At 67.7% G+C, this 55588-nt stretch carries 56 protein-coding genes (1 of these 56 cut by a window edge); 26 read left to right on the top strand and 30 right to left on the bottom strand.

The window, feature by feature from the left end; genetic code table 11:
• Positions 1-375: the 5' portion of a PucR family transcriptional regulator gene (locus tag RM50_RS00780; RefSeq protein ID WP_043448834.1), read on the bottom strand. 1071 nt of this gene lie to the left of the window's left edge; 375 of the gene's 1446 nt are visible here — the first part of the coding sequence; it begins with the start codon at positions 373-375; the stop codon falls past the left edge of the window.
• Positions 376-475: 100 nt separating this feature from the next.
• Between RM50_RS00780 and pxpA the strand changes: the two genes are divergently transcribed.
• From pxpA to RM50_RS00735, 9 genes are all read left to right on the top strand, one after another.
• Positions 476-1240: a 5-oxoprolinase subunit PxpA gene (gene pxpA, locus RM50_RS00775; protein ID WP_043448831.1), complete on the top strand. Its 765-nt coding sequence runs from the start codon at positions 476-478 to the stop codon at positions 1238-1240.
• A 13-nt stretch (positions 1241-1253) separates the two neighbouring features.
• Positions 1254-1493, top strand: a complete 240-nt coding sequence (locus RM50_RS00770) for an acetyl-CoA carboxylase (protein WP_043448830.1) — start codon at positions 1254-1256, stop codon at positions 1491-1493.
• Positions 1494-1502: 9 nt separating this feature from the next.
• Complete coding sequence (locus RM50_RS00765; protein WP_043448827.1) at positions 1503-2852, top strand: acetyl-CoA carboxylase biotin carboxylase subunit; 1350 nt, start codon at positions 1503-1505, stop codon at positions 2850-2852.
• Complete coding sequence (locus tag RM50_RS00760) at positions 2849-3754, top strand: 5-oxoprolinase subunit B family protein (protein ID WP_043448825.1); 906 nt, start codon at positions 2849-2851, stop codon at positions 3752-3754. Before RM50_RS00765 ends, RM50_RS00760 begins: the two co-directional genes overlap by 4 nt.
• Positions 3744-4730 (top strand): biotin-dependent carboxyltransferase family protein, encoded by a 987-nt coding sequence (locus RM50_RS00755; RefSeq protein WP_043448822.1) that lies wholly within the window; start codon positions 3744-3746, stop codon positions 4728-4730. The genes RM50_RS00760 and RM50_RS00755 overlap by 11 nt, the downstream gene beginning before the upstream one ends.
• 243 nt (positions 4731-4973) lie before the next feature.
• Positions 4974-6260, top strand: a complete 1287-nt coding sequence (locus RM50_RS00750) for a hypothetical protein (RefSeq protein ID WP_043448819.1) — start codon at positions 4974-4976, stop codon at positions 6258-6260.
• Positions 6261-6356: 96 nt separating this feature from the next.
• Complete coding sequence (locus RM50_RS00745; protein ID WP_240471780.1) at positions 6357-6773, top strand: SRPBCC family protein; 417 nt, start codon at positions 6357-6359, stop codon at positions 6771-6773.
• Positions 6773-7276: a MarR family winged helix-turn-helix transcriptional regulator gene (locus tag RM50_RS00740; RefSeq protein ID WP_043448815.1), complete on the top strand. Its 504-nt coding sequence runs from the start codon at positions 6773-6775 to the stop codon at positions 7274-7276. Before RM50_RS00745 ends, RM50_RS00740 begins: the two co-directional genes overlap by 1 nt.
• A 10-nt stretch (positions 7277-7286) precedes the next feature.
• Positions 7287-8519 (top strand): amidohydrolase, encoded by a 1233-nt coding sequence (locus RM50_RS00735; protein WP_043448813.1) that lies wholly within the window; start codon positions 7287-7289, stop codon positions 8517-8519.
• Positions 8520-8611: 92 nt separating this feature from the next.
• Here RM50_RS00735 and RM50_RS00730 read toward each other — a convergent pair whose 3' ends face one another.
• Entirely contained in the window at positions 8612-8932 is a 321-nt protein-coding gene (locus tag RM50_RS00730; RefSeq protein ID WP_043448811.1) for a GYD domain-containing protein, read from the bottom strand.
• A 443-nt stretch (positions 8933-9375) separates the two neighbouring features.
• Between RM50_RS00730 and RM50_RS00725 the strand changes: the two genes are divergently transcribed.
• A complete protein-coding gene (locus RM50_RS00725; RefSeq protein WP_043448808.1) occupies positions 9376-10071 on the top strand; it encodes a DUF2306 domain-containing protein in 696 nt (231 codons plus the stop codon).
• A 102-nt stretch (positions 10072-10173) separates the two neighbouring features.
• Here the strand turns inward: RM50_RS00725 and RM50_RS20960 are convergent, their stop codons facing one another.
• Together RM50_RS20960 and RM50_RS00715 are read right to left on the bottom strand one after the other, a co-directional pair.
• A complete protein-coding gene (locus tag RM50_RS20960) occupies positions 10174-11316 on the bottom strand; it encodes a cyclase family protein (RefSeq protein WP_240471783.1) in 1143 nt (380 codons plus the stop codon).
• A gap of 5 nt (positions 11317-11321) precedes the next feature.
• On the bottom strand, positions 11322-12950 hold the full coding sequence (locus RM50_RS00715) for a purine-cytosine permease family protein (RefSeq protein ID WP_156133799.1): 1629 nt from the start codon (positions 12948-12950) through the stop codon (positions 11322-11324).
• Positions 12951-13195: 245 nt separating this feature from the next.
• On the opposite strand from RM50_RS00715, the gene RM50_RS00710 reads away from it, so the two are divergent.
• From RM50_RS00710 to RM50_RS00695, 4 genes are all read left to right on the top strand, one after another.
• Positions 13196-15865 carry a PEP/pyruvate-binding domain-containing protein gene (locus tag RM50_RS00710; RefSeq protein WP_043448806.1) on the top strand — a complete coding sequence of 890 codons (2670 nt, stop codon included), beginning with the start codon at positions 13196-13198 and terminating at the stop codon, positions 15863-15865.
• A gap of 32 nt (positions 15866-15897) precedes the next feature.
• On the top strand, positions 15898-16446 hold the full coding sequence (locus RM50_RS00705) for a hypothetical protein (protein WP_240471779.1): 549 nt from the start codon (positions 15898-15900) through the stop codon (positions 16444-16446).
• A 373-nt stretch (positions 16447-16819) separates the two neighbouring features.
• Positions 16820-17260, top strand: coding sequence for a hypothetical protein (locus RM50_RS00700; protein ID WP_043448804.1), 441 nt, complete (start codon positions 16820-16822; stop codon positions 17258-17260).
• 52 nt (positions 17261-17312) lie between these two features.
• Positions 17313-17579: a hypothetical protein gene (locus tag RM50_RS00695; protein ID WP_043448802.1), complete on the top strand. Its 267-nt coding sequence runs from the start codon at positions 17313-17315 to the stop codon at positions 17577-17579.
• A 43-nt stretch (positions 17580-17622) separates the two neighbouring features.
• Here the strand turns inward: RM50_RS00695 and RM50_RS00690 are convergent, their stop codons facing one another.
• The gene (locus tag RM50_RS00690; RefSeq protein ID WP_240471778.1) at positions 17623-18519 is read right to left on the bottom strand and encodes a diacylglycerol/lipid kinase family protein; all 897 of its coding nucleotides are present in this window, start codon (positions 18517-18519) and stop codon (positions 17623-17625) included.
• A gap of 223 nt (positions 18520-18742) precedes the next feature.
• Here RM50_RS00690 and RM50_RS00685 point away from each other — a divergent pair, with 223 nt between their 5' ends.
• The gene (locus tag RM50_RS00685) at positions 18743-19345 is read left to right on the top strand and encodes a TMEM175 family protein (protein WP_043448797.1); all 603 of its coding nucleotides are present in this window, start codon (positions 18743-18745) and stop codon (positions 19343-19345) included.
• Between the two features lie 35 nt (positions 19346-19380).
• On the opposite strand, the gene RM50_RS00680 is transcribed toward RM50_RS00685, so the two are convergent.
• The 6 genes from RM50_RS00680 to RM50_RS00655 form a co-directional block, all read right to left on the bottom strand.
• Positions 19381-19647 (bottom strand): hypothetical protein, encoded by a 267-nt coding sequence (locus RM50_RS00680; protein ID WP_043448795.1) that lies wholly within the window; start codon positions 19645-19647, stop codon positions 19381-19383.
• Positions 19648-19774: 127 nt separating this feature from the next.
• Entirely contained in the window at positions 19775-20641 is an 867-nt protein-coding gene (locus tag RM50_RS00675) for a GmrSD restriction endonuclease domain-containing protein (protein WP_043448792.1), read from the bottom strand.
• Positions 20642-20906: 265 nt separating this feature from the next.
• Positions 20907-21971: a TerC family protein gene (locus RM50_RS00670; protein ID WP_082006918.1), complete on the bottom strand. Its 1065-nt coding sequence runs from the start codon at positions 21969-21971 to the stop codon at positions 20907-20909.
• Positions 21972-22231: 260 nt separating this feature from the next.
• Positions 22232-24076 (bottom strand): metallophosphoesterase, encoded by a 1845-nt coding sequence (locus RM50_RS20810; RefSeq protein ID WP_167562142.1) that lies wholly within the window; start codon positions 24074-24076, stop codon positions 22232-22234.
• A gap of 14 nt (positions 24077-24090) precedes the next feature.
• The gene (locus RM50_RS00660) at positions 24091-25206 is read right to left on the bottom strand and encodes a hypothetical protein (protein WP_156133798.1); all 1116 of its coding nucleotides are present in this window, start codon (positions 25204-25206) and stop codon (positions 24091-24093) included.
• 279 nt (positions 25207-25485) lie between these two features.
• On the bottom strand, positions 25486-26355 hold the full coding sequence (locus RM50_RS00655; protein ID WP_043448868.1) for a DUF1295 domain-containing protein: 870 nt from the start codon (positions 26353-26355) through the stop codon (positions 25486-25488).
• A gap of 240 nt (positions 26356-26595) precedes the next feature.
• Here RM50_RS00655 and RM50_RS00650 point away from each other — a divergent pair, with 240 nt between their 5' ends.
• Complete coding sequence (locus tag RM50_RS00650; protein WP_043448787.1) at positions 26596-27027, top strand: DUF2177 family protein; 432 nt, start codon at positions 26596-26598, stop codon at positions 27025-27027.
• 234 nt (positions 27028-27261) lie between these two features.
• Here RM50_RS00650 and RM50_RS20805 read toward each other — a convergent pair whose 3' ends face one another.
• Together RM50_RS20805 and RM50_RS00645 are read right to left on the bottom strand one after the other, a co-directional pair.
• Positions 27262-27408, bottom strand: a complete 147-nt coding sequence (locus tag RM50_RS20805) for an MFS transporter small subunit (RefSeq protein ID WP_167562144.1) — start codon at positions 27406-27408, stop codon at positions 27262-27264.
• Between the two features lies 1 nt (position 27409).
• A complete protein-coding gene (locus RM50_RS00645) occupies positions 27410-28795 on the bottom strand; it encodes an OFA family MFS transporter (protein WP_043448784.1) in 1386 nt (461 codons plus the stop codon).
• Positions 28796-29156: 361 nt separating this feature from the next.
• On the opposite strand from RM50_RS00645, the gene RM50_RS00640 reads away from it, so the two are divergent.
• From RM50_RS00640 to RM50_RS00630, 3 genes are read left to right on the top strand one after another with little or no spacing between them, the layout of a single operon-like run.
• Positions 29157-30422: an alkaline phosphatase family protein gene (locus tag RM50_RS00640; protein ID WP_043448781.1), complete on the top strand. Its 1266-nt coding sequence runs from the start codon at positions 29157-29159 to the stop codon at positions 30420-30422.
• A complete protein-coding gene (locus RM50_RS00635; protein WP_240471777.1) occupies positions 30419-31555 on the top strand; it encodes an alkaline phosphatase family protein in 1137 nt (378 codons plus the stop codon). The genes RM50_RS00640 and RM50_RS00635 overlap by 4 nt, the downstream gene beginning before the upstream one ends.
• A gap of 31 nt (positions 31556-31586) precedes the next feature.
• On the top strand, positions 31587-33263 hold the full coding sequence (locus tag RM50_RS00630) for an FAD-binding dehydrogenase (RefSeq protein ID WP_043448778.1): 1677 nt from the start codon (positions 31587-31589) through the stop codon (positions 33261-33263).
• Positions 33264-33318: 55 nt separating this feature from the next.
• On the opposite strand, the gene RM50_RS00625 is transcribed toward RM50_RS00630, so the two are convergent.
• From RM50_RS00625 to RM50_RS00615, 3 genes are read right to left on the bottom strand one after another with little or no spacing between them, the layout of a single operon-like run.
• Positions 33319-33909, bottom strand: a complete 591-nt coding sequence (locus tag RM50_RS00625; protein ID WP_240471776.1) for a DUF1254 domain-containing protein — start codon at positions 33907-33909, stop codon at positions 33319-33321.
• Positions 33906-34580: a DUF1214 domain-containing protein gene (locus RM50_RS00620; RefSeq protein WP_043448776.1), complete on the bottom strand. Its 675-nt coding sequence runs from the start codon at positions 34578-34580 to the stop codon at positions 33906-33908. The genes RM50_RS00625 and RM50_RS00620 overlap by 4 nt, the downstream gene beginning before the upstream one ends.
• Positions 34577-35089: a GNAT family N-acetyltransferase gene (locus tag RM50_RS00615; RefSeq protein ID WP_043448773.1), complete on the bottom strand. Its 513-nt coding sequence runs from the start codon at positions 35087-35089 to the stop codon at positions 34577-34579. Before RM50_RS00615 ends, RM50_RS00620 begins: the two co-directional genes overlap by 4 nt.
• 105 nt (positions 35090-35194) lie before the next feature.
• On the opposite strand from RM50_RS00615, the gene RM50_RS00610 reads away from it, so the two are divergent.
• Complete coding sequence (locus RM50_RS00610) at positions 35195-36085, top strand: potassium channel family protein (RefSeq protein WP_043448770.1); 891 nt, start codon at positions 35195-35197, stop codon at positions 36083-36085.
• Positions 36086-36122: 37 nt separating this feature from the next.
• Positions 36123-36629, top strand: a complete 507-nt coding sequence (locus RM50_RS00605) for a DinB family protein (protein WP_043448768.1) — start codon at positions 36123-36125, stop codon at positions 36627-36629.
• A 26-nt stretch (positions 36630-36655) separates the two neighbouring features.
• Here the strand turns inward: RM50_RS00605 and RM50_RS00600 are convergent, their stop codons facing one another.
• Together RM50_RS00600 and RM50_RS00595 are read right to left on the bottom strand one after the other, a co-directional pair.
• Positions 36656-37561: a CPBP family intramembrane glutamic endopeptidase gene (locus RM50_RS00600; protein ID WP_043448765.1), complete on the bottom strand. Its 906-nt coding sequence runs from the start codon at positions 37559-37561 to the stop codon at positions 36656-36658.
• Positions 37562-37577: 16 nt separating this feature from the next.
• Positions 37578-38627, bottom strand: a complete 1050-nt coding sequence (locus RM50_RS00595; RefSeq protein ID WP_043448762.1) for a helix-turn-helix transcriptional regulator — start codon at positions 38625-38627, stop codon at positions 37578-37580.
• A 174-nt stretch (positions 38628-38801) separates the two neighbouring features.
• On the opposite strand from RM50_RS00595, the gene RM50_RS00590 reads away from it, so the two are divergent.
• Positions 38802-39236 (top strand): nuclear transport factor 2 family protein, encoded by a 435-nt coding sequence (locus RM50_RS00590; protein WP_043448761.1) that lies wholly within the window; start codon positions 38802-38804, stop codon positions 39234-39236.
• Between the two features lie 11 nt (positions 39237-39247).
• Here the strand turns inward: RM50_RS00590 and ppsA are convergent, their stop codons facing one another.
• The 3 genes from ppsA to RM50_RS00575 form a co-directional block, all read right to left on the bottom strand.
• A complete protein-coding gene (ppsA, locus tag RM50_RS00585; RefSeq protein ID WP_043448757.1) occupies positions 39248-41659 on the bottom strand; it encodes a phosphoenolpyruvate synthase in 2412 nt (803 codons plus the stop codon).
• A gap of 149 nt (positions 41660-41808) precedes the next feature.
• Positions 41809-42627 (bottom strand): pyruvate, water dikinase regulatory protein, encoded by an 819-nt coding sequence (locus RM50_RS00580; protein ID WP_043448754.1) that lies wholly within the window; start codon positions 42625-42627, stop codon positions 41809-41811.
• A 97-nt stretch (positions 42628-42724) separates the two neighbouring features.
• Positions 42725-43534 carry a slipin family protein gene (locus tag RM50_RS00575; protein ID WP_043448751.1) on the bottom strand — a complete coding sequence of 270 codons (810 nt, stop codon included), beginning with the start codon at positions 43532-43534 and terminating at the stop codon, positions 42725-42727.
• A 230-nt stretch (positions 43535-43764) separates the two neighbouring features.
• On the opposite strand from RM50_RS00575, the gene RM50_RS00570 reads away from it, so the two are divergent.
• The 3 genes from RM50_RS00570 to RM50_RS00565 are packed head-to-tail and all read left to right on the top strand — an operon-like array spanning position 43765 to position 44822.
• Positions 43765-44406, top strand: a complete 642-nt coding sequence (locus RM50_RS00570) for a hypothetical protein (RefSeq protein WP_043448750.1) — start codon at positions 43765-43767, stop codon at positions 44404-44406.
• The gene (locus RM50_RS20800; RefSeq protein WP_167562143.1) at positions 44399-44557 is read left to right on the top strand and encodes a hypothetical protein; all 159 of its coding nucleotides are present in this window, start codon (positions 44399-44401) and stop codon (positions 44555-44557) included. Before RM50_RS00570 ends, RM50_RS20800 begins: the two co-directional genes overlap by 8 nt.
• Positions 44558-44594: 37 nt before the next feature.
• Positions 44595-44822 carry a PLDc N-terminal domain-containing protein gene (locus tag RM50_RS00565; protein WP_052259865.1) on the top strand — a complete coding sequence of 76 codons (228 nt, stop codon included), beginning with the start codon at positions 44595-44597 and terminating at the stop codon, positions 44820-44822.
• A gap of 33 nt (positions 44823-44855) precedes the next feature.
• On the opposite strand, the gene RM50_RS00560 is transcribed toward RM50_RS00565, so the two are convergent.
• From RM50_RS00560 to RM50_RS00540, 5 genes are all read right to left on the bottom strand, one after another.
• A complete protein-coding gene (locus RM50_RS00560) occupies positions 44856-45113 on the bottom strand; it encodes a hypothetical protein (protein WP_043448747.1) in 258 nt (85 codons plus the stop codon).
• A gap of 187 nt (positions 45114-45300) precedes the next feature.
• Positions 45301-46380: a DUF2891 family protein gene (locus tag RM50_RS00555; RefSeq protein ID WP_043448859.1), complete on the bottom strand. Its 1080-nt coding sequence runs from the start codon at positions 46378-46380 to the stop codon at positions 45301-45303.
• 35 nt (positions 46381-46415) lie between these two features.
• A complete protein-coding gene (locus tag RM50_RS00550) occupies positions 46416-47387 on the bottom strand; it encodes a DUF979 domain-containing protein (RefSeq protein WP_043448744.1) in 972 nt (323 codons plus the stop codon).
• On the bottom strand, positions 47384-48097 hold the full coding sequence (locus tag RM50_RS00545) for a DUF969 domain-containing protein (RefSeq protein WP_043448742.1): 714 nt from the start codon (positions 48095-48097) through the stop codon (positions 47384-47386). The genes RM50_RS00550 and RM50_RS00545 overlap by 4 nt, the downstream gene beginning before the upstream one ends.
• 212 nt (positions 48098-48309) lie before the next feature.
• On the bottom strand, positions 48310-48987 hold the full coding sequence (locus RM50_RS00540; RefSeq protein ID WP_043448737.1) for a GntR family transcriptional regulator: 678 nt from the start codon (positions 48985-48987) through the stop codon (positions 48310-48312).
• Positions 48988-49056: 69 nt separating this feature from the next.
• On the opposite strand from RM50_RS00540, the gene RM50_RS00535 reads away from it, so the two are divergent.
• Entirely contained in the window at positions 49057-50040 is a 984-nt protein-coding gene (locus RM50_RS00535; RefSeq protein WP_240471775.1) for an adenosine deaminase, read from the top strand.
• Between the two features lie 7 nt (positions 50041-50047).
• Here the strand turns inward: RM50_RS00535 and RM50_RS00530 are convergent, their stop codons facing one another.
• The 4 genes from RM50_RS00530 to RM50_RS00515 form a co-directional block, all read right to left on the bottom strand.
• A complete protein-coding gene (locus RM50_RS00530) occupies positions 50048-51796 on the bottom strand; it encodes an acetyl/propionyl/methylcrotonyl-CoA carboxylase subunit alpha (protein WP_043448733.1) in 1749 nt (582 codons plus the stop codon).
• Positions 51789-53465, bottom strand: a complete 1677-nt coding sequence (locus RM50_RS00525; RefSeq protein WP_043448730.1) for a 5-oxoprolinase/urea amidolyase family protein — start codon at positions 53463-53465, stop codon at positions 51789-51791. Before RM50_RS00525 ends, RM50_RS00530 begins: the two co-directional genes overlap by 8 nt.
• Positions 53466-53467: 2 nt before the next feature.
• Positions 53468-54226 carry a LamB/YcsF family protein gene (locus RM50_RS00520; protein ID WP_043448727.1) on the bottom strand — a complete coding sequence of 253 codons (759 nt, stop codon included), beginning with the start codon at positions 54224-54226 and terminating at the stop codon, positions 53468-53470.
• A gap of 396 nt (positions 54227-54622) precedes the next feature.
• Positions 54623-55474, bottom strand: a complete 852-nt coding sequence (locus tag RM50_RS00515; RefSeq protein ID WP_043448723.1) for a phosphotransferase — start codon at positions 55472-55474, stop codon at positions 54623-54625.
• Positions 55475-55588 lie beyond the last annotated feature (114 nt).

Here is a 55588-nt window from a genome sequence, read left to right as displayed (position 1 = left end):
GCGCTGGTCCACGTGCCGCATCACCAGGATGAACGGCACCTCCGGAGGCAGTTCAAGCAACGGAAGGCCGTGGGCTTCGCAGGCCTTTACCAGGCCGGCCGGCAGTTCGCGGTGTGCGGCGCCCAGGCCGAAAACGAGAGCGGACACGGGAACGGACATCAGGCGTTCAACGTAGGCATCCCAGATCCGGTAGTCCTTGACGTTGAGGCCCATCCCGTTGGTCAGCAGCAGAGCGTTGACGCTGAGGAAGGGCGTTGGGTCCATGTGCTCCGTGGGTGCACACCAGGCGATGGGCCGGGCGACGCGTTCCGGGCTGCCCTGCACAGCAAGGCGGATGTTCAGCGCCGGATCCGCCAGTAGATCGGCAACACGCATGGCAACTCCTCAGGGTTAGTGCAAGAAGCATAATCCGCGTGCCCATATTCGGCGATCCGCCCAATTCCGGCCGGTCCGCTGGCTCTGTACCGTTGCCAGCATGCAAAAAAACGTGACGGAAACCACGCCTGCCCGGGTGCTCCTGAATTCGGACATGGGTGAAGGCTTTGGATTGCATGAGTTCGGAAACGACGTTGCCCTGATGGAGATCATCGATGTCGCCAACGTCGCCTGCGGCTACCACGCCGGGGACCCGGACGTCATGAACCGGACGGTGGCCCTTGCCGCCGAACACGGGGTGGCCGTCGGAGCCCATCCCGGCCTCCCCGATCCCATGGGTTTCGGCCGCCGCCGCATGGTCCTCAGCCCGGACGAGGTTGAGTCGATCATCCTGTACCAGACCGGGGCTTTGACCGCTTTCCTGGCAAAGAACGGGCTGTCCCTCAACCACATCAAACCCCACGGTGCCCTGTACGGCATGCTCGCCGGAGACGAAGAGCTCATGCAGGCGGCGGCCGGGACGGCGAAACAATTCGGTGTTCCTTTCTACGGCTTGGCAGGCACCGCCCACGAAACGGTGTGCCGCGCCTTAGGCGTGGACTTCGTTGCGGAACTCTACGTGGACCTCAACTACGGCCCGGGCGGTGAGCTCCTCATCCAGCGCCGGCCCGAGCCCACCGACCCGGCCGCGGCCGCAGAACGTGTCAGCCGGGCCGTGGCTGGTGAACCCGTTCCCGCCGTCGACGGCACTCCCCTGAACATCGCGTTCCAGAGCATCTGCGTGCACTCCGATGCTCCCAACGCCGTGGCCGTCGCCTCAGCCGTGCGCAAGGCACTCGACTCATCCACTTCCACCCACTCCTGAAAGCGACAAGCACATGGCCACGATCGTTTCCCCACTTCCCGGAGTCTTCTACCGCAAGCCCGGCCCGGGCAAACCCCCTTTCGCCAATGAAGGCGACACCATCGAAGTCGGCCAGACCATCGGCATCGTGGAGATCATGAAGCAGTTCACCGAGATCCAGTCCGACGTCGCCGGCACCCTTGAATCCTTTGAAGTCAACGAAGGCGAGATGGTCAACCCTGGCGACACCATCGTCGTCATCCGGGAAGGATAAAGGCAGCCCATGAAACTGTTCATCGCAAACCGCGGCGAGATTGCCGTACGGATCGCCAGGACCGCCCGTGAAATGGGCATTGAGACGGCCCTGGGGGTCAGCGAGCCCGATGCGGAATCGCTGGCAGCCAAGTCCGCCGACCACTACGTAGTGGTCGGCCCGGCTCAGGCAGCGGCCAGCTACCTGAACCAGGACGCACTTGTGGCCGCGGCCCAAGAGCAGGGGTGCGACGCCGTGCACCCGGGCTACGGTTTCCTCTCGGAGAATGCCGACTTCGCCCGGAAGGTGGCGGAAGCAGGCCTGACCTGGGTGGGCCCGAACGCGGACACCATCGCCATGATGGGTAACAAGTCACTGGCCCGGGAAGCTGCGGCCAAGGCCGGAGTCCCCGTGCTTCGGGGGTCGGACGGCCCCCTGGATCCGGAAGCTGATGCCGTCGCAATTGCACGCGGCATCGGGTACCCGCTGGTGGTGAAGGCTTCCGCCGGCGGGGGTGGCAGGGGAATCCGGTTCGTGCACGACGAAAGTGAACTCCTGGAAACCATCGAGATGGCCAGGGGCGAGGCGGCCGCCGTCTTCGGCGACGCCACCGTCTACCTGGAACGGTTCGTGGAGCACGCCCGCCATGTTGAGGTGCAGGTCCTGGGCGATGGAACCAACTTCATCCACCTTGGCGACCGCGACTGTTCCATGCAGCGCCGTTCCCAGAAGGTTCTGGAGGAAGCGCCGGCCCCAAATCTTCCTGAAGCCGTCCGCGCAACCATCCGGGAGTCCTCCGTGGCCCTTGCCCGCGAGTGCGGCTACCACGGAGCGGGGACTGTGGAGTTCCTGTACGACCCCCTCAACCACGAGGCGGCATTCATTGAAATGAACACCCGCATCCAGGTGGAGCACCCCATCACCGAGCAGATCACCGGCGTGGACCTGGTCCGCGAGCAGCTCCTGATTGCCTCCACCGGATCCATGTCCATTTCCCAGGACGATGTGCACATCAGCGGCCACGCCATCGAATGCCGCATCAACGCGGAAGACCCCAGCAACCACTTCTTCCCCAGCCCCGGAACCATCCGGTCCCTGGACTGGCCATCGGGTGAGGGCATCCGCGTGGACACAGGAGTGGAAGCAGGTTCGGTTGTGAGCCCCTACTACGACTCCCTCCTGGCCAAGCTTGCCGTCCATGCCCCGGACCGGAATGCCGCCATCGCCGCCACGTTGGCGGCGCTGGAGGCAACACACATTGAAGGGGTCAAGACCACCGTCCCCGTCCACCTGGCGCTGCTGGCGCGGCCAGAATTCGCCGAGGTCAGCCACCACTCCAAGTTCATCGAAACCGCAGCCGACCTGATGGGGGCAAAATGACCACCGAAGCCGCTGTCCTCCCCGGGGCGCGCTACACCTGGGGCGGGGACGAATTCCTGTTCGTGGAAGTCTCCGAAGCGATGAGCCTGCCCGCGAACTTCAAGGTCATGTCCATCGCCGGCAGGCTCTCCGACGCCGGACTCCAGGGAATCGTGGACATCTGCCCGGCCAACGCATCCCTGCTGGTGCGCTTCGATCCCGACGTCCTGCCTCCGGAACAGCTGGAAACAGCTGTGCGCGACATCGAGCGGGACCTGACGTCCCACCAGGAACGGGCACTGGAGACCCGGATCGTTGAGGTCCCGGTCTGGTACGAGGACCCGTTCACCGCGGAAGTGGCCCAGCGGTTCCGTGAAGGGTTCCACCAGGAGCCTGAAGGCAGCGACATCGATTACGCGGCCAAGGTCAACCATCTTAAGGACGCTGCGGAGTTTATCCAGCGGCACCACGAACAGCCGTGGCTGGTGTCCATGGTGGGCTTCGTGGCCGGGCTGCCGTTCCTGTTCCAGCTGGTGGACCGGGACAAGCAGCTGGAGGTGCCCAAGTACGTGAGCCCGCGGACCGACACCCCCAGGCTCACCGTGGGGCACGGCGGATGCTTCGGCTGCATCTATTCCGTCCGGGGCGCCGGCGGGTACCAAATGTTCGGCGTGGCCGCCGCCCCTATCTTTGACCCCGACCAGGCACTGGCGGACTTCAAGGACTTCATGGTGTTCTTCCGCCCCGGGGACATCGTGAAGTTCAAGCCGGTGACCGAGACGGAATACAACGCCATCCAGGCCGAGATCTCGGCCGGCACCTTCCGCTACCGGCAGGCGCCGGTGACCTTCGAGCTGTCCAGGGCACTGGCCGACCCGGAAGGCTACAACCGTGAACTCATGGAGGCCCTCAATGGCATTTGAAATTGGAAACCCGGGCCTGGCCACCACTGTCCAGGACCAGGGCCGCACCGGCCACTACAACGTGGGCATCCCGCAAAGCGGCTCCATGGACCAGTACTCCGCCGAGCTGGGAAACGCCCTGGTGGGCAACACGGCACGCGAAGCGGTCCTTGAATGCACCTACCTGGGACCGGTGCTGACCACCGACAGCGACGCCGTCATCGCTGTCACCGGCGCCCCTGTGGAGGTCAAGGTCAACGGGGAGCCGCGGCCGCAGTGGAGCCGCCTGCTGCTGAAGGCCGGGGACCAGCTTTCCTTCGGCGTCATCCAGGGCGGCACCCGCTACTACATCGCGGTCCAAGGCGGCATCGACGTCCCGGAGGTGCTGGGCAGCCGGTCCACGTACAGCCTGGGCGGGATCGGCGGGTTCAAGGGCCGCAAGCTCGAGACAGGCGACGTTGTCCCCGTGGGCGCTCCCCTCAACGGGGGAGGACTCCCCCAGGCAGAAAGTGTCCCGGATGAATTCCGGCCTGTTTACGCCAAGGAGCAGGAAGTCCGGATCGTGCTGGGGTTGTATGACCACCGCCTGACCGATGAAGGGCTGGGCAACCTACTCAACGAGGAGTGGAAAGTGACTCCCGTAGCTGACCGGATGGGTCTTCGCTACTCCGGTCCGGGGGTGAAATGGAAGGAGCGGGAACAGCCTTTCGGCGCCGGCTCGGATCCCTCCAACATTGTGGACGCAGGGTATGCCGTAGGCTCCATCCAGATCCCCGGCGGGACCCAGCCCATCATTCTGCACCGCGATGCCGTCTCCGGCGGCGGCTACGCGATGGTGGGCACCGTGATCAGCGCCGACATGGACCTGGTTGCGAGGGCGGCCCCAGGAACGGCAACCCGGTTCGTGGCTGTAAGCCTTGCTGTTGCCCTGAAAGCCCGCCGTGATCATGCCGAACGACGGACCAAGGCGTGGGCGGCGGTGGGTGCAAGCCGCTGACAAGTACGAGGCGGGTCTCAACGTCGGGACCCGCCTCGGCCAGTGGCCCTCAGCGTCCTCGACCCCGCGATCTTCTGGTCGCCCTTGGAAGATCACGGGCAACACCTACCTAATGCCCTCCCCTTTGAGCTCCCCTATCTGGCACCCCTCCGGCCTCAGGGGGTTTCAGCGGACGTATGGTGATCCGGCCGGGAGGTGATGAAACAGCCTCCCGGCCACCGACATAGCTCTGAGGGGACCGTTATGCGCCTGCTTCGCCTTGTCATCGCCCTGCTCCTCGCGCTGGCAGGCGCTGCCGCGCTCCCCCTCCCAGCCCAGGCGGCCGACGTCGGAATTCCCGGGCCGTCCTACGCCGGCGACGGCGTCAGGACCCCGACGGCCGACAAAGCCCAAAGCAAGCTGTGGTTCCAGGACGGGAACTGGTGGGGGCTGATGTGGAGCCCGGCAGCCCACGCTACGACGATCCACCGGCTCGACGCGGCGACGCAGGCGTGGCAGGAGACGCCAACGGTGGTGGACGCACGGGCGAGTGCCCGCGGCGATGCGCTCTGGGACGCCCCGAACGGCAAGCTTTACGTGGTCTCGGGCACCACCGTGCGCTCGGAATGGAACTCGCCACCGTCCCAGCAGGTGGTGACCTCCGGGTCCGCGGAGCTTCACCGCTTCAGCTATGACGCGTTGACCAAGACCTACGCAGAAGACGCCGGATTCCCCGTCACCCTTCACAGCGGGAGTACGGAATCAATCACGGTGGCCAAGGACTCCCTCGGCACGCTGTGGGTCACCTACACCTCCGTTTCGGCCGACAACAACAACCGCGTCTATGTGAACCACTCGACCACCAGCGACACAGCATGGGGAACCCCCTTCGTCCTGCCGACCACCAACGCCCAGGTGCACTACGACGACATCTCCGCCGTCACCTCGTTCCAGGGCGACAAGATCGGGATCATGTGGAGCAACCAAAAGCCGGGGCAAAAGAAGTTCTACTTTGCCATCCACCAGGACGGCCAGCCGGACAAGTCGTGGCAGACCGAGGTGGCGTACGGCGGAGGCAAGAACTGCACCGGCGGATGCGCCAACGACCACCTGAACCTCAAACAGCTGGCCAGTGACGACAGCGGCCGCCTCTTCGCCGCCATCAAGACCGCCAACCGGAACGCGGGCCAGACGTTGGTGGCGCTCCTGGTGCGCGACGGTAAGGGCGACTGGAGCAGCGCCGAGTTCGGCGAGGTGCAGGACCTCCACACCCGGCCCATGGTGATGATCGACGAGGAGCACCACCAGGTCTGGATGTTCGCGGTGGCGCCGGAGGAGGGCGGCACCGTCTATTACAAGAAGTCCCCTATTGACCATATTTCCTTCGCCCGCGGAGCCGGCACTCCCATCATCAGCAGCAGCACCGACACGGACATCAACGACCCCACATCAACCAAGCAAAACGTCACCAGCCAGACCGGCCTGGTGGTGCTGGCTTCCTCCAGGACCAACTCCCGGTACTGGCACGCGTACATCAACCTTGGCGGCTAGCCAGCCCAAGGCGGCCAGGAATACGCGGGGTCGCTCTGGACAAAAGATAGTCTTCGGAAAGATAATCTATACACAGACTATCTTTCCAGGAGGCTAATGATGTGGGAGTACCAGAACGCAGTAGAGACGACGGCCGCACCGGAAGCGATCTGGCGCCTCTGGTCCGACGTTGAGAACTGGGGCACCTGGAACGCGGAGATCGAGAAAATCGAGATCAACGGCCCGTTCGCAGCAGGCAGCCAGATCCTCATGACGCCCCCGGGTGACGATCCGATCCCCCTCGTCATCGCCGAGGCAGTGGAAAACGAACGCTTTGTGGACGAGGCCCGGTTCGGGGACCTGCTGCTGCGCACCACCCATCGCATCGACGCGGACCAGGGCAGGACCCGGGTGGTCTACCGCATGGAGATCACCGGCAGCGGCGCCGACGAAGCCGGCCCGGAGATCGGTCCTGGCATCACCGCGGACTGGCCCGAGACGATGGCAGCTCTCGTGAAGATGGCGGGCGGCTGATGCCCCTCAACCCCGGCGACAGCCCCGGTTTCCTGCTCTGGCACGCCACCCTGCGCTGGCAGCGGGACATGGCGGCAGCCCTGGATCCGCTGGGTCTCACCCACGTCCAGTTCGTCCTGCTCGCGTGCGCCTGGTGGCTCAATGGCCAGGGTGTGCACCCGAACCAGCTGGCCGTGGCCCGCCAGGCCGGGACCGACGTCAAAATGGCCTCGCAGGTCCTGCGCACGCTGGAGGCTAAAGGACTCATCGAACGGGAAGTCGATCCCGCCGACACGCGTGCCAAGCGGCTGCGCGTCACCGACGCCGGAGCGGACCTCGCGCCGCGCGCCATCGCCGCCGTCGAACTCGCCGATGCGCAGTTCTTCGACTCGGTACCTGTCGACGACGCCGTCTCCCTGCTCCGCCGCCTGGGCCGGCCCGACTTTGCCACGAACCCAAAGGGACCGGCTGGCGGTGACCAGCCGGACGCCGCCAGCCAACCCCCGCGGCACGCCCAGCCATAGACTGCAAGGCATGACTGTGGTTCTGCGCAATGTCCGTCCCTGGGGCGGGGACGCCGCCGACGTAACGCTCGACGGCGGGGTGATCGCCGCCGTCGTGCCCGCCACCCTGGACGGGGCTCCGTCAGCCGCCGGCACCGCTCAAGCAAGCAGTGAAGAGGTGGAGGGCCGCGGCCGGATCCTGCTGCCGTCCTTCTCCGACGTCCACGTCCACCTCGACTCGACCCGGTTGGGCCTGCCGTTCCGCCCGCACACCGGCTCGCCTGGGGTGTGGAACATGATGCTCAACGACCGCCGGAACTGGCGGGACGCCGAGGCCTCCATCGCCGAGCGGGCCACCCACACCCTGGGCGCGATGATCGAGCGCGGCACCACGCGGGTGCGCAGTTACGCGCAGGTGGACGCCGACGCCGGGCTGGAGCGTTTCGAGGCCGTCCTCGCCGCCCGGGAATCGCACCGGGACCGGGCGGATGTTGCGGTGATCGCGTTTCCGCAGGCGGGGCTGCTCCGGGAGCCCGGCAGCGCCGAGGTCCTGGAGGAGGCGCTGAAGCTGGGTGCCGACGTGGTGGGCGGGATCGACCCGTGCGCGCTGGACCGAGACCCGGCGCGGCACCTGGATATCGTCTTCGGCCTGGCGGAAAAGTACGGCCTGCCGGTGGACATCCACCTGCACGAGCCCGGCCAGCTGGGCCTGTTCAGCAGCCAGCTGATCCTGGACCGCACCAAGGCGCTGGGCATGCAGGGTCTGGTGACCATTTCGCACGCCTTCTGCCTCGCGGAGCTCCCGGCCGGTGAGCTTCAGGAGCTCATCGACCAGATGGCAGGCCTGGACGTTTCCGTCGCCACCGTCGCGCCGGCCGGGTGGCCGCTGCCGCTGCAGCAGCTGGCGGCGGCGGGGGTCCGGGTGGGCCTGGGCGAGGACGGCCAGCGCGACTACTGGTCGCCCTACGGGAACGCGGACATGCTGGACCGGACCTGGCAGCTGGCGTTCACCAACAAGTTCCGGGCGGACGAACTGATCGAGCACTGCGCGGCGGTGGCCACCATCGGCGGCGCCAGCATCATCGACCCCACCGCGCAGCGGCTCGCGTCCGTGGCGGACCGGCCTGGCCTGAAGGTGGGAGATCCTGCCGAGCTGGTGCTGCTGGAGGGCGACTCGGTGACCGCCGCCGTCATGGACAAGCTGCCCGGCCGCACCGTCATCCACCGCGGCAAGGTGGTCGCGGACGGCCTGCAGCTCGTCTGAGCCGGGCGGCGCGTCCGCCCGCCCTCCCAAGCCGGCGTCCCGGCGTCGTGATTTCGTACGACGCCGGGACGCAGCTTGGTGCCGGACCTCCCCTACTGCCCGGGCGCCCGGTAGGCCGGGGTCTTCTTGGCGGCTTCGTCCAGGTCCTCCACGCTCAGCAATGGCTTGAGGCGGACGTTGACGGTGCCCGTCGAGTTGATCAGCAGCGACAGTGCCGCGGCACTGGCGTCATCCGGTACGTCAAAGACGCCCAGGACGTCGTAGTAGCCAAAGGCGTAGTAGAAACTGTCCAGCGTTCCGCCTACGGACTTCAGCGCCTCGGTCAGGGCGTCACGCCGCGCGGTTCCGCCTTCCTTCATGAGCCCCTTGATGCCCTGGCCCACATACGTTGCTTCAAACAGATACTTCGGCATGGTGTGTCCTTCCCTGGATCGCTGACTTCGTGTTCCGCGGCCATCGGGAAGGCACCCCGCGGATTCCGGGCGCGGCTGGTGGGGACGGCGTCCACAGAATCCTCCTCACCTGGCTCGATGGCCGTGCAGGAGCGGCCCAGATCCGGCCCCTATTGTGTGGAAACGGGGCGACGGGCCCCGTTACCGCAGACGCTATTCCTCGGGCTGCGGGCAGTCAATAAGGGGTGGTCCCCCTTTATCCGCGGGCTTCGTTCCGGGGATATGCCGGCGCCTATCGCTTACCCGGGCCACGTGCAGTACGTTGGGCGTAGGCCGTATGAACGCACGCTGCTGGGCGTTGTTGTTCCGGCCGCCACGCTGGAGTCCATCCCTCAGTCCTGAACATCCGAGCCACGGTCAAAGCCCGGCCGCCCTGCTGCCGCCTGGACCAGAGGTGCCATCCCATGAACACTGCAGCCATTCCCCGCTCCCGTCCGGCCCCCGCAGCCCGCTGGCTCGTTCCCGCCGGCCTGATTCTCCTCAGCCTGGTACCGGTCCTTGCCGAAGCCCTACGGCTGACCGAGCTTGCCGGAGGCCAGGTGCGGCCGGACAACGCGAGGTTCTTCGACTCACCCGTTCCCGTGCTGATCCACATCCCCACGGTCACCGTCTACCTGGTTCTGGGCGCGTTCCAGTTCGTACCCTCCCTCCGCCGCGGCACGCGCCGCCGGCCCAGCTGGCATAAAGCTGCCGGCCGGATCCTCGCCCCCACGGGTCTGCTGGCCGCTCTATCCGGACTGTGGATGGCCGTCTTCTATGACCTTCCGCCCCTGGACGGTTCCCTCCTCCTGGCCCTTCGGCTGGTGTTCGGATCCGCGATGGTGGCGTTCATTGTGCTGGGATTCATCGCTGTGCGGCGCCGCAACTACGTCCGGCACAGCGAGTGGATGTCCAGGGCATACGCCATCGGCATTGCCCAGGGAACCATCGTGGTGGTCACCATTCCCTGGATTGCACTGGTGGGGCCGGTCACCGAACTAAGCCGGGCCGTGCTTATCGGGGCATCCTGGATACTCAGTTTGGCCGTGGCAGAGTTCTTCATCCACCGCCGCGCCAAGCAAGGGACCCTTTCGCCGGGTCCGTCCATTAAAGCGGCGTAGCTACCAAACCCCGACGGCGGCGCGGGGCGTTCCCCAGGCCGCGCCTTATCCGCCAGGCAGCGACGCGGTGCTGGAGGAGGCGCCGGGGCAGGAGCCCCAGCGTCATTCCGGCACGTGAGGCGGCACCGGCGAGAGGTGCTCATGGACGGCGGCCAGAACTCCTCCAGTACGCGTGAAGACGATCGTTTCGCGCTCATCGCTGACCGCAGTGGCTCCGCTCGGGTCGGTCTGCATCGTGGTCTCCACGCGGTGGGTAAAGACGGCGGTATCGCCCAGGAGCTGGATCTGCTGCTCGCTGCTGCGGCAGTCGAGCACCTTCCATCCGGCGTCGATCCAGCCGTCCCAGAGTGTCCTGTACTCGTCCCTGGAGCCGAGCATCGCCGGCTCCGGGTGGAAGATGAAGGTCGCCGACGGGCTGAAGCAGGCGAAGTAACGTTCGGTATCCGTGGCCGCGAACGCGGCGACCAGCCGGGCCGCAGCTTCCTCGACGTCGGTGCGCGTCAGGCCCCGCATTCCGGCCATCCCAGCCCGGGGGGCCCCGTCAGGGAACGTTGCGCGTGCCACCGCCCTGATCGGGGCGCCGTCCGCATTGGGGATGTTGAGGGGGAAAAGGAACACGTCCACCTCGGCGCCGTCGGCAAGGGCGTTGGCTACCTGCCCAAGTCCGGTCAAGTTCTCCACAATCGCGCAACCGCTGCCTGCCAGGATGTGGTGTGCCGGAAATGATCCGTCCGCGGTATCTCCCTGGCCAGCCGTCCCGCCAGCACTTCTGTCCACGCTCAATGCATCCAGCCCCACCATTCGATAGCCACGCTCAACGATGAGCCGGGCGGCCGAAGCGTCGAGGAACGGGTGGTTGACATACTCCGGCGACTCCCAGTGCTCCGAGAAGCCGGTGTGCAGCAGCAGGATCCGGTACTGCTGTCCGGGCCCGCCGTCCGCGGCAAAGGCGGCCGGAAGAATGCCGTCCAGATGTCCGGCGGTGATGACGCCGCCCGGCCCCGCACTGCGGACATCCACCAGCTCCACCGGACCGCTGAAACGTGCCGGCGGCAGCTCATCGAGCCGCTCCCAGCCGTCGTGCACGTGGTACGGCGCGTCGACGTGGGTACCCGAATGCGAGCCGATCGAGAGCGAGAGAACGTTCGCTCCGTGGACAGGCACCGTCAGGGCCGGGGCAATGCTCACGGCGGGGTCACCGGGATAGACGGGCATGCCCGACCGAAGCGGCACACTGAGGTCCATCCACGTCACGGCTGGGCCACCAGTTCCGCCGGCTCCGGCTCCTCGCTTTCCGGTCCCGTGCTCCCGGCAGCAACCACATTGCCCTTACTGTCTTTCAAAGGGGCCACCGGGGTGTCCCGGCTCGGGATCCAGCGCGGGCCGGCGGCCGGGAAGACAGCGCGGGGTTCCGGAAAGAGCCATAGGAGTCCGAGGTAAAGCACGGCCGCGAGGACCAGCGAGGCGGGGAGGCTGATGTCTACGCCGCCTGCCAGGTTGCCCAGTGGGCCCTGGAACTGGCCGGGCATATTGACCAGGCTCAGGCCCGCAGCAGCGCTGACCAGCCAGGACGCCATGCCGCGCAAGTTCCACCCGTGGTTGAACCAGTACCGGCCACCCGTCTGGCGCCGGTTGAAGACCTGGAGGGCATCGGCGTCGTACCAGCCCCGGCGGGTGATGAAGCCGATGATCATCACCACCATCCAGGGCGCGGTGCAGGTGACAATCAGGGTGGCGAAGGTGGAGATGCTCTGCACGAGGTTGAAGGCGAAGCGGCCAATGAAGATGAACGCTATGGCGAGCAACCCGATGAAGACGGTGGCCTGGACACGGTTGAACCGGGGAAAAACGCTGCTGAAATCAAGCCCGGTGCCGTACAGGGACGAGGCGCCCGTGGACATGCCGCCGATCAACGCTATGGCGCACAGCGGGATGAAGTACCACGCCGGCGAGACAGCCAGCAGTCCGCCGACGTAGTTGGGCGCGGCCGGGTCCATGAACTCCGGCGCCTTGGTAGCGATGACGGACGCAGTAGCAAGGCCAAACACGAATGGCACCAGGGTGGCCAACTGGGCGAGGAAGGCAGCCCCGATGACCTTCCGTTTGGGAGTGGCGGTGGGAATGTAGCGGGCCCAGTCGCCCAGGAAGGCGCCGAACGAGATCGGGTTGGACATGACGATCAAGGCGGCACCAATGAAGGCGGGGATGAAACCCTCGACGCCCACCCCGTCCCAGCCCGTGCCGAAAGCCCCGGCGAAGTTGAGGTCGAGATCACCGGCGAAGGCAATGAATCCGACGACGAACAACAGGGTGGCGGCGATAACGGCGATCTTGTTGACCAGGAGCATGAAGCGGAAGCCGTAGATGCAGACCACCAGCACCAGCGCCCCGAACAGGCCGTAGGCCACGGCGAAGGATCCCATGTCCTGGGGGACGCCCACGAGACGGTTCAGGCCTCCGACCAAAGCGTCACCCGAACTCCAGACCGAAATGGAGAAGAAGGCCGTGGCCGTCAGGAGGGACAGGAATGATCCGACGATCCGGCCATGCACGCCCAAGTGGGCCGACGAGGAGACCGCGTTATTGGTGCCGTTCGTGGGGCCGAACACTGCCATAGGCGCCAGGAGCAGTGCACCGACAACCAGACCCGTGAGTGTGGCCGCCAGGCCCTGCCAGAAGGAAAGCCCGAAAAGAATGGGAAAGGCTCCGAGGAACGCCGTGGCAAACGTGTTGGCACCGCCGAAGGAGACCCTGAACAGGTCGAGGGCGCTGGCGTTGCGGTCCTTCTCGGGGATCTGTTCGATCCCATAGGTTTCCACTTGGGTCGCCTTGCCGCTGGCCGTGCCGCCGTCGGACCCCGCCCTCAAGTTCTCTGCCACTTTCGCCTCCATGGAATCTTGTTGCTCATTGAGCATCATAAGTTGTTCGGGAGTCTACGGCGTGAAGCAGCTCACAGCAAGATGCAGGTCACATTGGCTGTCCCTGCGGAAACACCCGCTTTGCTGCCCCAAAGGCCATTCGGCCCTAGCGGATCGGTTCGGCTGGGCCGACGCTGGAACAGGTCGCACTCCTTGAGGCGCTGCTTTGGACACGGACGACGCCGGTTGGCAGCTAGGGCAAAGCCATGACATACATCAAGAGTTTGGGCGAGGTGGGCCGCGACGAGGTGGCCCTGGCCGGCGGCAAGGCGGTGGGGCTCGGCGGCCTCATCCAGGCCGGGCTGCCCGTCCCGCCGGGGTTCGTCCTGACCACGGACGCGTACCGGGAGTTCGTCAGCGCCAACCACCTGGACGCCGCCGTCCAGGACCTCGCCGCGCTCCCGCCCGACGCATCGCCGCAGGAGTATGAGCATGCGTCCGTGCTGATCCAGACCCTGTTCCACAAAGGCACCGTGCCGGACGCCATCAAAGCCGACCTCGAGGCCGTCTACGCACGCCTCGGCAGCGGCAGCGGCAGCGGCACTCCAGTATCGGTCCGCTCCTCCGCCACCGCCGAGGACCTCGCCTCCGCCAGCTTCGCCGGACAGCAGGACACGTACCTGAACATCAGCGGCCCGGAGGCCCTCGCCCAGGCCGTCATCAACTGCTGGGCCTCCCTCTGGACGGCGCGCGCCATGGCCTACCGCGCCCGCGAAGGCGTGCGGCCTGACAAGGTGCGCCTCGCCGTCGTGGTGCAGCAGATGGTGGACGCCGACGCCGCCGGGGTCATATTCACCGCCAACCCCGCCAACGGCCACCGCGACCAGACGGTGATCAGCGCCGCCTGGGGCCTGGGCGAGGCCGTGGTCGGCGGGACCGTCACCACCGATGACCTGGTGGTGGAGGCCGCCACGGGCACCGTCCTTTCGCGGCACACGGCCGACAAGCACGTCATGACCGTGCCCGCGGAGAACGGCACCGTGGAGCAGCCGGTGGCGGAAGACCGCCGTCGTGCGCCCGTCCTCGACGACGACGCCGCAGCCGCGCTGGCCGCGTATGGCCGGCAGGCGGCCGAGCGCTTCGGGTCCCCGCAGGACATCGAATGGGCGCGCGCCGGCGGCGGCTTCTTCCTGCTGCAGTCCCGCCCCATCACCGCGCTGCCCGAGCCGGCGGCCGACACCCCGGACACCTGGCCGGTCCCCTACCCCAAGGGCCTCTACTTCCGGGCCAGCATTGTGGAGCAGATGCCGGAGCCGCTCTCGCCGCTGTTCGCCGACCTCATCGACGGCTCGGTGACGCGCTCCCTCTCGGCCCTGATGAACGATGCCCTGGGCATCAACGCGCTGCGCGAGGGCGACGTCCGCTTCCCCACCATCAACGGCTACGCCTATTACTACTACCGCACCTCGGCCATGTGGCGGATGACGGGCCGGACCGTGCCGGCGCTCGGCGCGCTGTTCCGGGGCAAGGCGCACATGGGCATCGCGGGCTGGCGGGACCATTCGCATCCGCGCTACGAACGCGTGATCAAGGACTGGTCCAGGCATCCGCCGGCCGGGCTCCCGGGCGGCCGGCTGCTGGCGGGGGTGCAGGAACTCCTGGATGCCGGCACCGTCTACTACACCGCCGTGCAATCCATCATCCCGCTCGCCGACATGAGCGAAATCTCCTTCCGGGCCTTCTACGACAGGCTGGTGCGGCGCGCCGGCGATCCCCCGGCCCAGACGTTCCTCCTGGGCTTCGACAGCGAACCGATCCGCGCGGAAAAGTCGCTGTACGACCTCGCCGGCTGGGCGCGCAGCGACCCCGCGCTGGCATCGGCCCTGCTGGAACGGACGACGGCGGAGCTCGCCGAGTGCCAGCGGACCGGATCCGCGCCGGAAGGGGTGGACAACGCCCTGTGGCAGGAATGGCGGTTTGCCTTCCGGGAGCACCTGGGGCTCTACGGCCACGCGGTCTACAACCTGGACTTTGCCACCCCGGTGCCGGCGGACGACCCCTCCGCCCAGCTGGAGACCGTGAAGTTCTACCTGCGCGGGCAGGGAACGGACCCGCACGAGCGGCAGCGTCAGCTGACGGAACGCCGGGAGTCGCTCACCCGCGACGCCGCAGGGCGGCTGGGGCCGCGGCGGCGTGCCGTGTTCCTCCGCCTGCTGAGGTGGGCGCAGGAGGCGGCGCCGGTCCGCGAAGACGCGCTGGCCGACGTCGGACTCGCCTGGCCGCTGCTGCGGAGCATGCTGCTGGAGCTCGGGCGTCGGCTGGTGGCTTCCGGGGTGGTCGCCTCGGCTGACGATGTCTTCTGGTTGCGCTTCAGGGAGCTGCAGAGTGCTGTCGAGTTTGGGCTGGCTGAACCCGGGACGCCGGCCGCGGTGACCGGGGCCCCGCGTCCCGTCCGGGCTGCCGCCGTCGAGGAGCGCAGGATGCTGTGGCGGGGTCAGGCCAAGGCCACCGCGCCGCAGATGCTGCCCCAGAAACCGTGGATGGAGAAGGCGTTCGGGTCCATGATGCCGGCGGGCCCGCAGCACCAGCCCGGCGCCGTGATCAAGGGCGCCGGCGCCAGTTCCGGCCGGGTGACCGCGGCTGCCCGCGTGCTGCGCGGCCCGGAGGATTTCGGCCGGATGCAGCCCGGCGAGGTGCTGGTGGCCCGGATGACCACGCCGGCGTGGACCCCTCTGTTTGCCATGGCCTCGGCGGTGGTGACCGACGTCGGCGGCCCGCTCAGCCACAGTTCCATCGTGGCCCGCGAGTACGGCATCCCCGCGGTCCTGGGTACGGGCGTGGCCACGCAGCGGCTGGCCGGCGGCCAGCAGGTCACCGTGGACGGCGACACCGGGACAGTCACCATGGAGCGTCCGTCCACCGCGCTGGACCGTTAGGAAAGAGGGGCCGCGAGGCGCATAGTTGGAAGATGACAGGTCCTTACACCCGGGGCGACTCCTTCAGCAGCGAGGCTTCCCGGAAACACATCAGGCAGGCGCTGGCGGAGTACGGCGCAACGGACGTTGTGTTTACCCAGCGGGGGAACCTGAGCGCTGTCGCCTTTAGGGGTGATGGCAGGCAGTTCCGCATCGTCATGCCGTTGCTGCAGTCTGAGGGCGCCCTGGAAATCAAGGGGGACGTCGCGGACAGCCGGCGCCGCGAAGCGAATGCCAAGATTTTGGAGCGGGCCAACCGCAAATCCTGGCACGCCCTGGCCCTGTCCATCGACGCCAAGCTGGGCGCAGCGGCGGCCGGCATCGCCACCCTGGAATCGGAGTTCCTGGCCCACGTGGTCCTTCCCGGAAACCACACCGTGTTTGACGAAATCGAGCCTGTCATCGACGTCGCCTACCGGTCCGGCCAGCGCCCGACATTCGGCGGTATAGACACCTCTGCGAGCCCTTCAGAACCGCAGGTCCCCGCTGAATTCCCGCCGCTTCGGGCTGTTCCTTCCCCCACGGCCGTCCGCCGGAGCTAGGCGCGCCACGGCTCCGGAAGGTGACCGCTCCCCCGTCACGGGAATGCCGCATGCAGCCGCGCCGTCCGGGGCTTGCCAACAGGCGTAGACTCAAAGTATCTCGGAACACCGTGACTGGTATCCGGCGTCCCGAAAACGAGTTCAATTCTTTGCGGCCCTCCCGGGCTGCTGACCAGCGCCGTACCGAGTGACTTTGATACCGGCGCTGCAGGGAATTGTGACGACGAGGGCGGCCAAGAGCGCACCACGGCCCCAACGGCATCCGACCGTTCCCTCCCCCGCAGCCGACCCGGCCCCGGGTCCCCTGCCCCCTTCACAGCCGGCCCTATTCCGGGATCCGGCAGTGCATTTTCCAGAACGCTGGTAGAACACCATGACCACCACCCAAGACTTCGCCGTCCGCGCTGACTCGGCACTGGCCCTTAGCGGAGTCCTCGCGTCCGCGCTTCCGCATGACCTGGGCACCGCGCAGGGGCCCACCCGCTACACCGTCCCGGTGGTCTTCTCCCGCCGGCCGCAGCCGCGCGAGATCGACCTTCTGCACGGCCCCGGCACCAAGCGGCGCCTCGCCGAAGCGGGATACAGCGACGTGGACCTCCGAGTCTCCGACCGCCGCCTCCTGGTAAGCAACACCAACCTGGCAGACCTCAAGTCGGGGCTGGCCCACCTCCTGGGTTTGCTCCTGCGGGACATCTCGGCGCAGGCGGCCCAGGAACGCACCGACCGGGCCGAAGAACTGGAAGCCCTGGGCCTCGTTGAGGAGCAGCGTCTTGAGGCGCTCCGCCGGGCCGCGGCCGACATCCACTTCGACTAACCCGCCCCCGCCAACCGCCCACCCATGAACCACAGCCCGCGAAAGGCACACCATGACCGATTTGAGCATCCGGGACCAGTGGAACCGGCTTCCCTCCCCCGTAACGCAGTGGCTGCTGGAAAACCCCGGCTGCATGATCCTTCCGCGGACACTTTCCGCGCAAATCAGTGCAGCCACCGGCGAGGAGACCAACGGCGATCCGCACGGCGAAACCACCCTTAGCCAGGAGGACGTGGACTTCATCCGGACGAAGTCCCAGGAGGCTGAGCCCGCAAAGCCGGACCCGGGCTACACGTTCTTCGATTCAGTCCAGCCGTAGGAACGCGCCGCCGGAAAGCGGGCCCCCGTTCCCGGACGCGGGTTCAAAGAGTGGCGAGGGCGCCCTTGGCGCTGTCCACCTGCACGTGGGCGCCGGCCTGGAGGTGGACCACCTCGCCGTCAATCTGGCACGGCACGGCGTCCCGCGTGGAAAATGCATAGCTTGTGACGCTGGGCTGATGTCCCAGTCCCAGCGTCACGGCGCGGAGCGTCATCAGGGCCATTTTCGTGAGCCCGGCGTGGGGCAGCGTCACTACCTCGAAGCGGCCGTCATCCGGGCGGTGTGACTCGCTGACCGTTCCGTACTTCGCCATCCGTGAGATGTTGGCCAGGATCAGGCTGTCGAAGGTGGCGGTGGCCCCGTCGTCGCGCACCAGCTCGAACGGCTTGAGGCGGGACAGCGTCCGGGCAACGGAAACAAGTTCAAGGACCTTTCCCTTGCCGCCCTGTTCGATGCCGATGGCCATCAGCGGCGTGAGTCCGAAGCCAATGTAGGAGTGCGCATACTGGACCTGCTCCCGGCCTCCCGAACGGAACGTTGCCTGCAGCAGGTCGATGTGCCGGACCCCGCCCGCGCCAACGGCGTCAGCGAAGGACCGTGCCGGCCGGCTCCGGAAGTGGTCATTGGCATTTCCGGCAGGGACCACGGTGCACACCGCGTTGCTGCCGGCAACGTCCATCACGCCGTTGACCACCTCGTTGTACCCGCCGTCGCCGCTCACTGACACGATCAACGGGGCGCCCCGGCTGGCTTCGGTCCTCGCAAGCCCGCGGGCGTGCCCGGCGTATTCCGTGGGCAACAGCTCAACGGGCAGGCCAGGCAGGTCCATGGCCAGCTCCCGCTGCAGGGCCCCGATCCGCCCGCCCATTCCGGCCCTGCCCGGATTGAAAATCAGGACGGCGCGGTCAAAGGGTGCCGCGGGTGCTCGGCCATCTGCCAAGGCGTGTCCCTTCATCCGGTTGCTGGTGTGTATCCGGTTCCAGCCTAGCCGGGACGCGGCCGCCCACCGGCCCGCGGGGTCAGGACGGTTGGCCACAGGGGCCGGGACGCGGCCGGCCACGGCCCGCAGGGCAGGACGGTTGACCACGGCGATGTGGACGGCGGCGCGGGAACAGCCACCACCGGGTGATGCCCGGATCCTGACTTGGGCGCATGATATTCGGGTGAACAAGAACCGGCTCGAAGCCTTCAGCGATGGTGTACTGGCCATCATCATCACCATCATGGTCCTGGAACTGCACACGCCGGAGGAACCAACGTGGGAGGGCGTTGCCGCCATCCTGCCGACGCTCTTCACCTATCTCCTGAGCTTCGTCTATGTGGGGATCTACTGGAACAACCACCACCACATGATCCACCTGGCGAGCAGGGTGAACGGGTCCATCCTCTGGGCCAACCTTCACCTGCTGTTCTGGCTGTCCCTGTTCCCGTTCACCACCCGGTGGATGGACGAGTCCGGCTTCATGCAAGTGCCGGTGCTGCTCTACGGCATCAACCTGCTGTGCGCCGCGATCGCGTACTTCATCCTGGAACGGCGGCTGATCGCGGCACAGGGCAGGGACGGGGCACTCGCCCAGGCCGTGGGCCGGGACTGGAAGGGCAAGGCGTCGCCCGCGATCTACCTGGCCGGGATCGGACTCACCCTGGTCCAGCCGCTGTTCGGCATCGCCGTGTTCACCATCGTGGCGCTGATCTGGCTGGTTCCGGACCGCCGCGTGGAACACTTCGTCGCCAGGGCCCATGAAACCGGCAGCAATGCCAACTAAATGACCTCGTTGCCCCGGGCCTGAGACCCCGCGGCCTACTCCCCCATGCCCGGATGCACGGGAACGAAATCAACCCTGTTGCCGGAGTTGGTCCGGCCCGCCGGGGCGCGGTTGAAGCCCCGCGCGTCAAGCCCGTTCCTGGCGCGGAACTCGGCGAGTGCCGCGTCGTAGGCGTTGTTGAGGGTCTTGCCGGAGAACTCGCCGGTGCTGCCGTCGTTGAAGTCGATGCGGATCCGGACGCTGGCCGGGTAATGCCGGGTCATGCGGATGAAGCCGTCGGCGTCCTGCTGGAGGGTGATCACGGGATCCTGCTTTCGTTGGGGAGCAACCTCAAGTGTGGCGCATATGCCGCGGAAACCCTTGCCGGACCCGGCCGTGGTGGACGCCAGGCACCATGTGGCCGTCCACAGGCTCCCCGCCTTGGGCCGGCTACCCTTCGCACGCCACCCCGTCGCCGTCGCCGTCCAGCCCCTGCCGGTACCCGGGACTGCCGGCGTAAAGGGGCGCGGCCCCGGCGGCGGCCGCCTCGGTGCAGTTGGCGTAGTAGACAACGGTGGCAGCGGCTGCCGGCTGCACGGTGGACGGCGCAATCTGTCCCGGGCAACCCGCCAGGATGCCGGCGATGGCGTCGTGCTCCGCCTGCGTCACCCACAGGCTGTAGCGCGCCTTTACCGAAACCTGTCGTGCCACGTATTCGCAGCGGAAGCCCTTGGCCGGCGGCAGCCAGGTGGCGGCGTCGCCGTCGCCCTTTTGCTGGTTGGTGGGCCCGTCCGTGGCCTGCAGGTTCAGCGGATCATTCGCGAATGCCGTCCGCTGCTCCGTGGTCAGCTGCTGGGCCCCTTTCTGCCAGGCGTCGCTCAGTGCCACCACGTGGTCAATCTGTACGGCGCTGCTGGTGGTGGTGCCGCGGACGAAGTTGATGACGGTGCCCGTGTAAGGGTCTGCAAGCACCCCGGCCTTAACGGTGCAGGGAACGCTGGTCACGTAGGTGATGTCCGTGAGGTCCCGGTTGAGGATGTCGTTGCGCGTGTCGCAGCCGTTCTGGTCCACGTCCGCCCACGTTGCCCCGAACAGCGACCGCTCATACCCGGTCTTCGGTGCCCGGCCCTTGACCGGAAGGGTCTCCAGCAGGTCGGCGGCCTGGACTGTTCCCGGCTCGACGGTGGTGGTGCTCTCCGCTGCCACGGCCGGAAGGTTCGCGCCGAAGAGCGCCAGCAAAGCGGAGAGGACGACGCCGGCTGCCCAGCGGGTGCCGGACGCCGACGTGGTGGTGGGCAAGGACGTGTAGGCGGACAAACAGTTCCCCAGTTGTGCACGATGAGTGAAGGGCGTCAGCCCCCAATTGCGCTGACGCCGAGGAAAATCCTAGCGGCGGCAAATCCACTCAATGGCCTGTTCAGGCGGACCTGGGGCAATCCTTCCCGACTCCTGCGCCGATCCTGCGGGTGACTGGCCCCGGCGGTGCGATGACCCCCTCCGGCGTCCCGCTCCGGACGTGGCGACGGCGGCACCCACGCCGGGTGCCGCCGTCGGGCGTCCTGCTTACCTGGCCGGCAGGAGCCTAGCGCGGGGCGCCGGCCGTGGAGTCCGTGTCCTCACCGGCGTGGGAACCTGCCACCGCCTCCCGGGTGCCCGGATCGCCGTGGACCTCGGGGCCCCCGCTGCCGGGGCGGCGGGTCTTGGCCAGGCTGGCCACCGTGGCCACCAGGATGGTTGCGGCGATGAAGAGCAGGGAGAACCAAATGGGGATCTCGGGCACCCACAGGAGCGGCTGGCCGCCATTGATGAACGGGAGCTCGTTGACGTGCAGGGCGTGGAAGACCAGCTTCACACCGATGAACGCAAGGATGACGGCCAGCCCCTGGGCGAGGTACACCAGGCGCTCCAGCAGTCCGCCGATCAGGAAGAACAGCTGCCGCAGGCCCATCAGGGCGAACGCGTTGGCGGTGAAGACGATGTACGCCTCGCTGGTCAGGCCGTAGATCGCGGGGATGGAGTCGACGGCGAAGATCAGGTCCACGAAGCCGATGGCGATGATGGTGAGCAGCATCGGCGTCACGAACCGCTTGCCGTCCTGCTTCACGGTCAGCCGGTCCCGGTGGTAGTCCGGGGTGACCGGCAGGACGCGGCGCACCAGCTTCATGAACCTGCCGTCCGCCGGGTTGGCGTCGTGGCCGCCGAACGCCTGCCGGTACGCGAGGAACAGCAGCAGCGCGCCGAAGATGTAGAACACCCAGGAGAAGTTTTCGATCAGGGTGGCGCCGATGGCGATGAACCCGCCGCGGAGGATGAGGGCGATGATGATGCCCACCATGAGTACCTTCTGCTGGTACTTCTTGGGGACGGCGAACCCTGTCATCACGATGAGGAAGACGAACAGGTTGTCCACGGACAACGCTTTTTCGGTGAGGTAGCCGGCGAAGTACTCCCCGCCGAATGTCCATCCCGAGAACATGCCGATCCCGACGCCGAACAGGAGCGCGAGGCCGATGTAGAACGCCGACCAGCGGGCGGACTCGCCGATGGACGGTTCGTGGGGTTTGCGGACGTGGGCGAAGAACTCATAAACGAAGAACAGGATGGTCACGGCGATGGTGATGATCCAGATGAGGGGTGTTACCTGCATGGCGGGCACTCCAAAGGGGTAGGCGTTGACATGTACGCCAAGGTCTCCTCCGCCCGGCAGGAACCGGAGCCGGTGGCCCGGGATGCATCGCTGCATCCGTATTGACGGGCCACTCACAGTCGGGAGTACTCCCCTTGATGGGTTAAATCGTACCTGACCAACGTTCGACGGCGGCACCCGGTTCCGGATGCCGCCGTCGAATTCCGCCGCAGAACGCTACTTCGTGTCCTTCGCCATCAGGCCAGGCTTACGGGCCTGCCTTACGGGCCTGCCGGCCGCACTACGATGGCCGAGCCGCACTGGTTGATGAGCGAGCCCAGGCTTGACGCTGCCGTGGCCGTCCTGGTGCCGGTGGCGGAGGTATCGGTCAGGGCCAGCGAGTTCACCTCGATGGCCGCATTCGACTTGGACGCGATGCCCGAGCTCACGTCGGTGACCTCTGTCATCCCTGCGGGCGGGGCGAACTGCGTGGTTGCCGAGTTGGTGGAGTTCCGCAGGCCGTGGGCTGTCAGCAACAGCGCTCCCGGTGTCACCGGCGTGATGGACGGAGCCCGCACATCCGGGTATGCCACACCGCTGTTGGTGTCAGTGGCGGGCGGAACGTCCAGCGGCGTGGTGGTGTTGGCGCCCTGTACCGCCACCGTCGACCAGGCATACCGGGACGCCGGTTCGGCGACGCTAGGAGCCGGGTCCCCGGCCTGCATCACCCGGTACCAGACCGCCTGGTGCGCGGAGGTGGATCCGGCGCTGGTGAAGTCACCCACCGCCTTTGTCCATCCCGCCGGAGCGGTGGTGTTGGCCGATCCGGCGACCGTCACCTGGGAGTACAGGAAAACCGTGTCGCCGGGTTGCCAGCCTGCCGGCAGCGACGTTGTGTACGAGCCGGCAGCCGTCAGCTCCCCTGCCCCGCTCGCGAACGACCGGACCGAGACAGCCGACGTTGTTGGCGGCGGCGTCGTGGTGGTGGGCGACGGCGTCGGTGTCGGCGTTGGGGTCGGTGTCGGCGTTGGGGTCGGTGTGGGAGTGGGGGTCGGCGTGGCCGTCGTTGTGGGCGTCGGCGTGGGGCTCGGCGACGGCGCGGGCCGTGTGATGGTGAACTTGTCCGTGTAGGTTCCGCCCGAAGCCCGGACGAAGGACCCGGTCAAGGTGGTGCTTGTGACCGACACGTTCAGGAAGCCGTAGGTGGGGTTGTTGTTGCTCCCCATGAAGCTCTGGAAGTACGGCGCCGTCGTCGTGTTGCTTTCACTGTTGATCGACCTGCCGCCCGAACCCACGGTGGCCAGGATGGTTCCGGTGCCGGCGGCGAATTGGCCGTTGGGGTCCGTGTCGGCCACACAGTCCGGGTTGAAGCTGCTGACCGGGATGGCCGTGCAGCTGCCTTTGAGCGCGAGCGGGTAGCTGCGGGCGTACGCGTGGTCATGCGCCTGCAGGTACAGGTCCACCTTCTTGGACACGAGCATGTTCATCAAGTCCGGGCTCGCGGCGCAGGGGTAGTTGACCATCGACAGGCAGTACATGTGCATGCCCACCACCACGAACGGGATCCCGGCAGCGCGCGCCGAGTCGATGGCCGACGTGACGAACTTGTAGCCCTGGGTGCCGGACTTGTAGGACCAGTCAAGGCCGCTGCCGCTGTAGGTCAGCTTCGGGGACACCATGATCAGTCGGACCAGGGGGCTGCTGGCCGGGTAGTCGGTGTAGAACTGCTGGGCGTAGTTTCCTACCGAGCCGAGCTGGTCCGGCAGGCACGAGGCGAAGTTGGACCACACGCCGTCGGGCCCGTCGTCCTCGTGGTTCCCGGTGATGAATTCGTAGGGCATGGACCCGGCATGCTGCTTGACGAACGAGCACCAGGCCGATTCCGGGGTGATCTGGGAGTAGGACAGGTCGCCGAGGTTGAAGAATGCCGAGGTGCCGGCGTTGCGTGCCGCGTCAATCACCTTCCCGGTCACCGTGTTGCCGCCGGTGTCACCGGCGAACCCCAGGCTCACCGACGTTGCGGCGGAGGCCTCCGAGTCGTTCCGCGGGCTAAGGACGTCAATGTTGCCGAGTACGAGGACGGCGCCGAGCAGGACGGCCAGCACCGCGCTTACTGGATGGCGCAAGCGCCCCTGGCCTTTCACTTGCAGCTCCATTCGGTTGCGCGGCGCAGTCCGTTGTCAGCTGCGGAGAAGCCGATGACAACGGCGTTGGCACCCTGGCCTGACACCGAGGTCGCGGACCCGGACACGCCGGTGAACTGGGCATCGGATCCCGGCGGCAGGATCCGTGCACTCTTGCCGATCCAGATCACGGCTTGCGGCCTGGATGCACGGAAGGAGGGCGAACTGCCTGCTCCCACCGTCACACCTGCAATCGCTGAGGCGGCACTGGACGTGGCACCGGCAGCGGCAGCCCCGACGTCGGTGACGGCGCCGGTCGCGGCCCAGGCCACGGCGTGGGTTCCGTCGGCCACGCCGCTCTGGCCCACTGCCTGCCCGGTCGAATCGATCCCGAGCACTACTCCGCCTTTGCCGCTAAGGGTGGGCAGGGCCTTCGGAGAGCCGTCCGGCCCCCAGAGGACCGGAGTGGCGTCGTCCCCAATGGCCACCCCGCCGGCGGTGCCGTCCGGGCCGACCGCGAAGGCATGTCCGCCCCGGGTTCCGGAGGGCAGCGTGAGTTCGCGGGGTGCCGTGGTCACGGAGGGCCAAACCGCGGGCCGCTCATCTTCGTCGGCACCCGGCCCGTCTGAATGTTCCTCGTCTGCGACCAGCGCCCCGGCGACGACGCCGCTGTCATTCACTGCCGCCGGCATCGCTATGTCTCCGGGTTTGACCGGTAAGGGATGGTACTGCCCGTCCTGCCACCACCAGCCCACCAGCAGCTCATTGGCGGTGTCATACCCTGTGCCGACGACGACTCCTGCCGCGTTCACGGACGCCGGGGCCGCGGCCTGGAGCGGGATCGCAAGCTGGGTGGGTTGGCCGTTCCGCCAGAGCACCGGCACCGACTCGCCGGCGGCGGTATCGGCGAGGCCGACCACCAGGCCGTTGCTGCTCGACGCGACGGCGTTGCTGCCCCTGCCGCCGAGGCCGGGAAGGAGTTGCGGCGTGCAGTTCGTGGCCGCTGGCAGATTAGGACCGGCCGCGGTCGCAGCCACCGGCAACATCACCATGCCGCCCTCGGCCGCGAGCACCAGCGCCGTCAGCAGCGCCCCCGGCCGCATGTCCCTGGACTTGCCCAGCCGGGACAGCACGCTCCCACTGCCGGATGACGCCTTGTTGAAAAATCCGTACTTTGACAATGTTGCCCCCCGGAGTTGAACTCCAATGTCCCCAGAAGCATCGGCAGCGCGAGCGCATCTGCTTAGCGGCACTGTCTTTCGAGGCTAGATCCGGGGCAGGCGGGAGTCACGAGTAACCGATACCTGCTTCCCCGAATAGGGGGTACTTGGGGATCCCAGGCTTTAGCCGGGATAAAGGACGACGCCGGCACCCACCCGGGTGCCGGCGTCGTCCGTCCTGCCTGCGAAGCCCTACTTCAGCCTGGGTACCAGCACCGGCGTGTTCTTCTTGTAGGCCTCGTAGTCAGCCTGGCCGCCCCACTTCTTGTCCGCCTTCTTCTCCAGCGGCGGCACCCCGCTTCCCTTGGTGAGCAGCAGGGTGACGAAGACCGGAGAGATGAGGGCGGCCCACTGCCAGCCCTGGAGGACCGGCAGGGCGATGATGGCCACGCCCACCCACAGCGTGATCTCGCCGAAGTAGTTGGGGTGGCGGGACTTTGACCAGAGGCCGGTGCTGATGAAGCGGCCCTTGTTGGCGGCCTCGTCCTTGAACCGGTTCTTTTGCACGTCCGCCACTGTCTCGATGCTGATGCCCACGGCCCAGACCAGCAGGCCCACCCAGAAGAATGCATCCAGGCCCACCTTCTTGTCCGAGGTGATGGCCACCCATGCAAGGGCGGCGGTGAGCACCACCCACAGGCCCTGGATGGTCCACGTGTTCAGGAAGCGGAACAGGTCCGGCTTGAGCTCATCGAAGCGGTCGTCCTTGCCGTGCTTGCTGATCCGCAGGAACAGGAAGCTGCCCAGCCGCGCGGCCCAGAGCACCACCATGGCCGCCAGCAGCATGCCGCGGGCGTCGATGCCCGGCGAGGCCAGGACCAGGAACACGGTGATGGAGATGTACGTCAGGGCGCCGGTGAGGTCGTAAAACTTCTCCGTCTGCGCTTTGTAGGAGGGGATGAAGACCAGCCACTGGATCACGAACGCCGCGGCGACACCCAGCGCGAACACGGGGAACCCGCCGATCCTGGCCCCGCCCTGGCTCCCTGCCAGGGCGATGAGCACCGCCACCACCACGGCAATGACGATGCTGATGAGCGCCTTGCGGCTCTTTTCGTTCACGGACACGTCCCTTTCGCAGCCGGCCGCGCGCTGCTGCACGGCCGGTCCCTGCCGCGCCCAACGGGGCACGGTTGTACCAACATCCAACTCAGCCGCGGTGGCCTCGTCCACTTGGTCTTCGGAGCGGACCGGGGAAAGTATGGGTGGTGCGGCCTTTCGGGAGCTCCGGTGCCCAGTCCGGGCGGGCAGCGGCAACGAACTGCTGCAGACCGGTTTACCCGCTGCCCCAAGGAGCCCTGCATGAGTCACCGCACCACGAACTGGCTGACCGCCTACATTGTGACCGCCGTGGTCTTCGCGGTGCTGGACGTGGCCTGGATCCTGCTGGTGGCCAATCCGCTCTACCAAAGCCAGATCGGTGGCCTCCTCGCGCCCAAGGCGAACCTGCCGGGCGCCGTGCTGTTCTACGTCATCTTCGTGGCCGGCATGGTGCACTACGGTGTCCGGCCGAACCACCGGGACCTGGCGGTCCGGCAGCGGGTTGGCGGCGCTGCGCTGTTCGGGTTCTTCACCTACGCCACCTGGGCTTTGACCGGTTTCGCCGTGCTCAAGGACTTCACGGCCCTGGTGGCAGTAACGGACATCCTCTGGGGCGCCGCGGCCTGCGGCCTTGTCACCTGGATTTCGGCGACCATCCTGCACCGGCGGATAACCAAGCCTGCGCCGGCCTGAACTCACGCACCCGCGTCACGCAGAGCATGCTCTGGGCCCACGGGCGGCGGCGGAACCCCGGAAACCCCGGCGCCGCCGCCGTCCGTTTCGATAAAAGCCTGCTCCGCGTGACGCCCGCGCACGGACTGGCCCAGTTTTCGGAGCGGATCGGCGGAAACCCAACGGTTCCGTGGGCGTCCGTTCCTGAAAACTGGGCCAGTGTGCCACCAAGGGCGGCGCACGGAACTGAAGAGCTCAGCCGAACAGCGCGGCCACCTGGGTCAGCGTCTGGAAGACTCCGAAGGCCAACGGGATCCCCACCAAAACCCAGGCCAGGACCAGCCGGCCGGTGGAGCGCTTGACGGGCTCGTGCGCGCCGGGGGTGTGTGCTGTGCTGCTCATGTCAGGCCTCCAGGGGAGATTCGTGCCGCTCGGGGCGGGGTTCGTGGAACCGGTCATCGACGGGCTTGACCAGCAGGTTGGACACGAAGCCGATCACCAGCAGCGCCACCATGGTCAGCAGCGCGGGCTGGTAGGACACGGCGTTGAGCTGACCGGGCTTGCCCTGCGCATCCAGGATGCTGTTGACGATCAACGGGCCCGCCACCCCGGCCGCTGACCAGGCAGTGAGCAGCCGGCCGTGGATGGCGCCCACCTGGTACGTCCCGAAAAGGTCCCGCAGGTAGGCCGGGACGGTGGCGAACCCGCCTCCGTAGAACGAGATGATGATGAAGGCCAGCACCACATACAGCGCGGTGGCCGTGGACCCGGCGAACGCCAGCACCGTGTACAGCACGGCGCCCACGCCCAGGTACATCATGTAGATGCGCTTGCGGCCGGTGACGTCGGAGGTGGCGGACCAGGCGAACCGGCCGGACATGTTGCCGATGGACAGCAGCCCCACGAAGCCCGCGGCCACCCCGGCGCTCACCAGGGACTTGCCGTCGGCCTGCCGGAAGAAGTCCTGGATCATGGGCGCGGCCTGTTCCAGGATGCCGATGCCCGCGGTGACGTTGCAGAACAGCGCAACCCAGACCAGCCAGAACTGGCGGGTCTTGATGGCGTTTTTCGCCGAGACGTTCTCCGTGGTCACCAGCTTGGCGGCCTTGACCTTGGCGGGGTCGAACCCTGCGGGACGCCATCCCTCCGCCGGCACCCGGACGGTGAACGCGCCGAACAGCATGTAGGCGAGGTAGACGGCGGCGAGGGTCAGGAAGAGCTTGCCCACGGCGTCGCCGCTGGCTACCCAGCCCTGCGAGCCGGAATTGGGGTCGTACGCCTTGAGCAGCGCCTGGGATACCGGGCTGGCGATCAGCGCGCCGCCGCCAAAGCCCATGATCGCCATGCCGGTGGCCAGGCCCGGCCGGTCCGGGAACCACTTGATCAGCGTGGACACGGGAGAGATGTAGCCGATGCCCAGGCCGATGCCGCCCACCACGCCGTAGCCCAGGTAGACCAGCCAAAGCTGGCGCGTGAAGATGCCGAGCGAGCCGATCAGGAAGCCGCCGGCCCAGAAGATCGCGGAGGTGAACATCGCCTTGCGCGGGCCGTTGGTGTCCACCCAGGTGCCCATGACCGCGGCGGAAAGGCCCAGCATCACGATGGCGATGGAGAAGATCACGCCGATCTCGGTCAGGCTGGCGCCGAAATGCTTGACCAGCGCGGTCTTGTACACGCTGGTGGCGTAGGCCTGGCCGATGCATAGATGGACGGCGAGCGCTGCCGGCGGGACCAGCCAGCGGTTGAAGCCCGGCGGGGCAACGGAGTGGTCACGGTCCAGGAAGCCCATGGTTGATTCCCTTTGCTTGTCGAAGACGTCGATGTCTGATCGATCCAGAGGCGAAAGGCCCTACCCCCGTCAGGACTGATGCCTTCGGTAATCATCAGCCAAATCGTCAGTAAACATACTAATTCTGCGCCGAGCGGCGGGGAATGCGCGGCAAACGGTCTTCGAGCCGAGGCGCAGCCCCGGCGGAACCTCTGATTAACACTGCATGAACAGAGCCTCGTTCCGGCCTTGGCGGCAACCGGGCCGTGATCTACTGGGGAACGCGAAAATCTTACCGACCAGTAACTTCGGTTCGGCGATCGGCCCATCGTGGGGGGGCGTGCCCGCTTCGCCGTCTTCCGTGACGGACAAGGAATCTGACGTGAATCTTTCGAGACGCCGCTTCTTCGCAGCAGGCACCGCGGCGGCCACCACGCTGGCCGCCGGCAGCACGCTCCGGCCGGCCGCAGCGGCCCCTGCTGCGCTTCCGGACCCAGGGACTTCGGGCATTGAGCACATCATCGTGGTGATGATGGAGAACCGCTCCTTCGACCACTTCCTGGGCTGGATGCCCGGCGCCGACGGGGCACAGTCCGGCTTGAGCTACACCGACCGCTACGGCATCCCGCACTCCACCTACCACCTGGCCGATTACCAGGGCTGCGGCCACCCGGATCCCGACCACTCCTATGAGGGCGGCCGGATCCAGTACAACAACGGCAGGAACGACGGCTGGCTGCGGGCCGGCGAAAATGACGAGTTCGCCGTCGGCTACTACGGCGCGGCCGACCTGGACTTCTGGCGGCAGGCCGGGCCGGACTGGACAGTCTGCGACCGCTACTTTGCGGCAACCATGGCGGAAACCTACCCCAACCGTTTCTACCAGCACGCTGCTGCCACGGACCGGATCCACAACTCCTCCGCAACCTCCACGCTTCCCACCATCTGGGACCGGCTGGCTGCAGCAGGCGTTTCCGGCAAGTACTACTACGGCGATATCCCCTTCACCGCGCTGTGGGGAACGAAGTACCAGGGGATCTCCCGCCCGTATGCGGAGTTCCTCACGGACTGCTCGGCAGGAGCCCTTCCGGCCGTGTCCTTCGTGGATCCTCGCTTCACGGACGAGGGCTCCGGCACGTCCGGGGACGACCACCCCCACGCCGACATCCGCTCCGGCGAAACGTTCCTGGCGGAGGTCTACAACGCCGTCACGTCCGGACCCGGCTGGGCCAACACCCTGCTGGTGGTCAACTACGACGAAGCGGGCGGCTTCTACGACCATGTGCCGCCTGGAACGGCCCCGGACACCAGCCCCGACACGGCCCTGCGCGGCTTCCGTGTTCCATCGCTGGTGGTCTCGCCCCGCGCCCGCCGCCGGTACGTAGCCCACGATGTCTACGATCACACCTCGGTCCTCAAGGCGATCGAATGGCGCTGGAACCTCGCTCCCCTGACGCCGCGGGACCAGGCTGCCAGGAACATTGCCGAAGTCCTTGACTTCGGCACCCCGGCCAACCTTTCCGCCCCCACGTACTTGGTCCCGCCATTCGTGGCGGGTCCCGCATGCAGCCCCGTCGGGCCGCCGCCGGCGGAGGAATGGTCGGGACTGAAGGACAAAGCACTCGCCGACGGATGGACACTCCCGTGAAACTGAGACTTCAAACTGCCGCTGCAGTTATCGCGGTAGCCGCCGCTGCCCTATTCGGCGGCGCCGCGGCCACCTCCACCCCGGTTGCCGCCACAGCGGCTGCCCCCGCCGCATCCACCAGCAAAGGCTACCTGCCCGGAGCCAACCACGTCTTCGTCATCAACCTCGAAAACAAGGGCTACGACGAAACCTGGGGCCCGGCGTCGGCCGCTCCCTACCTTTCGCAGACCCTCCGCAGCCAGGGCGTGCTGCTGAACCAGTACTACGGTACGGCCCACAACTCCCAGCCCAACTATGTGGCGCAGATTTCCGGCCAGGGGCCCAATCCCCAAATGCAGGCGGACTGCCAGACCTATACGCCGTTTGTGGGTGCGGGCACGGCCAGCCCCGGCCAGGCGGTGGGGGACGGCTGCGTGTTCCCCGACACCGTCCCCACCGTGGCCGGACAGTTGAAGGCTGCCGGGAAGACCTGGAAAGGGTACATGGAGGACATGGGCTCACCGTGCCGCCATCCTGCGCTGGGCGCCGTCGACGACACGCAGAAGGCGAAGGTCGGAGACCAGTACGCCGCCAGGCACAATCCCTTCGTCTACTTCGCCGGCATCACGGGATCGCCGGACTGCGCGGCCAATGATGTGGACCTCAGCGCCTTGACGACAGACCTCGCAACGGTTGCCACTACCCCAAACCTGTCGATGATCACGCCCAATCTCTGCCACGACGGGCACGACGCCCCCTGCGTGGACGGCCAGCCGGGCGGGCTGGCGAGCGCCGACGAGTGGCTCAGGCAGTGGGTGCCGGCGATCACCTCATCCCCGGCGTTCAAGCAGGACGGGGTCCTGGTCATTACCTTCGATGAGTCTGACGGGCCGCAGTCCGATGCCAGCGCCTGCTGCGGCGAGGGCCCCGGCCCCAATGCGCCGCTGCCAGGCATCACCGGGATGGGCGGTGGCCGGGTGGGCGCCCTGGTCCTCTCCCCGTTCACCAAGGGCGGCACGTGGTCCACCACCCCCTACAACCACTACAGCCTGTTGGCCAGCATCGAGGACACGTTCGGTCTTCCCTACCTGGGTTACGCTGGGTCACCCGGACTGAACCGGTTCGGACTCGACGTTTACAACGCAGGCGTCTGACGGGTCAGGCACCAGCCGAAAAGGGGACCGGATGGACGCGGACGTCATCATCATCGGCGGCGGCCTGGCCGGCCTGGTGGCCAGCAATGAGTTGGTCCGGGCCGGCAAGCGGGTGGCCATCGTGGAGCAGGAGAACCCCGCCAACCTGGGCGGGCAGGCGTTCTGGTCGCTGGGCGGCCTCTTCCTGGTGGACACTCCGATGCAGCGCCGCCTGGGCGTGAAGGACTCCTTTGAGCTGGCCTGGCAGGACTGGCAGGGGTCGGCGCAGTGGGACCGCCTGTCCGGCCCGCTTCCCGAGGACGAGTGGGCGCAGCGGTGGGGCCGTGCGTTCGTGGAGTTCGCCGCCGGCGAGAAGCGCGCCTGGCTGCACGGCCAGGGCATCCGGTTCACGCCCCTGGTGGGCTGGGCCGAACGCGGCGACGGCAGGGCGGGCGGCCACGGCAACTCGGTCCCCCGCTTCCACGTTCCCTGGGGAACCGGCACCGGGGTATCGGAACCGTTCGCCGCCAAAGCCCGGGCGGCTGCCTCGGCGGGCGGCGTCCAGTTCTTCTTCCGGCACCGGGTGGACGGTTTAACGTCCGACGGCGGGACGGTCACCGGGGTGCGCGGCGCCGTGCTGGCACCCGATGACGCCCCGCGCGGGGTGTCCTCCAACCGGGATGTGGTGCGCGGGTTCGAGCTGCGGGCGCAGGCAGTGGTGATCGCCTCCGGCGGCATCGGCGGTAATCATACCCTGGTGCGGAAATGGTGGCCGGACCGGCTGGGAACACCGCCGCGGAAGATGGTCACCGGCGTTCCGCAGCATGTGGACGGAAGGATGCTCGACATCGCGGACGGGTCCGGCGTGCGGCTGGTGAACCGCGACCGGATGTGGCACTACACCGAAGGGATCCAGAACTGGAACCCCATCTGGCCGGACCACGCCATCCGGATCCTCCCCGGCCCCTCGTCCCTGTGGTTCGACGCCCTGGGCCGGCGGCTCCCCTCCCCCGGCCTGCCGGGCTACGATACCCTGGGCACCCTGCGCCTGCTGCGGACCACCCCCGGCCCCGCGCAGTACGACCATTCCTGGTTCATCCTCAACCAACGCATCATCGAGAAGGAATTCGCCCTCTCCGGTTCGGAGCAGAACCCGGACATCACCAACCGGGACCTGAAGCTGCTGCTGAAGACCCGGCTGGGACGCGGCGCGTCCGGGCCCATCGAGGCGTTCAAGGAACACGGCGCGGACTTCGTGGTGGCGGACACCCTGGAGGAGCTGGTGCGCGGGATGAACGGGCTGACGGACCAGCCGCTGCTGGATCACGCGCTGCTCCGGCGGCAGATCGGGGAGCGCGACGCCGAGATCCGGAACCCCTATTCCAAGGACGCCCAGGTCACGGGCATCCGCAACAGCCGCCGGTACCTGGGCGACAGGCTCTTCCGGACCGTGAAGCCGCACCGGATTCTGGACCCGGCCGCGGGTCCGCTGATCGCCGTCAGGCTGCACGTGGTCACGCGGAAGTCGCTGGGCGGGATCCAGACCAACCTGGACGGGCAGGCCCTCGGCCAGGACGGGGCCCCGATTCCCGGGCTCTACGCCGCAGGAGAAGCTGCGGGCTTTGGCGGCGGCGGCGCCCATGGATACAACGCGCTGGAGGGCACCTTCCTGGGCGGTTGCCTTTTCACCGGCCGCACCGTGGGCCGGGCGCTCGCCCGCGCACTGTAAGCCCGCCCCCAGAGTACAGCGGCGGCGCACCCGCGCTGCGCGCCGCCGTCGTGCCTTACACCCCCGCCGGGCGCTGCCAGCCGGGCGCCAGGCCCATCCGTGTGGACAGCCGATGCGCGGTTGCCAGGTCAGCCCCGTCCAGGACCAGCACCCTGCCGACCAGGAGCACCGAACGCCGTGGCGACGCAATATGCCCCATCCCGTCGGGGACGATGCCGGACCACCCGGGCCCGGTGATGAGGAAATCGCCGGCCCCGGTACCGGTGGTGCGCTTCCCCACATAGGCGAAATTGGTGTTGGTCGCCGGGTTGGTGAACTGGACGCTGTAGTAGCGCCCTGCCATATCCGGGACGTGGAGGACCAGCGGGCCCTTCGAGAGGTCCAGCCAGGCGAGCGTCAGGAGGGTGTCCCGGTTGACGCCGGCCGAGGCAAGTTTCGAGCCGCCCGCGGGCACCTGCAGGGGGTCGGCGAAGAGGGCCTGCGACTGCGTGTAGAGCGTGTTGACGGGGATGGGCCCCTCACCGAACCCCTTGGCCAGGATGGCGCGCTTGAACACCGACAGGAGCATGCGGGGCCAAAAATAGGTCGCGGCGAACCAGGTGGCGGCCATGACCGCGCCGAAGATCAGGAGGTGCTCCAGTCTCACGGCGTCGCGCCTTCCACCCTGGCCACGGCCGGCACCACGTAGCTTCCCGCCAGGATCGCCGGGCCCGGCTGGTAGACGCGGAGCCACAAAATGAACTTTCCGGACGGCGCGGGAAGCCAGTTTGCGTCCCGTCCAGGCGGAGCCGCGGCCTGGATGTGGATGTCGACGGACCCGTCAGGGTTGGGGATGAGCCCGGACCGGTCGCCCACGCTGTACCTCCGGAGGGGATTGGGGACGAAACGGTTCCGCGCATCGCCCATGGTGAGCGACCAGAAGGCGTCGTTCGGCGGCAGGCCGCCGGCAGGGAACCGGAGGAGGTAGCGGTGCCGGCCGTCCAGCGCCGCACCATTCCCATCCGAGTTGGTCCACCAGTACACCGCTTCCTCTGCCGTGTTGACGGGGCCGGGGAACAGTTGCGCGCAGGCCGCCCGCATCAGCATGCCGTTGCCCGGATTGCCCAGCCGGGGCATGGTGGTCCACCCGTTGGTCCTCACCGCTTTGATCCTCGCGTAGGCCTGGGCTGTCACAAAGGCCAGGCCGAAGCCGATCAGGAAACCCTGCAGCACATCGCTGCGGACCGTCCGCGTCAACGGCAGGAAGAGCATGGCGAGGATGAACGCCACGCAGACCGTGCCGACCAGGGCCGCAAAGTACGTGTAGGTCCTGCTCACCCTTGGATTCCCGCCGCGTCCCGGCGGACCAGCCGGAGCTCGGGCAGTTCCTCCCACTCCACGGGCAGGGTGTTGCGCTTGCCGTCGGGCCGGAACCCCTGCTTCAGGTAGAAGGCGAGCGCCCGCGGATTGTTCTCCAGCACCCAGAGGTAGGACGGACCGGGGCCGACGGCGGCACGCACCAGGGCTGCCCCCAGGCCGGTCCCATAGGTGCGCCGGAGGGTATAGAGCGAGTACAGCTCCACGGGTTCGGGGGCGTCGTCCTCCCGGCCCGGGCCTGCGTCGGCATAGCCCACCAGTTCGCCGGTGGCGTCGAAGGCAAGGATCCGCGGATCTCCGGTGGCCAGGAACGCACGCCGGCGCTCCACCCGTTCCGGGATGGCTGCCCGGCGCCGCTGGAAGAACTCCGGTGACAGCAGGTGCCGGTAGCACTCCTCGTGCGCCAGCGTCTGCATCAGCACCACTGCCCCGGCGTCCTCCGGGGTGGCCTGGCGAAGTCGAAAGTCCATGGCGCCAGCCTAGCCAGTCGGACCGGCACCCGGGCCGGCCGCCGCCGTCGTACCCCTGCAATCTCCGCCGGGGCGCCGGCGATCCTGCGCAACTTAAGATGAGGCATGGACTTCGAGGACGTACTCCTGACCGTGGCCGGCGCGGCACTGATTCTGCTGATGGTGGCCGACGTCTTCCACACGCTCCTGTACCCGCACGGCTCGGGTCCGGTGGGCCGGACCATCATGCGCGGGTTCTGGCTGGCATCCAGGAAGCTCAGGGGCGGAGCCTCCACCGTCGCTGCACCGCTGGCCATGGCCGCCGTCATCGCGGCGTGGGCCGCCCTGGCTGCGGTGGGCTGGGCGCTGCTGTACCTCCCGCACCTTCCGGACGGGTTCTCCTACTCGGCCGACGTGCCCCGGCAGGCCGACTTCGCCGAGGCCCTGTATATCTCTCTGGTGGCCCTCTCCACCGCGGGATTCGGCGAGATCGTGGCGACGCATCCGCTGCTGCGGCTGGTGATGGCGTTCCAGGCCGTGGCCGGTTTCGGCCTGCTCACCGCCACCGTCTCGTGGATCCTGCAGACCTACCCCGCCCTGAGCCGGCGGCGCGCGCTGGCCCATCAACTGAACCTCTTCCGGGAGGCGGCCGGCCCGTCCGGCATCGCTTCCCTTGAGGCCCGGCACGCTGCTGCCCTGCTGGAATCGATGGCCGGAAACGTGGCCTCCGTCAGCATCGACCTGCTGTCCTTCCACGAGACCTACTATTTCCACGAGGTGGAGCAGCGCGGGTCCCTTCCGGCCACCATCGCCTATGCCCACCGCCTGGCCTCAGATGCCCAGGACAGCGACAACCCCGAGCTTCGGTTCGCCGGGCGGATGCTCTACGCGGCACTGGAGGACCTGGCCGGGGTGCTGCGGGGAAAGTTCGGCCACGTGGGAGACACATCCTCCGATGTGTTCGACCACTACGAGCTGCACCACCGCCACCGGCGCCCTCCCGGGCCACGGCAGTAGCCGCGGTGCCTGCGGCCCGGCTTGCTAGGGTCTGCGTATGGCTTCCCACTTCCACTCCATGGACGACGTCATCAACGAGCCCTGGCGCATCCAGTTCGAGTTCTTTATTGACGAGCACCGGGAGATGCTCAACGAGTGCCTGGCCGGGCTCACCGAGGAGCAGGCCCGGCGCCGGATGGTTCCCTCCCGCACCACCCTGCTGGGGCTGGTGAAGCATGCCACCTTCGTGGAGAAGGTCTGGTTCGACGAAGCCTTCACCGGCCGTCCCCGCAGCGGGATAGGCATTCCCGCCACCCCTGACGAATCGTTCATCCTGGCTGACGGCGACACCATCGCCTCCGTACGGGCGGCCCACCGGGAGGCCTGCGCCGCATCCCGGGCAGCGGCCGCCCCTCTTGGCCTCGACGACGTAGTGACCGGCAACCGGCGGGGGCCGCTCCCGCTGCGCTGGGTCTACCTCCACATGCTGCGGGAGCTGGCGCAGCACTGCGGGCACGCGGACATCCTGCGCGAACAGATCCTGGCAGCCGAAAATCCAGAGTGACCCCGCCCCGGCGTGAAAGCGGGCGGCTACCTCCGCCGGTGCCCTGACTTGATGTGGATGGGCAGGAAACGCCGCGGGCCCGTCATCTCGCCCCGGTGAGTCAGAGCCACGGCGGCTACCACCAGCCACATCGCAGCCGCCTGCCCCCAGGGGTAGACCTGCTGGGGAACTCCTGGGGTCAGCGGGTTGAGGATGAACTGGAACGCCGCCAGGCTGGCGTGCATCAACGCCGCCACGGAGACGCTCCCCGTGTGCTCATACACCCAGACCATGAGCACCCGGTAGGCCGTCAGCTGGCCGGCCAGCACCGCGGCGACCCACAGCGGCATGAAGACCGTCAGGGGCACGCCCCCGTTCGTCCCGCCGCCGCCCCAGAAGTTCACGAAGAAGTGCCAGGCTCCCCACAGCACCCCCACCAAAACCCCTGTCCAAAGAATGCTGTAGTGCTCCCTGGCCCTGGGAATGGCGAAGCCGGTCCAGCCGATCTCCTCGAGCAGCCCGACCACCAGCCCCAGGACGGCGGCCGAGACAAGTGTCCCCGCCCGGTCCGGCTCGGTGGCAATCCGCGGCGCATAGTCCAGGGAAGAAATCCAGAGCACCAGAACGGGGACGGCCAGCGTCACGGGAGCGACCAGCAGGGCGAAGAGGTACCAGCGCCCGTCGACGCGCCAGGTGAGCAGCCGGGCCCAAAGGTCCCGGTAGCCGTCCCGCCCCGACAGGATCCCCGTCAGGACCAGGCCGGCCACCGCGGGCCCCAGCAGCATGGCCGGCACGGTGGCGGGGAGGGTGCGCTGGAATTGTTCCGGTGTGGGCGAGAGGCCGCCAGTGACTGCCCACACGGCCGTCACGATGGCGCCCCAGGACAGGAGGAAGGTCACGGCGAAGTACCACGGCAGCGGGTGCTGACGTACGGAGCCCGCCAGTGGTTGCATGGAATTCCTCCGCCCTTCAGGCCACGAGCCGGGCCACCAGCTCCCCGCGGCTGCCGACGCCGATCTTTTCAAACAGCGACTTCAGGTGGTCGTGCACCGTGTGCGGGGAAATGAACAGGTGCCGGGCGATCTCCGCCGTCGAGCTTCCCGCCAGCACCTCCAGGCACACGTCCCGTTCCCGGGCGGTGACCCCGTATGCCATCAACAGCAGGCCGGCGAGGTCGTGGGTGGTGGCCGGTTCCACGGTGACCACCATCTGTTCGGGGTCGTCGCCGGTGATCAGGCGGCTGGCCTGCAGCACCACCCAGCTGTTCCCGGCGTCGCGCATCCTGGCCCGCGCGGTTCCCGATGCCGCGGCAGAGGCCTGCGCCACCACCGAAAACAGCGTCTGGCTGAAGCGGCCGGGGGCGGCCTCCTCCACGTCGGCAAGCCAGGAGGCGGCGGCAGGCGTGGCTGCGCGCAGGTCGCCGTGCAGCCCGGCCAGGACGATCACGGGCCCGACGGCGGCCGGCCCGGCGGGGTGCGCCACCCGGACCGCTGCCCTGGTGGCGGCCGCAAGGGTGGCCGTCACCGCGCCCAGGAATTCCACTTCCCGGTCGGAAAAGTCGGGGCCGCCCTGCCGGAAGATGCTGCCCACTCCCCAGCACAGCTCGTCCACCCGGAAGGCTGCGCGCAGCTCATGGTCAAAGCCCAGCGGCTTGATCAGCTCGTTGATCCGGACGCTGCGGGCCACCTCCCGGTACGGTGCGTCCGAGATCCTGGCGACGGGGTGGGGGCGGCGCAGCAGCTCGGCGAACGTGTTGGGTTCCTGGCCCGTGTATTCGGACTGGGCAAAGCGGAGGAAGTACTCTTCGAACTGGTGCTCCGCCACCGGCCACGGCTTCCAGTTGGTGACGGAGGTCATCACCATGGAGGCGGGGTCGACGCCGGCCCAGCACCCCTGCTCGAACGGCACCTCCCGCTGCACCACGGCGAGCGCCGAGGTGTAGAGGTCAGGCAGGTCCATGCCGCCGGCGGCCAGGGCGGCGATGTCACGCCGGGCACGCTCCGCGCGCTCCTCCCACATACCTCAAGTATCCGCCCGCCGGGCAGCGCGGCAATCCCCCAAACCGGGGGTTTTCCCGTCCGCCGAAACCCCCGGCGAGGGGATCGCGGCCGCCCATGCCGCCGTCGTATTTTCCCCTTACGGCGCCCTTACCTGGGCGTCCGGATGGACAGGACGGGAGCAAGGGAGGCTGCAATGGGACAGGCACGCGGGGTCATGGACCGGCTGATGGCGGCCATGGCCGCGAAGGACAAGGAGGCGCTCGCAGGGTGTTACGCCGCAGACGCTGCGCTCCGGACCCCGGACCGGGACGGAATCACCGGGCGTGAGGCAATCGCACGCTACTTCGCCGGTTTCTGGGAGGCCATGCCCGACGTCCGGTACGAGCACGCGGACCGGCACGAGGCCGGGAATGTGGCTATTGATGAAGGCTTCGTGGTGGGGACGAACACCGGGCCGCTGGCCCTGCCCACGGGCGGGACCCTGCCGTCCACCGGGAGGCAGGTCCGGGTGCGCAGCTGCGACGTCGCGACGGTGGAGGACGGGCTCATCACCTCGCATCGCGCCTACTTCGACCAGCTGGAACTCCTGGGCCAGCTCGGGCTGCTGCCCGAGCCGGCCCAGGGGTAAGGGCCTACCCGCTATACGCCGGCAGCCGCGGCGACGTTCGGCGTTTCCTCCGATGCCCCGGCGAGACGGATCCAGGTGTCCACCACGGTATCCGGGTTCAGGGAGACCGAATTGACGCCCTCCTTCACCAGCCATTCGGCAAAGTCCGGGTGGTCACTGGGACCCTGGCCGCAGATGCCCACGTACTTTTCCCGGGCGCGGCACGCTTTGATGGCCATGCTGAGCAGCTTCTTCACGGCGGCGTCCCGCTCGTCGAAGCTGTTGGCCACGATCGCCGAGTCGCGGTCCAGGCCCAGCGTCAGCTGCGTCATGTCGTTGGAGCCGATGGAGAACCCATCGAAGTACTCCAGGAACTCATCGGCGAGCAGCGCGTTGGACGGCAGTTCGCACATCATGATCACCTCGAGCCCGTTCTCGCCGCGGCGCAGGCCGTTCTCGGCGAGCAGTTCGATGACGCCCTGCGCCTCATCCAGGGTCCGCACGAACGGGATCATCAGCTTGACGTTGGTCAGGCCCATCTCGTTGCGGACGAAGGACAACGCCTCGCACTCAAGGTCGAAGCAGTCCCGGAAGGACGGCTCCAGGTAGCGGGAGGCACCGCGGAAGCCGATCATGGGGTTCTCTTCGTGCGGCTCGTAGGCCGGGCCGCCGATCAGGTTGGCGTATTCGTTGGACTTGAAGTCGGACATCCGGACGATCACGGGCTCCGGGGCGAAGGCGGCGGCGATGGTGGCCACGCCTTCGGCCAGGCGCTTGATGTAGTAGTCGCGCGGGCTGTCGTAGGCGCTGATGCGGTCCCGGATCTCCGCTGCCACGTCTGCCGGCTGGCTGTCCAGGTTCAACAGGGCCTTGGGGTGGATACCGATCTGCCGGTTGATGATGAATTCCAGCCGGGCCAGGCCCACGCCGTGGTTGGGCAGCTGCGCGAACGTGAAGGCCTGCTCCGGGGTGCCCACGTTCATCATCACCTTCACCGGCGCCTCCGGCAGATTGGTGATGCCGGTTTCCTCCACGCTGAAGTCCAGCAGCCCCTGGTAGATGGCCCCGGTCTCACCGTCGGCGCAGGACACGGTGACTTCCTGGCCGTCAGAGAGGGCGTCGGTGGCGTTGCCGGTGCCCACGACGGCGGGAATCCCCAGTTCACGGGCGATGATGGCGGCGTGGCAGGTGCGTCCGCCGCGGTTGGTGACGATGGCCGAGGCACGCTTCATGATCGGTTCCCAGTCGGGGTCGGTCATGTCCGCCACCAGGACGTCGCCGGTCTGGAAGGAGGCCATCTGGTCAATGGCGGTCAGGATCCGGACCTTCCCGGCCCCGATCCGCTGGCCGATGGCGCGGCCTTCCACCAGCACCGGGCCGGTGCCGTTGAGGCGGAACCGGCTCATGCTGCCCGGCGCCCGGCGCGACTGCACGGTTTCCGGCCGGGCCTGCAGGATGTACAAGCCGCCGTCGATGCCGTCCTTGCCCCACTCAATGTCCATCGGGCGGCCGTAATGCTTCTCAATGGCGACAGCGTGGCGGGCGAGCTGCTCCACGTCGTCGTCCGTCAGGCTGAAGCGGGCGCGCAGGGAGTCCTCCACCGGCACGAAGTCGATGGTGCGGCCGATCTCGCTGTTGGTGGTGTAGGTCATCTGCAGCGCCTTCTCGCCGAGGCCGCGCTTGAGGATCGCGGGACGGCCGGCGGCCAGGGCGGGCTTGTACACGTAGAACTCGTCCGGGTTCACGGCGCCCTGCACCACGGCTTCGCCGAGCCCGTAGGAGGAGGTGACGAAGACGGCGTCCTGGAACCCCGACTCGGTGTCCATGGTGAACATGACGCCGGACGCGCCGACGTCGGAGCGCACCATCCGCTGGATGCCCGCCGAGAGTGCCACCTCGGCGTGCTCGAACTTGTGGTGCACGCGGTAGGCGATGGCGCGGTCGTTGTAGAGCGAGGCGAAGACGTCCTTGATCGCCTGGAGGATGTTCTCGATCCCGCGGACGTTCAGGAAGGTTTCCTGCTGCCCGGCGAAGGAGGCATCCGGAAGGTCCTCGGCGGTGGCGCTGGAGCGGACGGCCCAGGACAGGTCGGCGGAGCCGGTGTGCTTGTCGACCAGCTGCTGGTACGCCTCGCGCACCTGTGCCTCGAAGTCCGGCAGGAAGGGGGTGTCGCGGACCAGGGCCCGGATTTCCTGGCCGGCGGAGGCCAGGGCGGTCACGTCGTCGGTGTCCAGCCCGACCAGCCGGTCGGCGATTTTCTGGTCCAGGCCCGAGTCGGCCAGGAACCGGCGGTAGGCGTCCGCGGTGGTGGCGAAGCCGTCCGGGACCTGCACGCCGGCGGAGGTGAGGTTCTGCACCATCTCGCCCAGGGAGGCATTCTTGCCGCCCACCTTGTCCAGGTCCTTGAGTCCAAGTTCAGAGAACCACAGAACGTCCGTCGTCATAATTGCTGCTCCTTTGCAGTGGGGTGGCGTAGGCGTGGACCGGCCGCCCACGGTAGTGGGCGGCCGGATGAAAATTCCTGTCAACAGTGGCAGGTTCCCGGCACACTTTCCACATGATGTGCCCCACACCACATCTGTTAAAAGTTTTGTCAGTGCTTGAGGTTCATCCGCTGCAGGATGGTGGCCGCCATTTCCTCCACGGAGACGGTGGCCGAGTTCAGGTACGGGATCCGGTGCGAGACATACAGCTGCTCGGCGCTGCGCAGCTCAAAACCGCACTGCCGCAGTGACGCGTAGGGCGAGCTGGGGCGCCGTTCGGTACGGATCTGGCTCAGACGCAGCGGGTTGGAGGACAGGCCGAAACACTTCGACACGAACGGCCGCAGCGGTTTGGGCAGCCCGTCCCGCTGGAAGTCCTCATCCACCAGCGGGAAGTTCGCCGCGAAGATCCCGTGCTGCAGCGCCAGGTACATGGTGGTGGGCGTCTTGCCGCACCGGGACGGGGCCACCAGGATCACCTGGGCCTTTTCCAGCGCACGCAGGCTCTGCCCGTCGTCGTGCTCCATCGCGTACTCCACCGCCGCCATCCTGGACTGGTACCGGGCGGCGTTTCCCAGCCCGTGCGCCCTGCCCGGTTCGCCGCTGGCGGGCGTGCCCAGCGCCTCTTCCAGGACACCCACGTGGGTGCCGATCAGGTCAACGATGACGCCCTTGCAACCGGCCAGGATCTGCCGGATCTCGCTGCTGACGGCGGTGGAGAAGACCAGCGGCCGGGGCCCGGTGGCGGCCAGGCCGTCGATGGTGCGCACCACGGACCGCGCCTGTTCGGCAGTGGTGATGAACGGGATGGTGACGCGGTCAAAGTCGGCCACCGGGAACTGGGTCAGCAACGTGTTGCCCAGCGTTTCCGCGGTGATGCCGGTACTGTCCGAAAGAAAGTAGACAGGCCGTAGAGCAGCAGTGGTCATGGCATCGACTTTAGTGCCCGCCGGAGTCAGGCACCCAAACGGCCGGGACCGCGGCGGGCAGCCGGGGATGCTCCACCTGCCCGCCGGTGCCTTGGCGTCAGGCCGCTTTGACCGGCGACTTTCCGCCGGAGGACGCGGCTTGGTTTTCGCGGGCCAGGAACGCGGAGAGTTCGCCGATGGTGCTCATGAGCGGGGCCGGGAAGACGACGGTGGTGTTCTTGTCGACGCCGATTTCCACCAGGGACTGCAGGTTCCGGAGCTGCAGCGCCAGCGGGTGGGCCATCATGGTGTCGGAGGCGTCACCGAGGGCAGCTGCCGCGATGGCTTCGCCTTCGGCGGCGATGATCTTCGCCCTCTTTTCACGTTCGGCTTCGGCCTGGCGGGCCATGGCGCGTTTCATGCTGTCAGGCAGTTGGATGTCCTTCAGCTCCACCAGGGTGACCTCCACACCCCATTCGACGGTGAGTACGTCGAGGATTTCGCGGATGTCGCCGTTGATCCGTTCGGTCTCGGACAGCGTCTGGTCCAGCGTGTGGCGGCCCACGACTTTGCGCAGGGTGGTCTGGGCGATCTGGTCGATGGCTGCGGCCACGTTTTCGATCGCGATGACTGACTTCACGGCGTCCACCACACGGTAGTAGGCCACCGCAGAGACATCGACGCTGACATTGTCCTGCGTGATGATGCCTTGGGACTGGATGGGCATGGTGACGATGCGCAGGCTGACCAGCGGCAGCCGGTCGATGACCGGGATGATCAGCCGCAGCCCTGGATCCCTGACGCCAACAACCCTGCCAAGCCGGAACAGCACGCCCTTCTCGTACTGGCGCACGATCCGGATGGACATCCTGGCAACGACCAGCAGCAGGACCACAAGGACAATAACAAGGATGGTGGTGGGGTCCATCAGGATCCCCTCCTGTGGGTGGCGGGACGTGCCGTCGCCGGGCCGGCGCCGTGACAGGTGCCCTGCCTCCATTGTCCCACCAAAAGGCGGCGAATGCCCTGGGCCCTTGGGCCCGCGGGAAAGCGACCGACCCGGGGCTAGACTGGCTGGGTAAGGACGGATTGGGGGATCCATGGCGGCGCTGCCGCCGTTCCGCTGGTCGGTCGCAGCCAGCGGATCCAAGGACCACCATGACCTTCTTCCAGGACTTCCCCGTCCCTCCCCTGCCGCCGCGGCCGCGGTCTACCAGGCACGTCCCGCCCCCTTGGGTGGCTGCACCCGCGTATGAACTGCCTGCCGTTGTCCATCTCGGCCTGTTCGTGAGCCGGACGCCGGGAATGGTGGTGGCGGTCAAGAGCGCGGACGTGTTCTCCACCGGATGCGTGTTCAACCTGTCCTGGCTGTTCCGCCGGACCGATCAATCCGATAGGGACTGGGACGATTTGCAGCCGCTGTTCTTCCAGCCCGGCAGGGGCTTTCGCGGGCGCAGCGAACGACATACCGGGTTGATGTTCGGCGTCGAATTTCCTGACGGTTCAAAAGCGAGCACCGGCAGCCAAATTCCCTACGGGCTGGTGGAGCCGGGCACCAACCCGGAGCCTCCGGTCCTCGCCCTGAACGGCGGCGGGGGCGGCGGGGGCGATGAAGAGTTCTCCGGCAGCGGCACCCTCTGGCTGTGGCCGCTTCCGCCTGCCGGCGACCTTCGGCTGGTTTGCCAGTGGACGGATTTCGGCCTGGAGGAAACCTCATTGATGCTCGACGGCGGGGCCTTGCGTCAGGCAGCGGCGTCCGTTCAGCCGTACTGGCCAGAGGAGGAGCGCAGCAATGGGTGACCTTACCGGGCTTGTCCTGTTTGTCCTCGTCGGCGCGGTCTTCTTCTACATCCTGTACGGCGTCATCCGTGCCGGCGTCCGCGACGGGATCCGCCAGGCCGACGAGCGGCGTGCCCGCCGCTCCGGGGAGTACACCCAGCACGGGCAGTAGGCCCGCCGACTTCAGGGAACCGGAGCATACTGGTCCTATGAACGCGACCGGTGCCGCGCAGTGGCTCCCCTGGCTGGTCCTCATCCCCTGCCTGGCCGTTTGGGGCTACAGCCTGGTGGACTTCAGCCAGACGGACGAACGGGACATGCGGACCTTCGACCGGGACGTCTGGCTGGTGCTCCTCGTCTTCGGCAGCGTGGTGGGCGGAGTTGCGTGGCTCGTGGCGGGCCGCCCCCGCCGGCCCGATGTCCGTCGTCGAACCTAGCCTGCGGCGGCCTGGACCCGGCCGGCACCCACCCTAAATGGCAGTAACGATGCTTCCGTAGCCCTGCAGGAACATCCGGCGCCCCTGGCCTTCGTCCGTCCAGATCCAGATGACGGAGTAATCCGATGTAACGGCGTCCACAACGCCAGTGCCTGCCACGGTTCCTTCGGCAAACCGGACCCGGTCGCCGACGGCCAACCGGGGATGCCTGGTCCGCTTCCTCCTGGGCTTGAGGGCGGTTTGCCCTGCCGTTGCAGGGTCTGACGGGCAGGTACTGACGTGCTGGCGCATGATCTTCCTCTGGGCTCGCGGGCGGACAGTCAGCTCATTACGACCCTGCCCGCTGCTCCCAGGTCACGCGCTGGGCGTGGTGGAAAAAGACTAACGCGGCGGCGCCCGTTTGGGCACCGCCGCGTCCTTTCACACCGAGTGTGACTGGTTCATCCCGTCACCTGCTGGATGGTCAGTCCGGGAAGACTCAGTCCAGCGCCGCCACGGAGCCCAGCGCATCCCAGGCGAAGCTGGCCAGCCAGTGCGTGGACATGAAGTCGCCGCTCTCCAGCCCGCGGAGCCCGGCTTTGAGCAGCGGGTCCAGGGCCTCGTTGAGCACGGCCGCCGAGGCGGAGGCCTCCGATATGGAGGATTCGCGGAGCGTGGCGATGATCCGGGCCACCTGCCCGGCGCGGGTCAGGTTCAGGCCATGCAGGTGCACCAGGTAGCCGTCCGTCTCATCCGTCACGCCCACCGGCTGCAGGATCCGCGACTCGGCGATGAGGTCAGGCAGGAACCCGGCGAACCAGTCGGCGAACCCGTCAGCCGTCAGGACACGGCGCATCAGGTCCGCCTCGCTCAGGCCGGCGGAGAGGAAGTCCTGCCCGCTGAGCTCCCAGTCGCCCGGCCAGCCGCGGTCGTTTCCAAACCACGACCGGGCCGCTTCCTCGCAGGCCGCGGCGGCATCAGCCCGGCCCAGCGACCGGAACGCATCCAGCATGTAGCCCACGCCGAAGGCGGCGTTGGTGTGCAGCCCGTGCCGCACGGGATACTGCGCCTTGGCCATCCAGGCCGCACTGAGGTCCGCCACGGCATCCACCAGGGGATCCAGGGCGGCGCCCCATTCGCGGATCTCCGCATCCGGGGACGCGGAGCAGGTGGCGGCCAGCCGCATCAGCCACGCCCAGCCGTACGGCCGCTCCCAGGACGGGTTGGCCAGCAGGTAGTCCCGTTCCACCGCCAGCTTGGCGGGCGTCAGGTTGGCACCCAGCGCCTGGCGCAGTGACGCAGCGGTGGAGCTGTCCACCCAGGCCGCCGCGCCGCCGTCGGACGCCTTTCCGGTCCCTTCCTGCGCGGCACCCAGCAGGCTGGCACCCAGCCAGTGCATGTGGACGCAGGAGTGCCAGTCGAAGGAGGTGTAGAAGGCGGGGTGGATTTCCTCCGGGATGGGCCGGTCCTGGGCGGACACCTGGGTGTGGTGGGCCGAGTGCGGGAAGGGCTCGGAGAGGTTGCCCAACACCACGGCTGCGTACTCCGGTGCCGCCTGCGCGCGAAGGTCGTTGTCCATCATGCTCCTTTGAAGGCCAGGGTGGGTGGAAAGGGTTAGTGGAAGGCCAGGAAGTACATCAGTGCGATGTTGACCGCCAGCAGCGGAATGGCCGTGCCCACCTGCGCCGTGATGACGCCGTACTTGTTCTTCATCTCCAGCAGCGCGGACGGCACCAGGTTGAAGTTGGCGGCCATGGGCGTGCAGAGCGTGCCGCAGAAACCGGCCAGCATGCCGATGGCGAAGACGATCGCCGGGTCGCCGTGGAAGGTCTCCACCAGCACGGGCCAGCCGATGGCCGCGGTCATGATGGGGAAGGCCGCGAAGCCGTTGCCCATCAGCACGGTGAACAGGAACATGCCCACGCAGTACACGATCACGCCGGCGATCAGCGAGCCTTTGGGCAGCAGGCCGGAGGCCAGGGTGCCCACGGCGGTGCCCACTCCCGCCTTGGTGAACAGGATGCCCAGCGTGGTGAGCATCTGCGGCAGCAGCGCAGCCCAGCCGATGGATTCGAGGATCCGGCGGCTTTCGAAGATGGGCGTCGCCGGGTTCTTGGGCTTGAGGATCACGAGGGCGACGACGACGGCGGCCACGGCGCCGATGGCCAGGGCTACCAGCGTGGTGTTCTTGGGGTCGAGCAGCGGGGTGCCGCCGATGGACAGCACGGGGGCGGCGAGCACGAGGATGACGGTGACCAGGGGCAGCGTCAGGGCCGGAATGAAGAGCTTGTTGCCGAAGCGCTTGGCGAAGGCCTCCCGCTCGTGGACGGTGGAGGTGCGGTGCTTGCCGTGGCCCAGCAGGCCGGTGGAGGCCAGCACCACCAGGATCAGGACGGCGATGCCCAGGATCCAGCCGGGTGCGGTGCCTGCCTGGACCCAGGTGCTGTAGAAGAAGCACAGGCCCAGCAGCCCCCAGAAGGCCGAGCTGCCCCAGCGGCGGGGGTGTTTGGTGTCGGCGGCAATCAATGATGCCCAGGCGACGAACAGAATGCCGATCAGCCAGTAGACGGCTTCAACGTTGATCATTTGGCTTCTCCTGCGGTTTCCTTCTGGGCGGTGAGCTCGTAGTCGCGGTATTCCTTGTCCAGCTGCTTGTCCAGGCGCAGCAGCCGGAAGCCGTGGATGAGGAAGGCCGCGATGGCGGTGGGGATGGCCCAGAGGGCCAGCTGAAGCGGTTCCAGGTGCAGGTGGTAGGTGGTGTCCACGAACGTTGTGATCAGCAGGATGGAGCCGACGGCCACGAACACGTCTTCGCCGAAGAACACGCCCACGTTGTCCGCGCCGGCGGAGTGGCCCTTGATCTTCTCGCTGATCTTCTCCGGCACATGGCCGTAGCGGCGCAGCGCGGCGCCCTCGGCCATGGGGAACACCAGCGGGCGGACGGTCTGGGCGTGGCCGCCGATGCTGTTCAGGCCCACCGCGGCGGTGATCTGGCGGACGGCCAGGTAGCCGATCAGGACGCGGCCTGCCGTGAGCTTGGCGAGCCGGCCGATGAGGACCTTGGCCTGCTCCTGCAGCCCGAAGAACTCGATGATGCCCACCACCGGCAGCACCGCCACGAAGATGGTGACGGAGCGGCTGCTGGCGAAGCCGGTGCCGAACGAGTCAAGGATCTGCGCGGGGTTCATCCCGCCCAGCAGTGCGGTGACGATGCCGGCGACGGTGACGACAATCAGGGGGTTCAGGCGGATGGCGAAGCCAACGATCACCAGCAGCACCCCGATGAGTACAAGCATGATTATCCCTTCCCAGGGGACCCGTGACGGGTCTGCGAAAGTGGGGGCCGGCGCGTCCGTGGGTTGGTCAAGTGGGGGTGACGGCGCCGAGGGGCGGGAGCCCCTGTCACGTTGGGGCTGCAGGGTTAAGTGAGCTGCAGAACAACGGTGTGATCTAAAGCATAGCTTTTTGTTCAACAATCCTGCAACCCCCCTTTTTGGGGAAGGGTTGGCTAGCGGCCGACGGCGTCGAGCAGCTGGGCCTCGGCGCGGTCCAGGTAGGCGGCCAGGAAGTCCGCTGCCGCGGCGAGTTCCCCGGTCTCCAGGAGTTCCACGATCTTCGCGTTGTCCTCCACGTACGGTTCGTGGAAGGCGGGGTTGGCGGCCATGGAGTGGAACACCAGCCGCATCTCGGCCAGCACCTGGTCCATCAGGCTGTTGAGCCGCTCGCTTCCGGCGCGGTCAACGATGGCTCGGTGGAAGTCCTGGTTGGCTCCGGCCATGCCGGGGATGTCCCCCTCCGCGGCGGCGGCCCTGGCGGCCTTGATGATGCCCGCCAGGACCTCCGTCGGGGCGTCGCGGGACCAGAGCACCGCGGCGGGCTCCAGGAACCGCCGGACACGGTAGATTTCGCGGATATCGTCAGCGGTGGGGTGCGCCACGAACACGCCGCGGTTGGGGATCCGGGTGACGATGTGCTCGGCATGGAGCGCCGTGAAGGCTTCCCGGAGCGTGTTCCGGGACACGCCAAGTGCCTCCCGGAGGGCTTCCTCCGCGAGCTTCGAACCGGGCTTGAGCTGGCCGGCCGCGATCCTGCTGCGGAGCTGGGCGGCCACCCACAAGCCGGTTTCGGCGTGCTTGGTGGTTCTGGCCTGGGCTTGGAGATCGGCCAGTACCTCGTCAAACGTCATGGCACCACGATATCCGGCAGGACACCGGTACCCTGTCCGCACGGGACGTATTCCGCCATCATGGTGACCATGACGTGGCTTGACGGCCTCCGGTTCGACCCGATCGCCCCGCTGCTGTCCAGTGGCCACCCTGCCGTGCGCTCCTGGGCCGTCCGCGAGCTGGTCGCCGGGCCGGGAGGGCTGCCAGCCGCTCCCGCGGGTGCGCCGGACGAGGCACTCTGGGACCTTCCGGTCCCCCGCCGGATCCTGCGGCACCAAGCGGCGGATGGGTCGTGGGCCTATCCGGGAAAACGGCCCCGGGACCGCATGGACTACGACCTGCTGGAGACCTACCGGCAACTCGGGTTCCTCGTCGAGATGTTCGGGCTCACCCGCCGGCATCGGGCCATCGCCGCGGCCGCCGGTTATGTGCTTTCACACCAGTCCGGGCTGGGTGACCTTCGGGGGATTTACGGCAACCAGGTGTCTCCCAACTACACGGCGGCCCTCATCGGACTCCTGTGCAAAGCGGGGTACGGCGACGACCCGCGCGTAGAACGCGCGTTCAGCTGGCTTGAGGCGTCGCGGCAGGACGACGGCGGCTGGGCCCTTCCCATCCGCACCCGTGGGAGGAATCTGGACGCGCTGGACGAGCCGCAGACCATTCCCGGCGATCCGGCGCAGCCGTTCTCGCACCTGATCACCGGGGTGGTGCTCAGGGCCTACAGTGCCCATCCCGCGCCCGGCGCAAGCACCTCCGCACAGAGGGCCGCGGAAATGCTGGCGGCCCGCTTCTTCGAGCCGGACGCCTATCCTGACAAGGGCCGCGTCTCCGACTGGACCGAGTTCTGCTTTCCCTTCTGGATGACGGACCTCGTTTCCGCCCTCGACGCCATCAGCATCATCCGCCCCGGCCTGCGAACGGAAAAAACCAATCAGGCGCGTGACTGGCTCTCCGCGCACCAGGAACCGTCAGGGCTCTTCACCGGCCACCTGCTCCGGGACAGGTTCCACGACCTCCAGCTCTGGTTCAGCCTTGCGGTCTGCCGCGTGTTCGCGCGGATGCCCTCGTGACGTGCGCTCAGGAAATGGTGGTGAGCACCTGCCCGGGCCCGACGGCGTCTCCGGCCGCGGCGTACAGCTCACCGACTGTCCCGGCGCGGTGTGCGGCCACGGCCGTCTCCATCTTCATGGCTTCGAGCACCAGCACCGCTTCGCCTTCCTCGACGCTGGCCCCGGGCTCAGCCAGCCACTTGACCACGGTGCCGGCCATGGTGGCCAGCAGGTCGCCGTCGTTCGTCTCCTGCAGCGTCTCCCCGCTGGCGTCCGGGCTTTCGGCATGCCGCCGGCCACCGCCGTCGAGCAGGGAATCCAGCAGCGCTTTGGGCAGTCCCAACTCCATCCGCTTGCCGTCCACCTCGATGCCGATGGTCCGGCGGGCTTCATCCGGCGCGGCCGGGCTGAAGGCCGGGTCCGCGTCCAGGGCGGTGGCGAATTCGTTCTCAATCCAGGTGGTGTAGGTGTCCAGCCGGTCCTCGCGGGTGAAGTCCGGCGCCCCGACCACTGCCCGGTGGAAGGGCAGCACGGTGGCCAGTCCGCCGATCCGGAAGTCCTGCAGGGCGCGGCGGGCACGCCGGAGGGCCTGCTGGCGGTCTGCACCGGTGACCACCAGCTTGGCCAGCAGCGAGTCGAACTGCCCGGGCACCGTAGAGCCGGCACGGACGCCCGTATCCAGCCGGATCCCGGGCCCGGTGGGCACCTCGAAGGATTCCACGGTCCCGGGCGAGGGCAGGAATCCGCGGCCCGGATCCTCGGCGTTGATGCGGAATTCGAAGGCGTGGCCGCGCGGCTCCGGGTCCTCCAGGACGGGGAGCTGCTCCCCCGCCGCGATGGCCAGCTGGGCAGCCACCAGGTCCACGCCGGAGGTCTCCTCGGTGATCGGGTGCTCCACCTGCAGCCGCGTGTTGACCTCCAGGAAGCTGAGGAAACCGGAGCCGTCCAGCAGGTACTCCACGGTGCCGGCGCCGACATATCCGGCCTCCCGGCAGATGGCCTTGGCAGAGGCATGGATGGCGGCCCGCTGGTCCGGCGTGAGGAATGGCGCGGGGGCTTCCTCCACGAGTTTCTGGTGGCGGCGCTGCAGCGAGCAGTCGCGCGTGCCCACCACCACCACATTGCCGTGCGTGTCCGCAATGACCTGTGCTTCCACGTGGCGGGGGCGGTCCAGGAATTTCTCCACGTAGCACTCGCTGCGGCCAAAGGCTGCAAGGGACTCGCGGACCGCCGAGTCGAAGCTTTCCTCGATATCGGCCAGGTTCCGGACCACTTTGAGGCCGCGTCCGCCGCCGCCGAAGGCAGCCTTGATGGCCACGGGGAGGCCCACCTGCTCGGCGAAGGCACGGACCTCGGCGGCGCTGTCCACGGGCCCGTCACTGCCGGGTGCCAGCGGGGCGCCGGCCCGGACGGCCACCTCGCGGGCGCTGACCTTGTCGCCCAGCAGGCGGATGGTGTCCGGGGAGGGGCCGATCCAGGTCAGGCCGGCGTCCAGCACGGCCTGGGCAAAGCCTGCGTTCTCGGACAGGAAGCCGTAGCCGGGGTGGACGGCGTCGGCGCCGCTCTTGGCCGCAATGGCCAGGATCTTGTCGATGTCCAGGTAGGTTTCCTGGGGCCTGGATCCGGCCAGCGAGTACGCCTCCGTGGCTGCTGAGACGTGCAGCGCATCGGCGTCGGGGTCGGCGTAGACTGCCACGCTTTCCAGGCCTGCGTCGTCGCAGGCACGGGCGATCCGGACGGCGATCTCGCCGCGGTTGGCTATGAGGACTTTACGCATGGGGGCTTTCCTTAGCTGTTTCGGGCAGTTCTGCCGGGGGTGCTGCAGCGGTGAACCGCACGGCGGCGCCCGGGGGAAGTTGGGCCGCTTTGTCCAGGTCCGCGTGGACGACGACGGCGATCACCGGGTATCCGCCCGTCACCGGGTTGTCGGAGAGGAAGAGGACAGGCTGGCCTTCCGGCGGCACCTGGATGGCGCCCCGGACCGTTCCTTCGCTGGCCAGTTCACCGTCGCGGCTCCGGGTGAGGGCGTGGCCGTTGAGGCGCAGTCCGATCCGGTTGGACTGCGGCGTGACGGTCCAGTCCTGTTCCAGGAAGTCCTGCAGGGTTTGGGCACTGAACCAGTCCTGCCGGGGTCCGGGCACCACGCGGAGCACGGTTGCCGCGGACTGGTCCGGAAGGGGTGACGACTCGGGGTGGCCCACGATGCTGCCCGGCTTCGGTGCGAGCACGGGAAGGATGGTTCCAGCCTGGAGCGGTTCGGGCCCGATCCCGGACATGGTGTCCGTGGACCGGCTCCCCAGCGCGTCGGGGCCGCCGATCCCGCCGCGGACGCCGAGGTAGGAGCGGAGCCCTGCCGTGGGGTTTCCCACCGTCAGCCTCTCCCCTGCCAGCAGCGCGAAGGGGGCGCCGCACCCGGGGTGCCGGGCCGCCGTTGTACCTGCTGCCGCGTCTTCCGGCGGCGTGATCCCAAGTGGAACCTCTGCGCCGGTGACGGCCAGGACCTGGTCCGAGAGGGCCTCGAGTTCCAGGCCGCCGAAGAGGAGTTCGATGCCGGCCGCGTCCTCGGCGTTGCCCACCAGGCGGTTGGCGCGGCGGAGGGCCGCCCGGTCCATGGCGCCGGCGCTGCTGACGCCGAGGGAGGCGTAGCCCGGGCGGCCCAGGTCCTGGATGGTGGCCTGGAGTCCCGGCTTCCGGACGGCAAGCCCTGCGGTGGCGGGGTCTGTTGCCGCGGTGCTGGCCGCGCCCGGCCCGCGCTGTTCGGTCACAGCGTGGTCGGTCACGGTGGCCTGCGCCCGCACCGCGTTGAAGCGGACCGTGTCGCCGGGCCGGATCAGGGCCGGGTTTTCGCGGTCCAGGTCCCACATGACTGCTTCGGTCCGGCCGATCAGCTGCCAGCCGCCGGGCGACTGCCGGGGGTAGACCGCCGAGTACGCGCCGCCCAGTGCCACGGCACCGGCGGGCACAGCCGTCCTCGGTGAGTGGCGCCGCGGCACTTCCAGGCGGGAATCTTCGCCCGTGAGGTAGGCGAAGCCGGGGGCGAAGCCGGCAAAGGCGGCGGTCCAGAGCTGGCCTTTGTGGGCGGCAACGACTCCCTGGCGGTCCAGCCCGGTGAGCTTCGCGACCTCGTCCAGGTCCTCGCCGTCGTACACCACGTCGATGGTGACCAGCGTGCTCTCGGTGCCGGCCGGGGCTTCCAGGTCGATGCTGCGCACGTGAGTGGCCAGGGCCCGTGCCGCGTGGGGCGAGTCCGTGGTGATGAGGACGGTCCGGGCCGCGGCAATGACGTCAACCTGCCCCGGCTGGGGGTGTGCGGTGAGTTGCGCCTGGAGGCTGAGGACGGAGTCCAGGGTGGGGAGCTCCACCAGGATGGCGCAGTCTCCGGCGGCCCGGATACCGGTCAGTGCGGCGTGTGGCGGCTTCTGTGCCTGCTGCTGTGTGGTGGGCATGGCTAGGCGAAACTTTGGATCTGGATGCCGGCGTCCAGCAGCGCGGCGCGGACGGCGGCGGCCATGGCAACGGCACCCGGCGTGTCACCGTGCAGGCAGATGCTTTCGGCCTTGACCTGTACCAGCGAGCCGTCGATGGCCCGGACCACGCCGTCCCCGGCCAGGCGCAGGACATGTTCGACGACGTCCTCCACCTTGTGCAGCACGGCGCCGGGCTCGCGGCGGGACACCAGGGTGCCGTCCGGGTTGTAGGCGCGGTCGGCGAAGGCTTCGGCCACGGTCCGCAGCCCGGCGGCGTCGGCCTGGCGCTGGATCTCGGAGTTGGGGAGGACCATGAGGGGAAGGGTGGGGTCCACGGCCAGGATGGCGGCAACGACGGCGCCGGCCTGCTGGGGGTGGTTGACGATGGTGTTGTACAGGGCGCCGTGGGGCTTGACGTAGCGCACGGCGGTCCCTGCGGCGAGGGCAACGGCCTGGACCGCGCCGATTTGGTAGACGACGTCTGCGGTGAGTTCCGCCGGAGTCATGTCCACGAAGCGGCGGCCAAAGCCGGCGAGGTCGCGGTAGCCGGGGTGGGCGCCCACGGTGACGCCGGCCTTCACGGCGGCCTGGCACGTGGCCATGATGCCCACGGGGTCGCCCGCGTGGAAGCCGCAGGCTACGTTGGCGCTGGAAACACTCTCGAAAATGGCGGCGTCGTCGCCGAAGGACCAGTTCCCAAAGGACTCGCCGACGTCGCTGTTCAGGTCGATGCTGGGCATTGTGATCTCCGTCTCGGATTGCTGTTCATCCAAGAATGCCCTAAAAACTCGGATTGTTCAACAATCTGCCCTCCCCTGTTTCACCAACCCCCTGGGACGCGCCATCACCTCCTGCCGGTTTCCCCGCGACGCGCCACCACCTCCTGCCGGCTTCCACGCGACGCGCCACCACCTCCTGCCGGTTTCCCCGCGACGCGCCATCACCTCCTGCCGGTTTCCCCGCGACGCGCCATCACCTCCTGCCGGCTTCCCCGCGACGCGCCACCACCTCCTGCCGGTTTCCCCGCGACGCGCCATCACCTCCTGCCGGATTTCCCGCGACGCGCCATCACCTCCTGCCAGATTTCCCGCATGGGCTGTTTGATTCTTGTCGCGCGAGCGCCACGGGGACTCCCGTTAGAAGTTCTCCAGCGACTCAGCGAGCATCCGATGGCCTTGTTCTTCGAAGGTATGGTCGCCAACCTGATATACCCAAACAGCGGTGGAAACGGCTTCGCGCAAGAGCATCATGTTCCAGTTCCCACCGCGCCTTGGATCTGAACCGTATCCGGCAAGAAAGGCCCGCTCCAACTGAGGGGCTGCACGCCACTGCTGTACGGCAAGCCGACAGAAGTCACTGGCGGCCGGCCTCAACGCGTACCTGCCAAAATCGATGATCTTCAATTCCGCCCCGTCCACAAGCCAATTGCGGGGCTGCCAGTCACCATGGGTGGGAACGACAATTGCAGGCTCCGGCTTGTAGTCGCCAAGTAGGGCTTTGGCGCGTCTTGCTGCAGAATCTTCGATCCGGTGGGGTCCGTCCAGCCAGGCCAGTGCTTTAGCAGTAGCCGCTGACTCGTACTCGACGTCGCAGGTACCCGCCTGTTCGTGGAATGCACGAAGGAGAGCCCCGGCCTGAACATAGGTGCCAATCGCGTATTCGGACTCACGACCTTCCACAAGGCACCCCTCAAGACACTCGGCCAGCAAGACGTTTGCCGTGGCATCAGAATGGATGAGCTTCGGGGCACGGCTTCGGCGGACCAGGACAGCCGTAGCGGATGCGTGGGCTGCAATCTCACGCTTTATGAAATGGTTGGACATCCCGCCCGCTTTGACGATGTACCTGTGCTTTTTATGCTCAACCTCTAGTACCACGGTATCTGTGAGCTTCCAGGAACAATCGTTCACCAAACGGACACCAGGAAGCCAGGCCTCAACGCGTTCAACCTGTTTCAGGCTTAGCCGGTTTTGATGCCAGGAATCCATTCCGGCAGCATAATTGCCGAGCCACTTACTCCACCGCAAGTTCGTGCAGGTGATGGCACTGAAACAGGGGTCACCGCAAGTGGTTGTGGCAGGTGTGTGTTAAATGTGGGAGGC

The sequence above is a fragment of the Pseudarthrobacter phenanthrenivorans genome, from assembly GCF_000813845.1.
GTDB classification, from domain to species: Bacteria; Actinomycetota; Actinomycetes; order Actinomycetales; family Micrococcaceae; genus Arthrobacter; species Arthrobacter phenanthrenivorans_B.
Note: the sequence above shows the minus strand (reverse complement) of the source record. Positions and strands in the feature narration are given on the sequence as shown.

What these genes read in the sequence shown, in the direction of transcription:
- RM50_RS00740 (WP_043448815.1), top strand. Translation starts at nt 6,773, where the DNA reads ATGCCCCTCAACCCCGGCGACAGCCCCGGTTTCCTGCTCTGGCACGCC.
- RM50_RS00600 (WP_043448765.1), bottom strand. Translation starts at nt 37,561, where the DNA reads ATGCAACCACTGGCGGGCTCCGTACGTCAGCACCCGCTGCCGTGGTAC.
- RM50_RS00595 (WP_043448762.1), bottom strand. Translation starts at nt 38,627, where the DNA reads ATGTGGGAGGAGCGCGCGGAGCGTGCCCGGCGTGACATCGCCGCCCTG.
- RM50_RS00770 (WP_043448830.1), top strand. Translation starts at nt 1,254, where the DNA reads ATGGCCACGATCGTTTCCCCACTTCCCGGAGTCTTCTACCGCAAGCCC.
- RM50_RS00645 (WP_043448784.1), bottom strand. Translation starts at nt 28,795, where the DNA reads ATGGGCTTCCTGGACCGTGACCACTCCGTTGCCCCGCCGGGCTTCAAC.
- RM50_RS00650 (WP_043448787.1), top strand. Translation starts at nt 26,596, where the DNA reads ATGAGTCACCGCACCACGAACTGGCTGACCGCCTACATTGTGACCGCC.
- RM50_RS00760 (WP_043448825.1), top strand. Translation starts at nt 2,849, where the DNA reads ATGACCACCGAAGCCGCTGTCCTCCCCGGGGCGCGCTACACCTGGGGC.
- RM50_RS00565 (WP_052259865.1), top strand. Translation starts at nt 44,595, where the DNA reads ATGAACGCGACCGGTGCCGCGCAGTGGCTCCCCTGGCTGGTCCTCATC.
- RM50_RS00575 (WP_043448751.1), bottom strand. Translation starts at nt 43,534, where the DNA reads ATGGACCCCACCACCATCCTTGTTATTGTCCTTGTGGTCCTGCTGCTG.
- RM50_RS00590 (WP_043448761.1), top strand. Translation starts at nt 38,802, where the DNA reads ATGGGACAGGCACGCGGGGTCATGGACCGGCTGATGGCGGCCATGGCC.
- RM50_RS00540 (WP_043448737.1), bottom strand. Translation starts at nt 48,987, where the DNA reads ATGACGTTTGACGAGGTACTGGCCGATCTCCAAGCCCAGGCCAGAACC.
- RM50_RS00550 (WP_043448744.1), bottom strand. Translation starts at nt 47,387, where the DNA reads ATGATCAACGTTGAAGCCGTCTACTGGCTGATCGGCATTCTGTTCGTC.
- RM50_RS00695 (WP_043448802.1), top strand. Translation starts at nt 17,313, where the DNA reads ATGACCGATTTGAGCATCCGGGACCAGTGGAACCGGCTTCCCTCCCCC.
- RM50_RS00725 (WP_043448808.1), top strand. Translation starts at nt 9,376, where the DNA reads ATGAACACTGCAGCCATTCCCCGCTCCCGTCCGGCCCCCGCAGCCCGC.
- RM50_RS00535 (WP_240471775.1), top strand. Translation starts at nt 49,057, where the DNA reads ATGACGTGGCTTGACGGCCTCCGGTTCGACCCGATCGCCCCGCTGCTG.
- ppsA (WP_043448757.1), bottom strand. Translation starts at nt 41,659, where the DNA reads ATGACGACGGACGTTCTGTGGTTCTCTGAACTTGGACTCAAGGACCTG.
- RM50_RS00525 (WP_043448730.1), bottom strand. Translation starts at nt 53,465, where the DNA reads ATGCCCACCACACAGCAGCAGGCACAGAAGCCGCCACACGCCGCACTG.
- RM50_RS00730 (WP_043448811.1), bottom strand. Translation starts at nt 8,932, where the DNA reads ATGCCGAAGTATCTGTTTGAAGCAACGTATGTGGGCCAGGGCATCAAG.
- RM50_RS00520 (WP_043448727.1), bottom strand. Translation starts at nt 54,226, where the DNA reads ATGCCCAGCATCGACCTGAACAGCGACGTCGGCGAGTCCTTTGGGAAC.
- RM50_RS00700 (WP_043448804.1), top strand. Translation starts at nt 16,820, where the DNA reads ATGACCACCACCCAAGACTTCGCCGTCCGCGCTGACTCGGCACTGGCC.
- RM50_RS00560 (WP_043448747.1), bottom strand. Translation starts at nt 45,113, where the DNA reads ATGCGCCAGCACGTCAGTACCTGCCCGTCAGACCCTGCAACGGCAGGG.
- RM50_RS00745 (WP_240471780.1), top strand. Translation starts at nt 6,357, where the DNA reads ATGATGTGGGAGTACCAGAACGCAGTAGAGACGACGGCCGCACCGGAA.
- RM50_RS00630 (WP_043448778.1), top strand. Translation starts at nt 31,587, where the DNA reads ATGGACGCGGACGTCATCATCATCGGCGGCGGCCTGGCCGGCCTGGTG.
- RM50_RS00580 (WP_043448754.1), bottom strand. Translation starts at nt 42,627, where the DNA reads ATGACCACTGCTGCTCTACGGCCTGTCTACTTTCTTTCGGACAGTACC.
- RM50_RS00705 (WP_240471779.1), top strand. Translation starts at nt 15,898, where the DNA reads ATGACAGGTCCTTACACCCGGGGCGACTCCTTCAGCAGCGAGGCTTCC.
- RM50_RS00710 (WP_043448806.1), top strand. Translation starts at nt 13,196, where the DNA reads ATGACATACATCAAGAGTTTGGGCGAGGTGGGCCGCGACGAGGTGGCC.
- RM50_RS00610 (WP_043448770.1), top strand. Translation starts at nt 35,195, where the DNA reads ATGGACTTCGAGGACGTACTCCTGACCGTGGCCGGCGCGGCACTGATT.
- RM50_RS00570 (WP_043448750.1), top strand. Translation starts at nt 43,765, where the DNA reads ATGACCTTCTTCCAGGACTTCCCCGTCCCTCCCCTGCCGCCGCGGCCG.
- RM50_RS00765 (WP_043448827.1), top strand. Translation starts at nt 1,503, where the DNA reads ATGAAACTGTTCATCGCAAACCGCGGCGAGATTGCCGTACGGATCGCC.
- RM50_RS00750 (WP_043448819.1), top strand. Translation starts at nt 4,974, where the DNA reads ATGCGCCTGCTTCGCCTTGTCATCGCCCTGCTCCTCGCGCTGGCAGGC.
- RM50_RS00545 (WP_043448742.1), bottom strand. Translation starts at nt 48,097, where the DNA reads ATGCTTGTACTCATCGGGGTGCTGCTGGTGATCGTTGGCTTCGCCATC.
- RM50_RS00605 (WP_043448768.1), top strand. Translation starts at nt 36,123, where the DNA reads ATGGCTTCCCACTTCCACTCCATGGACGACGTCATCAACGAGCCCTGG.
- RM50_RS00515 (WP_043448723.1), bottom strand. Translation starts at nt 55,474, where the DNA reads ATGGATTCCTGGCATCAAAACCGGCTAAGCCTGAAACAGGTTGAACGC.
- RM50_RS20805 (WP_167562144.1), bottom strand. Translation starts at nt 27,408, where the DNA reads ATGAGCAGCACAGCACACACCCCCGGCGCGCACGAGCCCGTCAAGCGC.
- RM50_RS00755 (WP_043448822.1), top strand. Translation starts at nt 3,744, where the DNA reads ATGGCATTTGAAATTGGAAACCCGGGCCTGGCCACCACTGTCCAGGAC.
- pxpA (WP_043448831.1), top strand. Translation starts at nt 476, where the DNA reads ATGCAAAAAAACGTGACGGAAACCACGCCTGCCCGGGTGCTCCTGAAT.
- RM50_RS00615 (WP_043448773.1), bottom strand. Translation starts at nt 35,089, where the DNA reads ATGGACTTTCGACTTCGCCAGGCCACCCCGGAGGACGCCGGGGCAGTG.
- RM50_RS00530 (WP_043448733.1), bottom strand. Translation starts at nt 51,796, where the DNA reads ATGCGTAAAGTCCTCATAGCCAACCGCGGCGAGATCGCCGTCCGGATC.
- RM50_RS00555 (WP_043448859.1), bottom strand. Translation starts at nt 46,380, where the DNA reads ATGGACAACGACCTTCGCGCGCAGGCGGCACCGGAGTACGCAGCCGTG.
- RM50_RS20800 (WP_167562143.1), top strand. Translation starts at nt 44,399, where the DNA reads ATGGGTGACCTTACCGGGCTTGTCCTGTTTGTCCTCGTCGGCGCGGTC.
- RM50_RS00670 (WP_082006918.1), bottom strand. Translation starts at nt 21,971, where the DNA reads ATGCAGGTAACACCCCTCATCTGGATCATCACCATCGCCGTGACCATC.
- RM50_RS20960 (WP_240471783.1), bottom strand. Translation starts at nt 11,316, where the DNA reads ATGGACCTCAGTGTGCCGCTTCGGTCGGGCATGCCCGTCTATCCCGGT.
- RM50_RS00735 (WP_043448813.1), top strand. Translation starts at nt 7,287, where the DNA reads ATGACTGTGGTTCTGCGCAATGTCCGTCCCTGGGGCGGGGACGCCGCC.